We start from the raw sequence: 42,425 nt of genomic DNA on the forward strand, positions 1-42,425 counted from the left end.
ACGAGGGCAAAACATCTGACAGATGTCTTTCCATTTCTACAATAAAAAGAGGTTGCTTCCATGATTCTTTACATGGAAACAACCTTAAAAATATTAGAATATCAGGGGGTTAAACAATTACACTCTTAGTTTAACCTATTTATATTTCAATTCGATGACATTTGTATTAAATATTCTTAAAAATTAAACTTTTCTTTCAATTCTTCAATGTAGTGTTGTGCGGTTTGAGCTGCAATACTTCCATCGCCTGTTGCTGTTACGATTTGGCGTAACGTTTTTTCACGCACATCACCTGCTGCATAAATACCAGGTACAGTCGTTTCCATTTGGTCATTTGTTACAATATAGCCTGCATCATTTAAAATATTCAAAGGTCCAAATGGTCCCGTTAACGGAAGCATGCCCACGTATACGAATACGCCATCTGTTAACGCTTCTTTTTCTTCGCCATCTACTGTTGATACTAAAGTTACTTTCCCTACTTTACCATCTACTTCATGAATTTCCTTCACTGTCGTATTCCAAATGAAGTCAATTTTTTCATTGGCAAATGCGCGATCTTGAATAATCTTTTGTGCACGTAATTTATCACGACGGTGTACAATTGTCACTTTGTCAGCAAAACGTGTTAAGAAAATACCTTCTTCTACCGCAGAGTCGCCACCACCGATAACGATTAAGTTCTTTTGTTTGAAAAATGCGCCATCACAAACGGCACAATAACTTACGCCACGTCCGCCAAGCTCTGTTTCACCTGGAATACCTAATTTTTTGTATTCTGCACCAGTTGACACAATAATTGTACGTGTTTTATATTGTTTTTTACCTGAAATAATCGTTTTATATTCTTCACCATCAATAATTTCTGTAACGTCTCCATACGCATATTCTGCACCGAATTTTTTCGCATGATCGAACATTTTTGTAGAGAGCTCAGGGCCTAAAATCGTTTCAAATCCTGGGTAGTTTTCTACTTCTTCTGTATTGGCCATTTGACCACCCGGAATACCACGTTCAATCATTAATGTTGAAAGGTTTGCGCGAGATGTGTACACAGCGGCAGTCATCCCTGCTGGTCCTGCACCAATAATGACTACATCATAAATTTTTTCTTCTGTCATAATAATTCTCCTCTTTCAATTGAAAGGTCAACCCTCACTCAAAAAAATCGAGATGCTGCCTTTTTTTGTGGATTTCTTTATAAATTTTACCAATCGATCAAAACATCCCTTATATCGTATGCCATACATGGTAGAAATTCAATTAAACTGTTTTATTTACTATCTGCAGGAATAAAATCGTAAAGAATATCATTATATTTTGTGAGTGTCGCTGAAGTAATGTTATATTTTTCGGCTATTGTTTTTTTCGTCACATTTTTCTCCAACGCATCATTGTAAGAATACTCGACAGCAGCCGCTAAAGCTGATGTATTTTTAAAGTCGTAACCTTCGTTATAAGCGATTTCACCAATGGCAAACCATGTGCTTAAAATTTGGGCTACTTCACTCGAAATCGACTCATTCGCATCGACAATTTCCTCCGCTACTTTCATAAATCTAAGGAAAAATTTCTCTGCGTTCACTTTTTCATTGAAATCATATTCCAATGCATACGCTAATGACAGTTTTTCTAATTCTGTAAAATTAGATACATTCAACATCGTTGGGTGTGCAACGATTTCTTGCTTATGCGATGATTTTTTCAATAAAAACAAGCCGAGTAAACGACCCGATTCACTTTCATTTGATAATTGGCGAATTAAGAAGTCTCTATGGTTTTCTGTCGTATCTTGATATTTTTCTATGTCACCATCTGCCCAAGGTTCTAAGCCTTCTTTTGTAGGATCTAGTTCCAAAAGGTTTTTCCATGTATGTTGTGCAAATTGCTCGTGTCCTGAAAAATAAGCCGACTGTGCCAGCCAAAAATAAAAGCCCGTATCGCCTTCATAGCCTTTTTTCGCCATCGAACGCAACCATTTAAAAGCTTCCTCGTACTGCCCAATTAGCGCCAATGTTGCACCTAGTTTGTAACGATTTTCCCAGTCATATGGTTGTATTTTTTTTAGCAGCGCTATTAATTCTTCTAACTCGACTGCATTTTCTTCGTAGTAAGCAAAAACTGTTAAATTACAAAGTGCATGTAGGTTGCCGTGATTCTCTCTCAACACTTCATGTAATAATGCTTTTGCTTGCTCTGCTTCACCGATATAAAAATAAGCTAGCGCTAAATTATTATACGCCGTCCAAAGCTGTGGAAATTCTTCAATTACTTGTTCAAGTGCTTCGATCGCCTGCTGAAAATGCCCTTGCTCCATTAAACGTCTCGCTTTTTCCTGTGCAAGCATTTTAGCCGCATCATGCTCGTCCATATCTTGCTCTGTATCTGCCACATAGTCTACGAAATCCAATATTTCCAAGGCGTCTTCATTGTACGCGCCATCCGTTTCCAGTTCTAAATACTGTGCAGCATATTTTTTGGCATCATGAATCAAGCCAAGGCATCCAGAAATTTCAGCTAGCATAAAAATAATTTCTGCTTCATTGGGCTCTTTGCTATACGCTGTATGAATTAATTCGTATGCATGCTCAAAATTTTGTAATTCCATTTCTAAAATACCGTATTGTAGTAACACATGCGCATCATCTGGGCTTAAATCTGCCGCGCGTTTAATATATTTATATGCTTTATCCATCTCATCACGGTCAATTGCCTTTAAAGCTTTGCTATAATAATAATCGCCATTCGGCATAAATGACACGATGTTTGTTGATTTGGCTTGTAATCGTTTATTTTCCAATCAAATTCCTCCGAAACTAGAAAGTTCTTTTCTGTTCCTTTTTTACTTTCAATTATTGTAGTCCTGTTATTTCGACGAAACAAAAAGAATAAGGAACGCATAATTTCACGTCCCTTAATAATTGGTTTTATTATAGCATATTCAACACTAATGTCATAAATTGAACTTTAATGGAGGTTGTTCTCATCACTTAACTTTGCGGTTTGCCCTCATGGCGCTTTTGTAAAACTTCGAGCACTTCGTAAACATCCACTTTCTGCTCTTGAAGCAATACTAAAAGATGGTATAAAAGATCCGCAGATTCCCACTTCACTTCTTCTTTGTCGCGGTTTTTAGCACCAATGACAACCTCTGTTGCTTCTTCCCCAACCTTTTTACAAATTTTATCGATGCCCTTATCGAATAAATACGTTGTGTACGCTCCTTCTGGCATATCGATTTCACGTTGCTTAATGACTTCTACAAGTTGCGGTAAAATACCTACCGAGCCTGTACGAGGGTTTTCTACGATTGTTTCTGTAAAGCACGACGTTGTACCATTGTGACAAGCCGGTCCAGCAGGAATCACTTCTACAACGAGCGCATCTTGGTCACAATCCGTTTTAATAGAAACAACTTGCTGTGTGTTTCCGCTCGTTGCTCCTTTATGCCAAAGCTCTGCGCGTGAACGTGAGTAAAACCATGTTTCGCCTGTTGAAATCGTTTTCGCTAAAGATTCTTCATTCATATAAGCTACTGTTAATACTTCTTTTGATTGTGCATTTTGAACAACGACTGGAACTAAGCCTTGTTCATCAAATTTTACGTTCATCGGACAGGAACTCCTTTTTCTTTTAAATAACTTTTCACTTCTGCTACACTTGTTTCTTTATAGTGGAAAATACTTGCCGCTAAAGCCGCATCTGTATCTATATCTTGCAGCACTGCTCTAAAATGTTCGGCATTGCCTGCACCGCCACTTGCAATGACCGGAACTGTAACCGCATCACGCACTGCCTTTGTTAACGCTAAATCAAAGCCCGCTTTTTCACCGTCTTGATTCATCGACGTCAATAAAATTTCACCCGCACCAAGACGAACAGCTTCCTGCGCCCACTCTACAGCTTGCCAAGTCGTTTTATTGCGTCCGCCATGCGTATACACCATCCATGTACCATCTTCTTCTGAATAACGTGCATCAACGGCACAAACGATGCATTGTGCACCAAAATAATCTGAGCCTTCTTTAATTAATGCTGGTCGCTCTAATGCTGATGTGTTAACCGATACTTTGTCCGCACCAGCACGCAAAATTTTCTTCATATCATCTAGCGTACGAATGCCGCCACCTACTGTAAATGGAATGGCCAAGGTCGCCGCAGTTTCACGTACAACATCCACCATCGTTTTACGTCCTTCATGGGAAGCGGAAATATCTAAAAACACGAGCTCATCAGCACCTTGTTCGTCGTAAAACTTAGCTAATTCAACAGGATCGCCTGCATCACGAAGTCCTTCAAATTGCACGCCTTTTACAACGCGTCCATCTTTCACATCTAAGCACGGAATAATTCGTTTCGTTAACATAATGTCGCCTCCACTCCATTCGCCCATTCACGTAATAAGAAAACACCAAACTGGCCTGATTTTTCTGGGTGAAACTGCATGCCTGTAAAATTATCTTTAGCTACAATTCCTGGCACCGTTACCCCTTCATATTGTGCCGCAGCGATTAATTGTTGCGACACCATATTTGTTACATAAAATGAATGTACAAAATAGACAAATCGATCTTTTGTCAATGTTTTATTTTGTAGCCATTCCGGTGTTTGTTGAAGTGTTAAATCATTCCACCCCATATGCGGAATACGCGAAACCCCTTTAAAACGCTCAATACGTCCTTTGAAAATACCTAAGCCGGTTGTTGGTGTCACTTCATCACTTGCTTCAAATAGAAGCTGCATCCCAAGACAAATACCAAGAAGCGGCTTTTTTGTTTCTTTAATGTAGTTGATTAAATCTGTTTCTTGTAATCTTTTCATCGCATCCGGAAAAGCGCCCACACCTGGTAATACAAGAGCATCTGCCTGATCTAGCTGGGCTTTATCACTTGTCACAATGACTTTCACATTTAAACGCTTCAATGCCTGCTCGACACTAAATAAATTGCCCATGCCATAATCAATTACACCAATTTTCACGTTAACAGCCCCTTTGTGGAAGGCACTCCTTTGACGCGTGGATCTAGTTGAATTGCCTCATCCAGTGCGCGTGCTAATGCTTTAAAAATGGCTTCAATAATATGGTGTGTGTTATGTCCATAAGGTACAATAACGTGTAAATTAATACGGGCTTCTAGTGCAAATTTCCATAAAAACTCATGCACAAGTTCTGTATCAAATGTGCCGACCTTCGCATTTAATGTCGGTTCAATGCGATATTCTAAATGTGGACGATTTGAGCAATCAACAACAACTTGTGCTAATGCATCGTCCATTGGGACAAAGACCGTTCCATAGCGCTTAATGCCCTTTTTATCCCCTAATGCTTCACGGAAAACTTGCCCAAGTACAATGCTAATATCTTCTGCTGTATGGTGATCATCAATCCATGTATCCCCATTCGCAATAATTTTCCCATCAAATAGACCGTGCTTAAAAAACAAATCGAGCATATGATCCATAAAGCCAATGCCTGTCTTAATTTCTACTTGACCTGTACCATCTAAATTTAGTTCCACTGCAATTTTCGTTTCATTTGTATTACGCTCAATTTTTGCAAAACGTGTCATTTTTTATTCTCCTTTATCCCAGCCACGTGACTCTACTGCACGCGCATGTCCTTCTAATCCTTCTAATCGAGCTAAACGGGCAATTTTCGGAGCATTTTGTGCCCATGTTTTTTCGCTATAGTAAACAACACTTGTCCGTTTAATAAAATCATCCACATTTAAACCACTTGCAAAACGCGCCGTTGAATTCGTTGGCAATACATGGTTCGTTCCTGCGAAATAATCTCCTACTGGCTCTGAACTGTAGCGTCCGATAAAAATCGCGCCCGCATGTGTCACCATTTGTGCAACTTTCTCTGCATCTTCTGTCATGACTTCTAAATGCTCAGGTGCTAATGAATTGACGGCTTTTACCGCTTCGGCTATTGATTCTGCTACATAAATATGCCCGAAGTTTTCAATTGATTGACGGGCAATGCTTTGACGAGGCAGCTTGCGCAATTGTATTTCTACTTGCTCTGCCACAGTATCCGCTAAGTCATCACTCGTCGTAATGAGTACCGCACACGCTAATGCATCATGCTCTGCTTGTGATAATAAGTCTGCTGCGATTTCATCGGCATATGCAGTATCATCTGCTAGTACACAAATTTCTGAAGGCCCTGCAATCATATCAATTGCGACTTCACCGAAAACTTCACGTTTCGCCAGTGCGACAAAAATATTGCCTGGACCTGTAATTTTATCAACCGGTGCAATTGTCTCTGTACCATAAGCAAGGGCTGCAATTGCTTGTGCACCACCAACTTTATAAATTTCTGTCACACCTAATATGTATGCGGCTACTAACACAGCAGCTGGTAGTTTGCCATCTTTACCAGCTGGTGAAGTAATGACAATACGTTTTACACCGGCTACTTGTGCAGGAATGACATTCATTAATACCGAGGATGGATATGCCGCTGAGCCTCCTGGTACGTAAAGTCCTACCGCGTCCAGTGGTGTAATCCGTTGTCCAAGCCAAGAGCCATCTGCTAATGGAAGCTTGTAGCCATCACGTTTTTGTTCCTTATGGTAAAAACGAATATTATTTGCTGCTTCCTCTAAATCTTTATATAATTGTGCATCAAAGCTAGCGACCGCCTCATTTATTTCTACGGCACTCACCTTCAAGTCCTTTGGTGCAAAGCCATCCCATTTTTCACTATAATACTTGACCGCCTGATCACCTTTCGCACGGACGTCCGCAATTACTTGGCGCACAGTTTTTAGTTGCTCTTCATTGCCACTTTCAAGCTGACGTTTTAATGAAATATCATCTGTTAGCGTTGTAATCTTCATGCTACCACCCCTTTTATTTCACACATGTTTTTAAACGTGTTACTAAATCTTGAATGCGCTCACTTTTCATTCGGTAACTCACTGGATTGGCGATTAAACGAGATGAAACTTCTGCAATTTGTTCATACTCCACTAGGCCATTTTCCGCTAATGTTCTTCCCGTAGAAACGATGTCTACAATGCGGTCGGCAAGACCTATCATCGGTGCTAATTCGATTGAGCCATTGAGTTCGATAATTTCCACTTGCTCGCCAATCCCTTTATAATATTTCATCGCAATATTCGGATATTTCGTTGCGATACGTGGCGCAATTTCACTTAATTTTGTATTGGGTAAGCCCGCAGATGCGATGTAACATTCACTAATTTTTAAATCTAAAAGTTCATGCACGGTACGACGTTGCTCTAGTAATACGTCCTTGCCAGCAATTCCGATATCCGCTACACCATGTTCCACATAAACGGGGACATCCATTGGTTTTGCTAAGATAAATCGAATTTTTTCTTCAGGTATTTCGATCATTAATTTGCGCGACATTTCCACTTCTTCTGGAAGGTTAAAACCTGCTTGAATTAACATTTCATATGCTTCTTCAAAAATTCGCCCTTTTGGCATCGCGATTGTTAACTCTGTCATTGCCTACGCCTCCTTACTTCGAAATTCATTTACTACTTCAAATTGTTCTTTTAATGCTTCAACATCTATAAGTCCTTCATACGCTTGGAATGTTACTTGTTTCCCTTGCTCGCGTAAGAATTTTGCCTGTATAAGCGCTTCTGCAAATCGATCTGCTGCAAATAGAACGAGTACTTGATTATTTTCTACTTCGATTTTTGGCATTACTTCATAAAGTCTGTCTACTCGTAACCCAAAGCCCGTTGCACCTACATTGGAACCGAAATGTTCGAGCAGTCCATCATACCTGCCGCCGTTACCTAGAGGGAAGCCACTACCCGTTGCAAATATTTCAAATAACATACCTGTGTAATAACTCATATGGCTCGAAAGTGTAAAGTCAAATGCAATGTACTGCTCATATCCTGCCTGTTCTAAAATTCGCAATAAATTTTGCATATATTCGAGTGCGTCGTTTTTACGTACATATCGCTCAATCGTTTCCATTGATGGAAGGCTGATAGCCTCTTCAATATAAGCTAACAGTGCATCCGATTTAGTTTTCGGTAAATCAAAGGCATGTACCGCCTCTTCAAATCCCACATAATTGCGCTTGACGAGTAATTTATTTAACTTTCCTGCTTGTTCTGCGCTTTCCGTATAATCTTGTAAAATACAGCTTAATACGCCTGCATGCCCAATCGTTACTTTAAATGATGTGATACCGAATGCCTTAATTAAATCAATGGCTGTCATAATGACTTCTGCATCCGCGTAAACCGACTGATCCCCGATTAACTCAATACCCATTTGATCAAACTCTGCTGGGCGTCCACCTTCTTGCTGTTGTGCCCGGAATACGTTTGCGAAATAAGCTAAACGTTGTGGAATTTTTTCCTTTAATAATTTTGAAGTCGTTACGCGTGCGATTGGTGTTGTCATATCTGGGCGAAGTACGAGCGTATTGCCCTGATTATCAACCAATTTGAACAATGTCGCATCAGAAATTGCAGATGCTTTTCCTACTGTATCGAAATATTCAACGGTTGGTGTTTTGATAAATTCGTAGCCGCGCTCTTTCAAAAGGTTGCTTCCCGTAGTTCGAATCAGTTCTAATTTTTCATATATTTGTGGAAATGTATCGCGCATCCCAAGCGGTTTTTCAAACATTTTTATCGATGACATTTTGACACATCCTAAACTTTTATCTGTATTTTATAAACCAGCAAATGACCATATAAATCTACAATATACACTTCACCTCACTAGAGCGCTAAACAACTAGTGTGTGAAAGTATTCTACCGCTATTCATAGTACAAAGTCAACCTATTCACAAAATTTTCATTATTTAAATTTTCTGATATTTCATTTTATTATACCTTAATAATGACCCTACACTCAAATCGATTGTGGCAATATACTGGCATTTGCCAAATACGCATTATGTTCCTTAATTTAATAATTAGAAAATATAGGATGTGTTGTATCGGATATAGAAATTCTCCGTAAATTTTGATGTGGTCGGGAAGTTTGTCTATTAACGGAAAGAAAATGTCTATATACACAGGAATTAGCAACAGTACATAAATTTATATGCCTTTGTTAATTACGTTGTTAAACACTCGCTAATTGGTTATTGGGAAGAAGAATATGGAAGGTAAATGAGGAATCTATGCTAATATAAATTACAGATTGCGAAATGATGGTCTTCAACTAACGGAGCAAGTTTGTTCAATCAGAAGAACAGAAATTGATATAAAACGTAAAATCGCAACACTCACGGAACCTATGGGGAATGACACAAAAGGGGATGGGATTTTTGAAACGACAACATGTTTCGCTTATTAAACTCTTCATCATGATGATCGTTGCACTCCTGCTGACGGGCTGTAGCAAGACAAATGCCGATATCGATGAGTACCTGAACACGGGCACGGCAATGGATGCGGAAGCAAAAGACGTGATGCCCGTTCTTGACGAGTTGCCAACATACAGGGATATCGATTACCGACATACGCAAAAAAAGATGTTCCTCTTCGAAGCCAACTCGGTAGTGCTTGTGGTCGAATATGACACGAAAACCTATGAAAGTGAAAAAGGTAAACTCACAGAAGACTTCGCAATCTCCAAACTGGAAGACACGTCTGAAACGACCGATGATACGAGTCGCCCGAATGTTGAGTTCTCGCTGAACAGCTATGAGTTCCGAGTGTTGGAAGGAAACGGCTATCCGAAATACTTCGGGATGATAGGCACGTCCGATGAACACCAACGCATCGCGTATTTGTACTTCTATGATTCTGATTTGGACAAAATCGGTGAACCAGATGACATAAACCGCATGTCAAGATTTGTAAAAAGCTATTTTGATTATGATTTCTGATGCCTTATTGCAAGTCTTCCTATTTCTATGTACTTCCCAAGAGGTAATTCACCTGCTTCAGTTCGATGAAGATAGTAAAATATTGCTACAAAAAACGCTCAGATTTCTGAGCGTTTTAACTTGTTTTTTAAATAGCTTTTTCACTGTTAGAATGTATGCTGATTAACCTGTTACTTGCGTTGTTAATTTGCACCTTTCTCCCTATCAATCGAACCCGTTAGTCATAAGTTTTTGCTTTTTAATCTACATTTTCTTAACTAATAAAATAGCTTTTAAAAGTCCTTTTGAAAAAGATGGAGTTGATTTCTATTTCAGAGGACAATCTATTTTCAGATGACGTCGCCTCCCACGGCAGCAACGCACTCAATCAAGAAAGGATTTAAAAAGGGAAAATTTTAAAATAGGCTAGCTTTGCACAAAGCACACAGATGAGTCGTATAGAAAGGAACTCAGGCTAAGGACGCCACATCGTGTTGGCCTCGAAGCTGTGCGCCTCATGTGCTTAGCCAACCTAAATTAGCAAATACTTTATTAGAATACTGACAATGAAAAGCTAGAAACTTTTGATGAACTTATACATGCTATTTTTCATTATGCCAAATCGGTTGATCCTGTTTTTTTCGTTCTATTTGTTGCTCTGCTGTGAAAATGATTCGCATTGGATTACCACCAACCATACTGCCAGCTGGTACATCTTTATGCACAAGCGTCGCAGCAGAAACAATTGCATCGTCCCCAATTTTCACGCCAGGTAAAATCGTTGAGTTTGCCCCGATCATGACGCGGCTACCGATTTCAACATCGCCGAGACGGTACTCCTCGATTAAATATTCATGTGCTAAAATGGTCGTATTAAAACCGATGACCGTATTATCACCAACAGAAATACGTTCTGGAAACATCGTATCAGGCATGACCATTAAGGCAATGGAAGTTTGCTTACCTATACGCATCCCCAAAAAAGTACGGTATAGCCAATTTTTAACAGACAAAAAGGGCACAAAACGTCCTATTTGAATAATGATAAAACACTTCATCACCTTAAAAAAGGATACCGTTTTATAAATATTCCAAAGTGAGTTCGCTCCGTCCACCTGATAGCGCTCAGTCCTTCTCATATCTAATCCCCTTTCACAATTCCGATTAAATCATGCATATGTTGTAGCATATAATCTGGATTAAATTGCTGTAAAAATGCCTCTCCTTTTGCGGACCAAGCGACGCCTGCTGTACGCACTCCTGCATTTTTACCACCTTCAATATCATGGGAATTATCGCCAATCATGATAGCCTCATCTTCCGTTACACCTAATTTTTGCAGCGCGAGTAATATCGGCTCTGCATGAGGTTTTACATGTGTAACATCATCTATTCCTACAATGACTTCAAATAAATGACCTGCCCCTAACACTTTCATACCACGGGCTAAGCCATCTTTGCCTTTCGTAGAGACAATCGCTAATTTTATCCCCATTGAATGCAGCTGCTCAAGCGTTTCTAAAACCGCATCATAGCCTCTTACAAGTTCATCGTGATGCAGGGCGTTCCACTTTTTATATTTGGAAATCATTTCATCTGTTTTACCAGGTGTTAATTCGTCAAAAGTCTGCTTCAATGACGGACCAATGAATTTCAAGCAATCTTGCGTCGAATATTGCCCAGGAAATATTTCGTCAAAAATCTGCATAAATGTTTGGACAATCAAGTCATTGGTGTCGATTAATGTTCCATCAAAATCAAATAATAAGGCTTTTGTTTTCATATGGTTTCCCCTTTATTCGTGTAATAAAAACCGCTCGCAAAATTGCAAACGGCTTTCTACTTTTATTTTTTATCTAAATAGCGTACAACTGGTTTGACTTTCATACGACGGTAAACAATTGCAATAATACCCACCGTAATACCAATAATGGACACGACCTGTGCGGAACGTAAATCTCCAATTAAGTATAAGCTGTCTGTACGTAGACTTTCGATGTAGAAACGTCCAATTGAATACCAAATTAAGTAGAAGAAGAACATTTCTCCGCGACGCCAGTTAAATTTACGCGCAACAATTAACACGACAAAACCAATTATATTCCATAGTGATTCATATAAAAAAGTAGGATGTACATAAGTATTTTCATGTTTAATATACATTTGCTCAATAATCCAATTCGGAAGGAAAAGGTTTTCTAAAAACTCACGTGTAACAGGGCCACCATAAGCTTCTTGGTTAACAAAATTACCCCAACGCCCAATAATCTGACCAATCAAAATACTTGGTGCGGCGATATCCGCTAAGCGTAAAAAGCTTACTTTGCGTTTTTTCGTGAAGTAATAAGCGGTAATAAATGCACCAATTAATGCACCGTGGATCGCAATACCACCATTCCAAATTTCAATAATTCGACCTGGATTGGCACCATAATAATCCCATTTCATCGCGACATAATAAATACGCGCCGACAAAATGCCAATTGGTACTGCCCAAATTAAAAAGTCTGCAATAAATTCATCGTCCAGTCCTAATCGAACCGCTTCTCTTTGTGCAAGGAAATAAGCGAGGACAATCCCTATTCCAATAAGTATCCCATACCAGTTCACCGGTATTGGGCCTAAGTGAAATGCAACAGGGTTAATTGCTAATAACTGTATATTCATTTTATTCTCCCTTCAATTTTCAAATCAAATTAGTAATCATCCATCTCATCATTTGCTGCAATCATGTCGTCTAATCTACGAGAAAATTCTTCTGCCGCATTGACGCCCATCTTTTTCAAGCGATAATTCATCGCAGCTACTTCAATAATGACCGAAACATTTCGACCAGGCTGTACTGGAATCGTTAGCTTCGTCACTTCCGTATCAATGATTTTCATTTTTTCTTCATCTAAACCAAGACGATCATAAAACCTCTCAGGGTCCCAATTTTCTAATTCTACAATTAGCGTAATTCGTTTATATGGGCGAATGGCACTTGCTCCAAACAATGTCATAATATCGATAATCCCAATGCCCCGAATTTCAAGTAAATGCTCTAATAATGGCGGCGGGCTACCAATGAGCATACTTTCAGCTTCTTGGCGAATTTCTACACTGTCATCTGCTACGAGTCGATGTCCCTTTTTAATAAGCTCTAACGCGGTTTCACTTTTTCCGACGCCGCTCTTGCCGATAATTAATACGCCTATTCCGTATACATCTACAAGCACACCATGCATAGCCGTAGTTGGAGCAAGTTTACTTTCTAAAAAGTTCGTTAAACGACTTGAAAACCTTGTCGTAGTATTCGGCGTTACTAGAACGGGCACATTATTTTCATTGGAAGCGTCCATCAATTCTTGAGGCACGCTCATATTACGTGAAATAATGATTGCTGGTGTTTGATCCGAACAAAGTTGTTTCATACGTTCCTTTTTTTCAACTGTTGGTAACATTTCAAAAAAGGAGAGTTCAGTTTTCCCTAATAGCTGCACACGATTTGCAGGATAATGCGTAAAATAGCCGGCCATCTCAAGCCCAGGTCTCGAAATATCGCCCGTCGTTATGTATCGACCAATTCCTTCTTGTCCACTTACAAGCTGTAAATCAAATTTTTCCATAACATCTTTTGTAATTACATGAATCATAAATAGGTACGCTCCCATCCTTTTTGCATCTACTTTATATTTTATCATGCCACCCCATATACTACATAAAAGTTGGCTTAAATATCCAAACAAAAAAAACGATGAAGTATAAAAGCACCTCATCGTTTTTTCATAATTATTTTAATCCTGCTAAATATTTTGCGGCTGCTTCAGCGTCGGCACCTTTGATTAAACTAGGAGGCATTCCTTTATCCGTACCATTAATAATAATATCTAAAATCTCTTGTTCCGAATATTTTGCACCTAGCTTATCCAGTGCTGGAGCGCCTGAACCTTGTAATTTACCACCATGACAAGTAGTACAAGATTGCATGACAATTTTTTCACCATTTGGTGCCGCTGTTTCGCCGCCAGTAGATTGTTCTTTATCATCTCCGCCACAAGCTGCTAAAAATAGAGCTGAACCAAAAATTAATGTAAGTAAACTTTTTTTCATTCTGAAACCCTCCAATAATGAATTAATACTGCACTACTTCATTATACCAAACTTATACACGTTTGAAACCTTCGCCTAACACTTCATAAGCATCTGAGACGATAACAAATGCTTTTGGATCAACGGTTTTCAGCACTTGTTTCAGCTTTGTGAACTCTGTTTGATAGACGACCACCATTAATACAGGACGATCTTTCCCTGTATATCCTCCGATTGCCGGAATTTTCGTAACACCGCGTTTAATTTCTTTATAGATTGCGTCTCGAACTTCATTTTCATAATTGGTAATAATATAAACCATTTTTGATTGGCTAAATCCTAGCTGCACAATATCGATTGTTTTAGTCGTAACATATAAACCGATGAGCGCATATAAGCCTTTTTCTAAATCAAACACGACTGCAGCACTCACTGCAATCACGCCATCAATGAATAACACACTCGTCCCTAAAGTTAATCCCGTAAACTTTGTAATAATTTGGGCAAGTAAATCCGTTCCACCTGTCGACGCATTTCCTTTAAATACGAGTCCAATTCCTCCACCTACAAAAATACCGCCAAAGATCGCACCGAGCAATGGATTGAGTGTCCATGCATCCCAATCCCCCGTAATAATTACGAAAAACGGCAATGTCAATGTTCCGACCAATGATTTCAAACCAAATGTCTTACCTAAAACTACAACTCCAGCGATAAATAATGGGATGTTGAATGCATATTGGACAATTCCCGCGTTCCAGCCAAATAAGCCATTCAAAATCGTACTAATTCCACTAACACCACCGGATGCAACTTGGTTTGGAAATAAAAACAAATTAAATCCAAGTGCAATGACCGCCGCACCAATAAGTACAAATACATACTCTAAAACTGTATTTTTTATTGAACTATTTTTTAATTCTGTCATACATATCCTCACTTTTTACTAATCGAATACTAGGGCGTCAGCAACCCAATTTTTTACCTCTTCATAAATTGGAATTATGCACTCTTTTGGAATGTTTAATTGTTCTGCAAGGTCATTAATTCGAACCCAATCTAACTTACTTAAAGCTATGCTGAATTGTAAATAAGGCTGCATTTCTGTATCATTCCCACTAATGGTTTCCATGATGCTTTCTGATAACGGTAATTGTTTCAGCACATCATTCATCGGACGTTTTAAAAGGGAGTCAATTAATGAAAACAAGCCGACTAAAAATGATTCTGAAAAATTTTCTTTATAATTTAAGCGGGCAATTTTTTCACATACTTTTGCTCTGAATAAGGAAGCACGCATTAACTCAACAAATACATCATCATCGTTATTAATATTAATTTCACGCATAGCCAATAAGTAAATCCATTTGCGCAGCTCTGTTAACCCTAAAAGTAAAATCGCTTGTTTAATCGAGCGTACTTTTGATTTTGAACGTTTCGACGAATTATTAATTAACTGCAATAACTTGTAAGTTAAAGATATTTCACGCTCTATATTTTCTGCCAACAAATCAATATTGGGCTCTTCATCACGTAATATTGAAATGATTTGGAAATATTGAAGCGCATTGGTCGGAATTTCCGTCGATTTAATAATTTGTGGTTGTTCAAAGAAATAGCCTTGAAACAAAACATAACCTGAATGCTTCGCCACTTCATATTGCTTCCGTGTCTCCACTTTTTCCGCTAATAATTGGATTTTTGGAAATTGCGTCTTAATTTTATTTTCAATTTCCATTCGTTCCGCTATAGGCGTTAATAAAAAGTCAATTTTTATGTAGTCAACATTTGCGAATAATTCATTGTATATTAAAACTTCCTCACTCATAATAAAATCATCGAGAGCTATTTTAAAGCCGTGTTTTCGCAGTTCAATTATGCGCTGAACTAACTTTTCCGTAATCGGAACATCTTCTAATACTTCTACAACGACTTGAGAAGGGTTTACGTAATCAAGCGTTGTATCCATCAATAAATTTTCTGTGAAATTCACAAATGAGGGCTTACCATTTGTCACATTATCTATGCCGATTGATAAAAATGAGTTGATTAATACATCAACAGTTGCCGTATCTGCATCGACCATTGGAAAAACGTTTTTATCATTATTTCTATATAATAGCTCATACGCTACCACTTGTTCTTGAGCGTTAAATATTGGTTGTCTTCCAATAAAAACTTCCATATTGTTTCCTCATTTCACACCATAATTTAATTTTTTTCGTTTAGCGCGTTTTTATACACACTAAAAATACGAGTATCAACTTCAACTGAGGCCCTATAATACTAGGTTTATAAGATAAATAGTCTTTTTTACTATAAGTGTTTTATATTGTAATTATTGTAAATAAATCTGATAACATTGTACTATATTAATTATAAAAAGAAAATATGGAGGTCCTAATTGTGAATATGATTCAATACGAGCAAAAAGAGTTTGTTGCATATGTTACATTAAACCGTCCCACAATGCTGAATGCCTTTAATTTCGAAATGCTTGAAGAGTTGAGACAAGTTATTGAATCCATCCAAATCCATCCTGATATTCGACTTGTTATTATTACAGGTGCTGGTGAAAAAGCCTTTTCTGTTGGAGCTGATTTAAAAGAACGAAAAACACTTCCAGATGCATTAGTAAAGCGAAATTTAAATCGCTTCGGTGAAGTATTTTCTTTAATTGAACAATTACCACAGCCAACGATCTGTGTTTTAAACGGCTACGCATTCGGCGGCGGTATAGAGTTAGCACTCGCTTGTGATTTTCGTATCGCTGCCGATCATATTACATTAGGCTTAACGGAGACAAGTCTTGGTATAATACCTGGTGCTGGTGGTACGCAGCGTTTACCTCGTCTCATAGGTGAAGCAAAAGCGATGGAACTCATTTTGACCGCGGCACGAATGAATGCACAGGAAGCATTCAACTACGGGATTCTAACAAAAGTTGTACCATCAGAAAACTTACATGAAGTAACAGCTGATTTTGCTACTACCATATTACGCAACGCACCTATCGCAATACAACAAGCAAAATTCGCCATTAAACAAGGCATAAAAACAGATATCCAAACAGGACTGCAAATTGAACGGAAAGCCTATGAACTTACACTTCCGACTGAGGACCGCATTGAAGCATTAAATGCCTTTTCAGAAAAACGTTCCCCACAATTTAAAGGAAAATAAAAATGGACTTAACAAAACAATTTTCACGTTTTGTTAAGTCCTTTAGTAAACTTTTACTTCGTTTTTTTCTTTCTCGCACTAATTGCTCCAATGATAGCTGGCAATACTGAAATAACGATGATTAAAATTAAAACTGTTGAGAAGTTTTCTTTAATAATCGGGATATTTCCGAAGAAGTAGCCTATTAATGTACAGCTCATTACCCATAAAAATGCGCCTAGCACATTATAAAAAATGAAATATTTATAATTCATTCGGCTCGCACCTGCGATGAATGGAATAAATGTGCGGATGAATGGCATGAAACGAGCAATAACAATCGTTTTCCCACCATGTTTGTTAAAGAATTTTTGGGCAATTTCCATACGCTCCCGATTAATAAAGCGCCCGATAAAACTCGTCTCTGGAATCGAAGTCCCGACTTTTTTACCAATGTGATAATTGACCGTATCACCAAGGACTGCAGCGACGAAAAATACAACTAATAACGTCATTAAATTAAATGCACCTAAAGCCGCCATTGCACCACTTGCGAAAAGAAGGGAGTCCCCTGGTAAAAACGGCATAATAACAATACCTGTCTCTACAAATACAATCGTAAATAATATTCCATAAGACCAGTTACCAAATTGTTGAATGATTTCAACTAAATGCTCATCAATATTTAAAATAAAATCGATCAAACCATAAATTATTGACATCTTATTACTCACTTTCGGCTTAAATTTTCTTTACCATTTTAACATACTCAGGTTCATGATGGACTAAAACCCCATCATTATTTCAATAGTTAAGACGAATTTATTGCCTACTAGTTGCATCTGTTATTATAAATACTGTTTAAACCAGCCAGTAATTTGCTCCAAGCGTTCTAGGCGTAAGTTTGGTGTGCCATTTCTAGATAAATTATGATCACATTCTGGGAAACGGACAAATTCAACGTCTTTCCCCATGCGCTTTAATGTAATGTAAAATTGCTCAGCCTGTTCGATTGGACAACGGAAGTCACGTTCACTATGCAAAATGAGTAATGGAGTTTCAACTTGTGCTGCATATTTTAACGGCGAATGCTTCCATAGCTTTTCCACGTCATTCATATCCGCTTGCATTTGCCACTCTGTAAAGTAATAACCAATATCCGATACACCATTGAAACTGATCCAGTTTGAAATCGAACGCTGTGTCACGGCTGCTTTAAATCGATTTGTATGTCCTACAATCCAGTTCGTCATAAAGCCACCATAGCTACCACCTGTTATACCTAGTCGGCTGTCATCCACCCATGAATAATTGGCTAATGCATAATCGACACCTGCCATAATATCTTCGTAATCACCGCCACCATAATCACCGCGCACTGCATCAACAAATTCCTGGCTATAACCGTGACTGCCTCGAGGGTTTACATACAGTACACCATAGCCTTGTGCCGCCAATAATTGCAGCTCGTGGAAAAATGTGTTGGCATATAAAGTATGGGGTCCACCATGAACTTCAACAATTAAAGGATATTTTGTCCCTTCTTCATATTGAGCCGGCTTCATTAACCAACCATGAACAGTTGTGCCATCTTTTGATTCATATGAAATCGCCTCTGGTGCAACAAGTTGTACGTCATTTAAAAAGGCTTCATTAAATGTTGTTAATTGCTTCTTCTCACCTGTAGTAATATCAAAATCAAATAGCTCACCAGGGAACGTAGCATTTGATACGGTTACTAACGCACGATTGCCATTTTTAAAAATCGCATAGCCATAAATATGTTCATTTTCTGGTGAAGCTGGATAAATAGCTCCGTCTAACGTTGCATAATAAAGTCGGACATCTCCACTTATTGATACTTGGAAATACAAATCATTATTTTCAGTCCACATTACAGCTGGTGCTTCCACATTTTGTTGTGTATCCGCAACGGAATAATCGCCTGCTGGTGCATCAAAGCTCTCTGTTAGCTTTTGTGTCAAACCTGTTTCGCGATCATATACATAAATATGCCCATGAGTAGCATTTAAGAAGGTTTGGTCTGCTCCTCTATACGCAATATAACGGTCGTCCAATGAAAACTCCGCACCACCATAATTGCCATCTGCATCTACTAGTACATTTTCCTCTTTTGTCTCGACGTTCACCAAATAAAGTGGTGTACGGAAAACATCATCTGTATTTTCAGCACGATTCACACTGATGACTAACCATTTGCCATCCTGCGATATGCCTTGAATGGAGTGAGAATAATCCCCTTCAGTAAATGGCGTAATTTCCTTTGTGGCAACCTCGATTGCTGCAATTTGTGTAACGCGGTCCTGTGGTAATAAACCGACACTGTCCGCTTTATATTTCAATTTATCGACAGTGTAAGGCTTTAGAAGTTTTGATTCTTCCTTTTCTTCCTCTTGCGTAATAGACAAACCTTTCTTTACAGAGCTAGCAATCCAAATTTTCTCCCCACATGGGCTCCATAAAAATTGTTGAACACCATTTGGTAGCGTCGTAAGTACTTGAGCCTCACCGCCATGACAATTCATCACAAACAGTTGATTTTTTTCATTGCGATTTGATAGATAAGCCATTTTTTTGCCGTCCGGTGACCATGCAGGCGATGTAACCACTTCATTGCCATATGTCCATTGTACGACTTCACTTGTAGCTAAATCGATATGGAATAAATGTGCATTATAATTATTTTCTTGTTCATTAATTTGCGTGCGAATAAATACCGCTTCTTGCTCATTTGGCGCTAAAACTGGATTTGTAATCGATTGAATTTGATATAAATTTTCCTTTGTTAAATACGATTTCATATTCAAACACCCCTTAGTTATTTCGGATTTCGTAATAGATATTCTATCATTAAACACATCTTATTGAAATGATTATTTATAATTATGAATATTTAAAAATTAAAAACCCACCATTTTAAAAATTCGAATGGTGGGCTGAGTCAGCATTTATTGTTTGATTGCTTCTTTTAATGAACGGCGTAAAATTTTACCCGTCGCATTTTTTGGTAACTCATCGATAATTTCAATAACTGTTGGAATTTTATATTTCACGATATGTTTTGCACAGTAAGCTTGAATATCCTCTACTTTTGTTTCAGAATCTTTTAGGACAACATACGCATGTACGGCTTCACCAAAGTTTGGATCTGGGAATCCTACTACGGCCGCTTCAATAATACCTGTATGTGAATAGAGCACTTCCTCAACTTCTCGCGGATAAACATTGTAACCACCGACAATAATCATATCTTTTTTTCGATCTACTATATAGAAATAGCCTTCTTCATCACGTCTCGCTAAGTCGCCTGTATAGAGCCAACCATTACGAATTGTTGCCGCTGTTTCTTCAGGCATTTTATAATACCCCTTCATTACATTCGGTCCACGGACGATTAATTCCCCTACTTCACCTACTGGAACCTCTTCACCATTTTCATCGACCACTTTATTTTCGACATTTGAAACGGACGTCCCAATCGACCCTGCTTTCCGCTCACGATCAGTTGGATTAAAACAGGTAACTGGTGATGCTTCTGATAAGCCGTAACCTTCAGAAACTCGGACATTAAACTTCTCTTCAAAACTATGAAGCAACGTTACTGGTAATGAAGCACCGCCAGAAATAGCTAAACGCACGCTTGAAAAAGCACTTACATCTCCATCATATTGATATAGGAAGTTGTACATTGTCGGTACACCTGCAAAAATTGTCGCTTTATATGTGGCTGTCAGTTCAAAAATTTCTGCTGGGCTAAAGCGCGGCGCAAGTAATAATGTTGCACCTTTCATTAATGGTGCGTTTACTACAACCGTTAAGGCAAAAACATGGAACACCGGCAACGTTGTAACGACGCGGTCATCCGATGTCATTTTTAAATATTCGCCAACATCACGTGCATTCGAATATAAATTTCGGTGAGTAAGCATCGCGCCTTTTGGCTGACCTGTCGTACCCGAAGTGTATAAAATAATCGCTGTATCTTCAGGATCAACAGCTACTGGCTCCACCGTATGACTTGTCGATGCAAGCGCTTGTGTAAATAATGTTGTTTTGGCTTTTGCGGCTTCACTTAAAGCGGCATATTTTTCTGCTACATCCGGCGTTGTTTCACATACGATATAGTTTGTTACCTGTGGGAATCCTTGCACCCCTGCTTCCACAAGTGGTAGTAACATATCTAGCGCAATAACAACTTTTACATCACCATTTTTAATAATGTATGAAATTTCGTCTGGTGTGTAAATTGGATTAATCGGAATCGCCGTCGCACCAATTCGCATCGTAGCATAGAGCGAAATTAAATAATGCGGTGTATTGCCAAGTAAAAATGCGATATGATCCCCTTTTTGTACCCCTAAATCTTGTAAAGCTGCGGCAAATCGAGCAATCGTTTGCTCAAATTCTCCGTAAGAAGTGCCTTGTCCTAAAAAATAATACGCTGTTTTTTCTGGTTGTTCGAGAGCTTGTTGTCTAATATTTTCAACTAAATTCAATACACCCATCCCCTTTTGCGTAAAGTGAATAACTATTCACTTAATTAGCATTATAAAATAAGTATACTGATAAAACAATACCATTTTTACCATCCATTACAATTATCCATTAAAAACAAGCATTATTATCTATCATTAGCACCTTTCTTGTCACGAACGAATATGTGAAATATAGCGCCAACGTATTAAAAAGAAATAGACAACCTGAATACAGCCTATCAATGTAAAGGAAATCACCCCTTCTTTTACGATGGACAGATTCATCACATCATGTAACACCGTTTGAATAACAAGGAATGCAAATGCACTGTGCAAGAGGGCTAACCCCCATGGAAGGAAAAATTGAATACATAAAAAACGAGTGACTAACTTTTTCATTTCGCGATCTGTTAAGCCAATTCGCTTTAACATATTGAATTGCTTTTTCTTTTGGTCTAAGTTTGCATATAATTTAAAATACACAAAACTTCCTGAAGCCAGTAAAAATACAGCAACAACAAGAATTCCTACAAGGGTAAATAAAGAGTAGGTTGCTAATATATAAGAATAATTTAATCCCGTATTTTCATAATAAAATGGCAGTGAATATCGATCGTTTAATACGTATTCTCTAGCAACCATTTGATGAATGCCGACACCAATTTCTTTTGTCTCCATCCATTTTGGAATATCGAAAGTGAAAAGGTGATAGCCGGGTTGCAAATTTAAATAGTGAGCAAACGGCTTTATTAAATATTCATAGTCCTCATCGCTAATAATAATGGAATTACTGCTTATAATAGCCGTTGGGAAAAACATTTTTGGATACACACTATTAATTGTCAGCTGCACGTTATTTTCTATTAACGTCGTTTCAACAACCTTATTTTTTAACTCCTTAATCGAATCCTCTGAGTAGGGAATAAACATTGCTTCTCCTCTTTTTAAGTTAACGAGCGGATAATTGTACGAAAACAATAGATGGTTAATATCCGTTTCCCTAAAAACCTCCACAGGATTTGATGTGAACGAGGAAGTTTGTCTCTTGACCGAAAAACGGGTCATCTGATAGCTAATTCCATTGTCCTCAAGGCTTTCAATTAACTCTACAATATGTTCTCTCTCATACGGATTGTCAATTTCCCCTTTATAAACCATTCCGAGTGGATTAAGTTTATCGTATTGCGAAGTATAGGAAGACATCGCCGAGAGAATACCGACCGTCAAAAAGGCCATCGTTGATACGAGTGTTACAATAAAGAACATCCCTGAATTTCCACGCACAATTTGTACCTGCTCTGCAATTGCCAGCATCCGTGATTTTTTCCAATAATACTGTTTTCGTCTTTTTATAAGATCCATAAAATAGAGTGTTGTATCCGTAAAGAAAAAATACGTCCCTAAAGTAACGAAAATTGGGACGAGCAGCGTATAGTTGAAAATGGAGGATTTCGTTGTAATTAACGCTAAAAAATAGCCTACTATGATTAAAAAAATGCCAAGGAATGCTTGTTTTTTTGAATAGGCATCCGAAACATCAACAATTTTCGGACCCTTTAATACGTCGATGATTTTAATATTTGGTGTGAATATAATACTGATGACTGAAATGACTGTAAATGCACTTAAATAAACGAATAGCGTTAATAAAAACGGTTCCCATGATAAATACAAAGGCAATTCAGCTAAATTTAAAATTTCACGCACAATCATGAAAAAGAACTTTGAAAACGCGAAGCCAAACAGAATTCCTGTAATGCATGAAAGAATACCGATTGTCATCGTTTCAATGAAGATTAATTTGCTTAATTGATGACGGCTCATCCCTAAATGCACAAAGATTGCAAATTCCTTTGCACGCGCCTCTAAAAATGCACGCATCGAATAAAAAATAAAAAACCATGAAAACAACACTAATATGACTTCAGCCAACACCATTCCTGCGATGGAAACTTCCCCTAAAAAACCTCTTTCAATTTCAGGGTGAAACATGACCATGGAATAAATGAAAAAAACGAACACAGAAAAGAAACTAGCCATAAAAAATGCGGCATAGTTACGAAAATTACGGAAAACGTTACGGTAAGCGAATTGAAGAAAAGTCACCGACATGTCCTCCTAATAAACTCAGTACATTCAAAATTCGTTGGAAAAATGTTTGTTGACGATCATCTTGATAAATTTCATTAAAAAATTCACCGTCTTTAATAAACAACACGCGATCACAAAAGCTTGCGGCAATGGGGTCATGTGTCACCATCACAATAGTCGCACCATTTTCCTTATTTACTTTTCCTAGCAATTGTAAAACTTCACGCGATGCATTAGAATCTAAATTTCCGGTAGGCTCATCGGCTAAAATGATTGTCGGCTCATGGATCAGTGCTCTGGCTATCGCTGTTCGTTGGGCTTGACCACCTGAAATTTCATTAGGCCTTTTTTGCAAAATAGCTGTTAAATCTAATTTCCTGCTTAAACTTTTCAAGCGTTCTTCCATTACTGAAATGGGTTGCTCATCAAGCGTTAATGGCAAAATAATATTTTCTTCCACAGAAAGCATCGGCAATAAATTGAAATCTTGAAAGACGAAACCAAGCTGGCGCCGACGGAAATAGGCAAGTTGCTCACTATTTAATGTTTGCGGCTTCGTACCATCAAAAATAATTTCACCTGAAGTAGGCATATCTACCATTGAAATCATATTAAGCAATGTTGTCTTCCCGCTGCCTGATGGACCCATAATCGCCACAAATTCACCTTTTTCAACTTCAAAACTTAATTGGTTCAGTGCACGCTTCGTTACTTTTCCTTCATACACTTTCGTTACTTCATTAATATGTAAGATTGACATTTGCATCCCTCGATTATTGAGTTTTCGTGTTAGTAAGTACCCAAGGCAACACTACTTCAAAGCTAATTTCAATTACTGGTCCATCCATCATTACAGGTATTGTTTCTAATTCTTCGGTCAATGAAAAACAATGCTCCCCTAGCACAATATCCCATGCGTCAATTTCCCCTAATTGAATTTCTCCGAGTACATGATATTTCCCACTATACATAATCGCTAAATTATCATTTACTTGATGGCTATCTAACTGACTTGGCTTTGATAAATCGATCCCTAACTGATTGGCAAATTGTAAGACAACTTCATCCATACTGTACTCACAAGCTGCTACAAAGTTGCGACATTTTTCACTCATGCACCGATAGCTATTAAATTCATTCGCCATTTTAGTTTTTTCTACATCCACTGCTAATACCCAATTTTTAATTTCAATTTCTTGCACGGCTTTTCCCCCTATGAATTAAAAATGACTTCAATTTTTGTACCTTGTCCTACCTCTGAAGTAATGAACAGCTGATGCCCTAATTTATCGCAAGTTTCTTTTGCAATATATAAACCCATTCCAGTTGATTCACCTGTTTTGCGACCATTTTCTCCAGTATAAAAGGCTTTTGTCACTCGGGATAAATCTGATTTTGGAATGCCAATGCCCTCATCTCGAATCGTTAAAACGGTTTGATGTTCGAACTCGGCACTTGAAATAATAATCTTTTTATTCGGTTCAAATGTGTATTTCACAGCATTCGTAATGAATTGATCCAGTAAGAAACGAAGCCATTTCGGATCACTCATGACATATAAATCCTCATCTACTTCGACATTTGGAAATACACGGTTCGCAATAAATAACCGTTTATTTTCATTGATTACCGCAGTTACAATTGCTTTTAAAGGGACTTTGACAATTTGCATATCCTCTTCAAAATTTTCTAATCGTGCATTTATTAAGACCATTTCAAGTCCGCGCTTTAGGCGATCTACTTCTTCTTGCACACTCTTTTTATCGAGTTCCCCGTCCTCTTGCAATAACAGCTCTAACACAGAAACGGGTGTTTTCATTTGATGCACCCATTGATTCATAAATTTGTATTGCCTTGATTGCGTCGCATATAATGCTTGAACCTCATGTTGATACAGCTTATATAATTCATGGAAATAACGTTCTGTTAACGCATATTCCGCTGTCTTTGCATTTTTTTGTAATGCGTCCTCCATCGTTGTTGGGCACTGTGTAATTTTGGCTAAATATCGACGCCTCAGCATATACCGTACAATTAGAAAAGAAGCAACTAACAGCATATTAATCGCAATAGCATAAATGGCGGTTTCCTTGCTGCGAAATCCCTCAAGCCAAAACAATGAGATTAAAAATACCGTCATAAACAATTGGAATAATACGTAAGAACCGTGCTCTTTTAAATATAACTTGATGGCCATTACATTCCCTCCGTATTTAACACAAAACGATAACCTGCTCCGCGAACCGTTTCAATGCTAGAAAGAATATCATAATCCGCTAACTTTTTTCGTACACGCGTCATATTTACATTTAACGTGTTTTCATCAACGAATGCTTGATCATCCCATAACTCTTCCAATAATTGATCGCGGCTCACAACTCTTGGCGCATGTCCCATTAACAGCCCTAAAATAACACATTCCTTCTTTTGAAGTGGTACAGTTACATCCTTTATTTGTAGTTCCATTCTTTCTAAATAAAGTGTTAGCTGACCTTGCTTAATCGTCCGTTCCTCTTGGCGTATCGAGTATTCCCCATATGTCCGGCGTAAATGGCTACGAATTTTAGCGAGCACAATTTCATAGTTAAATGGTTTTGTAATAAAATCGTCGCCACCATTTTCAAGTGCAAATATTTGATCCATCTCTCCAGACCTGGCTGAAATAAATAAAATCGGACATTTCGTATATTGACGCAGCTTACGGCACCAATAATAGCCATCGTATGTAGGTAAATTAATATCAAGCAGTACAAGGTGTGGATTAAATAACGTACATTCTTCAATCACCTGTTCAAAATCTTTGACAATCGCCACATCATATTGGTATTTCCTTAATGTTTCTGCTAATAATGATGCGATTTTCACATCATCTTCTACAACGAAAATTCGGTGCTTTTCCATAAAATCACCTCTCTAATTAATGAAAGCTTTCCATCTTTAATAGTACACTAAAAAAAAGTACACTCAAAGCAATGAGCGTACTTTTTCCATAAATCGTAAATAAAGCACTAATTCTTATCTTTCTAATACGATACAATATTGTTCTTTATATTGTTTATGGTGCCAATTATACATTTGTACGAGATGATCTAGAGATAGTTCTTCACAAGAATATCTATTATATGGGATATTTAAATCATTATTATCTTGATCAATCCACACTTTCCATAGCTCTACTATCTGTTCTTCTTTAATATTTTCTTTTAAGTACTCCAGCAATTGCTTTACTCTTGATTCTGAATAGCCAAAAGTTACTTCATAAATAAATGGATAACTTGTATAGCCACTCACAGTATAGTAAGCGTCCTTTGTAATGACCAATTCATTTAAATCATCTTCATTTTCAGCATATAATATTTGGGCATCAGGATCTATATTCTCCCAAGGTACGAACTCATGTGGCCTTATCCCTAATTCAATCGCTTCCTTAGCAGTAATACACTTCACTTTTGATTCTACTTCTGGCATTTCATGGTTTGTTGCTATAAATGAACAAAAACTCATTTATCCACCGCCTAAATTTAATCCTTACTAAATCTACCCTATCCTTAACTTCAATAAAAAGGAGCTATTCTCCCATTTGAAGAATAGCATCCATTAGTTGAATATAATCATGAATTAAACCATTTTGCTGCTATACTTTTTTATTACCGTTACTAAAATTGCCATAGTAAAAACGATTACGCTATTTGCTATTAAATACTGTCCCAATTGCATGCCGTAAAATATTGCAAAGGGGTCACGGATAATGAATATTGCCAACGCACCACCGATTACACCAAATAAAACGGCTAATAGTAATATTGTAAATGCAGCAAAGTATAGATTTTTCTTCTTTTTGTAGACTATAAACCCAATAATATTTGAAATAACGATAAAGAAACCCATGAGTATCAAGAAAAAATTAGTCATTTAACATCCTCTTTTCAAATCCATCTTTAACCATTATACAAGTAAATGTGATTAGGTTGGCATCATCGTATTGGCATTTCTCCATGCGCTTACTTCACTAAAATACATAGTAAAATACTTACAGCAAAAGGTTAGTATCCTTTATACTCAATAAATTAATTGTAAAAATTCTTCTTTTGTTATGCCACCGAAATAGTTCGGTATGTCGATTGTTTTAAGCTTGTCTTCAATTGCAGTTCGGTCGTATTTTGTACCGACTAATAATTGTTCAATTTCTTCCACATCACCCACACCGAAAAAGTCTCCGAATACTGTAATTTCTTCAATGATTCCCTTACTCACTTCTAAACGTAGATCAATGCTACCTGACGGGAAACGTTGTGATTTTTTAATATTGAAGCGTGGTGATTTTCCGTAGTTCCAATCCCACTCTTGGTAGCGGATTTTCGAAATTTCATGAATTTTTGCCCAGTCGGCTTCTGTTAATTCATAGTATTGAATATTTTCTTCGCCATCGAAAATTGACTTTAAAATTTCCATGCGAAATTGTTCTACTGTAATTTTTTCAGGAAGGAAATCAATAATGTTCGCTACTCGAGAACGAACTGATTTAATTCCTTTTGATTCAATTTTATCTTGTTTCACTTTTAATGAGCTTACTACCGCATCAATATCTAAATTAAACATTAATGTGCCATGGCTAAACATACGTCCGCGCGTAGAATATTGCGCATTGCCAGAAACCTTTTTGCCTTCTGCTAAAATATCGTTACGACCAGAAAGTTCTGAATTAACGCCTAATTTTGCAAGTGCATCTACTACAGGCTGTGTAAACTTTTTATAATTATTAAAACTGTCACCATCATCTTTCGTTAAAAAGCTGAAATTTAAATTGTTCAAATCATGGTACACAGCGCCACCACCTGAAAGACGACGTACAACTATGATGTCATTTTCTTCGACGTAATCTGTATTAATCTCTTCAATCGTATTTTGATTCTTTCCAATAATGATCGATGGTTGATTAATATAGAACAGCAAGTAGTCATCTTTTTCAATGTCCATATTTTTTAATACATATTCTTCAATTGCTAAGTTGATTCGTGGATCTGTAATTCCTTTGTTATCGATAAAATACACTCTTCCTCACTCCTTCACAATCTCTACACATTTATTTTAACGCAAATTGGGCATTTTGTGTTGACGAAATAAAACTGTTATAATACAATAAGTAATATCAACAGAAGTCATATAACAGACTTAAAAAGGAGGAGCCACAATGTTAGAAAACGTAGTCGAATTTTTCAAAAATTTACCAGATAAAATTTGTGTACAATGCGGTGACAAAATTGAAGAACAAAGCGAGTGCTACAGCAACAATTGTGATAAATGCAACTCTCTTTAATCAACGTTGATACACTAGTAGAAAAAAATAACAACTTGCTAACACCTTCATCTTAGTTAAAGATGAACCTATAATAGCTTACATTCAATCCACGAGCACGCTCAAAGCTCGTGGATTTTTTTGTTTTGAAACTCTGAATGGGCATTTTCACATTAAAAATCTCCAATATTAGGTTCTATCCGTCACTTTCTACATTCTATCCATCTACGTAAAAAACGCCCTGCCGCAACGATCGCAACAGGACATTTTCTTCTATTCGGATTACTTACTTTCTACATGATGCTTTGAATAGCGCTTTTTGTGAATTAGCGTAAAATAGCTAAACGTAATCGCTAAACAACTTAATAAATACGTACCTAATATCGACCAGTTAAACATTAAGAATGCGTTATCTCCCATTGAGATGGCAGATTTAAAGCCTTGAACTGAGAACGTCATCGGTAAAAATTTATTGAAAATATGAAGCTGTTCTGGCAATAATTCAAGTGGGAATGTCCCCGCGCTTGTTACTAATTGGAAAGTTAAAATTATAATAGCAACGAAGCGACCTGGATCTCCCATCATTGACACAAGCATTTGAACTAATGCTAAAAATGTAAAGCTTGTCAAAATCGTTGTTACTATAAATTGAGGCATGTTTCCAACTTCCAAACCTAAGCCCCATACAACAATCGCAATCGTAATGAATGATTGAATAATCCCGACAACCGCTAATACAGAAACCTTACTCGCAAACCAGCTCGCACCATTTTTCGGAATAATCGCTGGTTCAACTAATGGGAATACAATTGAAATTAATAGTGCCCCAACGAATAGTCCTAGCGAAATAAAGTAAGGTGCAAATCCTGTTCCGTAGTTTGGTACGTGATTGACTGCTGTTTTTTCAACTTCTACTGGTGAACCGACCATATTATACATATCCTCTGTCGGATGAATATCGACTTGGTCACTTGCTTCCGTTAATTTTTCCGTTAACGTAGCTGCTCCATCTGCTAATTCCTTTGTACCATCCACTAAAGTTGAAGAACCTTGTGCCAACTCACCAGATTTTTCCGCTAATAACGTTGTACCATCATTTAATTTATTCGACCCTGCTACAAGTGTATTTAAGCCTGATGCTAAATCATTTGCTCCTTTAGACGCATCAACAGCGCCTTTGCTTAACTGTTGTAATTTCTCTGCTAACGTTGTGTTGCCAACCGCTAAAGAATTAGCCCCTTCAAGTAATTGTGAAGAATTGTTTGTTAGCTCCCCAACACCTGCTGCAAGTTGTTTTTGACCTGCATTTAATTTGTCTGCGCCTTCACTAAGTGCCGTAATTTTATCATCAAGGCCATTTGTCCCCGTATGAAGCTGTGTTAAGCCACCACTTACTTGCGCACTACCCGTTTGTAATTGCGCTAAAGTCGCTTGTAATACCGCTTGATTTTCCTCTGGCAATGACGGCAATACAGCTTGTAACTGCTCCGCTAATTGATCAATGCCACCTGTGACATTTGCAGAACCGTCCGCTAATGCTTGTATTTTATCATCCATATTAGCCGTTCCTTGAGCTAAAGCTGCTAAATTCGATGAAAGATTTGCCTGACCTGATGTCAGTTCTTTTTGACCATCTGCTAGTTGCCCAACCCCATTAACATATTGGTTAAGCCCTTGGTGTAAGTCTTTCGCCCCCTGTGAAGCGGTTGTTGCACCTGCTGCAAGCTGATTACTGCCATCTGCAATTGTTGCTACACCAGTAGCTAAAGCATTTGCCCCGGTTGCTGCTTGTTGTGCGCCCGCAGTCAATTCAGACGAACCATCCGATAATTCAATTGTACTTGAAGCTAATTGTTGTAAATACCCTTTTAAATCATCTGCACCATCGACAATTTTCTGTACACCTTCATCTAATTGTCCTGCTCCATCTGCTGCTTCAGTAAAACCATCTCCTAAAGTTGTAATGGAATTGAATAATTCTTCAGCAAACGTCGCAGAAACTTGTGCATTTACTTCTGCTTTAATCATTTCCATTGCTGATTCCCCAATTTGAGCACTTAGGAAGTTAAAGCCCTCATTTGGAATGTATTCAATTTTTAACTTTTGAGGTGAATCATCTAATAACGTTGTAACATGCTGTGAAAAGTTTTCTGGAATTTTTATTAAAATATAATATTTGCGATCCTTTAATGCTTGCTCTGCATCATTACGATCGATTTCTTCAAATTTAAATTGCTTACTTTTTACAAGGTTTTCAACGAGTTCATCACCGACTTGTAGCGACTCACCCTCCATCGTAGCACCTTTATCTTCGTTAACAATTGCAACTGGTAAGTTTTCTAAATTGGCATATGGATCCCAAAACGCCCATAAAAACATTCCCGCGTAAAGCACTGGCACGAATAATACAGCAATTGTTGCCACGAGCATTTTTCGAGTTTTAAGTAATTTTAACCACTCTGCTTTAATCATTTATTCTCCTCCAATTAATACTTGTTGACCAAAAACGTCATCTGGTCAACCTAGTCCAAAAAAATTCAATTACACCAAGGCATAATTGCGTCTTTTTGATATCCCCAAATGGCTTATTTTTTTGCTAAGCCGCGGAATATTGTTTCTTTAAATAATGCTAAAATATCCTCTTCTTTTAATGGTTCTTCATGAGTGGATTGCCAGTCTACGATGAACGCAAGATAAGTTTTAAATAGCATATAAGAAACATGTTCTTTATTGCAGTCAATTATTTCACCCTTCTCTATCCCAATTTGAATTCGGGCAGAAATATACGAAATAATTTCTCGTTCAATTTCTAAAAGTATCTGTTTTACTGCTGGCGTTCGTAGCTCTTTTTCCTCTTCTACGAGTTTGGCAAACAATAAATGACGCTCTCTAAATTGAAGCATTTTCATTAATGAAGTATGAGCATTGTGCATAAAGCTCGCATTGGAGTCAATCGATTTATCTGTTTCCCTCTTCATTTCATCAATTAAATTAAGTACTACTTCTTGGAAAAGTTCTTCTTTATTTGCGAAAAACGTGTAAACCGTTCCCTTCCCAACATTCGCAATTTTAGCAACTTGCTCAATTGTCGTAGCTTTGTAACCAAATAACGTGAAAGATTTCGTTGCAGACTGTAAAATTTCCTGTCGTCGATCCACTTGCCCACCTCCTACTAATTCAATTTTGCCAACTACAGTTAGATGGTTTTTCTGCTGAATGATAAAACGAAAATGACCAGAAAACCATTTCGGTCATCTGGTCATTATTATACACCGATATTATTGAATTGCAATAATTAATGACTATCTTTTTCCTCTGAATCCGTATTTTCTTCGTGTCCAGCGCCATGATCCATTGAACTAGAGCTTTCATCTTCTACAACTTTACTCATATCCGGATTACCTACGACTAACTGTTGCTTTGGCATCACATGTAATCCACGTGCTGTTGTGTGAGCAAACATGTAGTACACACCATCATGATCAAATGTATGATCAATCGCATAAATTCCGTCCTCTGTCAATTTTCCGTTTAGCATTTGACCATCCTCGCGCAAGCCTGATTCCCATACTTCAAATTTTACTTCTTCCGCATCATCTACTGCTTCATCACCTTGTGTAACACGCGCTGCAAGCTGAATCGTTTCGTTTACATTTAAATGCTCCGCTGTTTGAATTTCAACAACGACTTCAACAGGCATGACACCATTATCTAATGTATCGACTTCTGGTTCTTCTCCTCCACAGCCAAATAATAATACCGGAATTGCGACTAAACTATACATCCACTTTTTCATTATAATTCCTCCATTATTGGGAGCGTAATCATTACGTCTGTCCCTTTTTCTATTGTGCTTTCAATTTTTAATTTACCATCATGCTGTTTAATGATTTGATCGACAATGGATAAACCTAAACCACTGCCCCCATCTGACCTGCTACGTGCTTTATTGACGCGGTAAAAACGTTCTGTAATATGCGGTAAGTCTTCGGCAGGTATACCTATTCCACTATCAGATACCGTAATGACAGCCTCGTTATCAATTTCTTTCGAGTCAATGAAAATAACTGCGTTTTCCTGAGAGTAACGTATCGCATTTTCGATAACATTTATAAACACTTGCTTTATTTTTTCTTCATCACCCATGACAATCAATTCTTCTTCAAGGCTTTGTTCAATTTGGATACGTTTAGCTAATGCTTGATTTTGTAACAATGACACCGCATCCCGTATTGTTTCAGCTAATACAAGTGGTTCGAATTCAGAAATTGGCATTTTTTCATCTTTTCTTGCAAGCTGCATCAACTCATTCGTTAATCGTTCCATACGGGCAGATTCCCGTGCAATGAGTCTAATCGCTTCATCTTGTTTTTGATCAGTTATATAGCCATTTTGAATGGCCTCACTATAGCCCTTTACATAGCTAATTGGTGTACGCAGCTCATGGGATACCGTTGCAAGAAATGACTTTTGCGCTTCATCTTCCCGTTGAATGGATCTTGCCATCTGGTTAAATGCGGTGGTAAGTGTGCCAATTTCATCTTTGGATGTCACTTCAACTCTTGTGGCGTAATCTCCCTTGGCCATGTGATTCACTGCCAGCTGTAAATTCGCTAATGGATTTAAAATTTTCCGCATGCCTTGATATACAAAAAATGCCGCTACTAATAAAAACATGACCGCGCCCGTAATAAGCAAAACGACTTCTTCTTTCGCCAATTCCGACATTTTTGCTAATGGATAATATAAATAAATAATTCCTTCCAAACGATTTTGGTCGGTGAATGGCAAGATGACAGAAATAATTTGGCGTTCAAAGCGGGTTTCATAACCTATTTTTGTCACAGCATTTCCTGCGATTAATTGCTGGCGCTCATCCGGTCCAATTAATGCATCATAATCCACATCAAACGGCACACATGCACTCAGCTCACGTGGGTTTCTCACCGCAAAAATAGGAATATTTGAATAGGCAGCATAATGATCAATCGCACCAATTAGTTCGTCCGTTACCTTTCCACCTTTATACATCGTTTGCAGCTTTTCACCGACTTCTACCATCGTCACTTTCGTATCTTCCACATAAAGTTGCTCATAAAGAAAGTTTGTAAATATGTACATGAATACAACCGTCGCGCTTAAAAATAAAACAATGAGCAACCAGATTTTCGAGGACAATTTTTTCATGTCGTTTTTTCAAAGCGGTAGCCAATTCCCCACACCGTTTGAATATACTCGCTTGCTGCTTTCGATTTTTTCCCTAACTTAATACGCAATGTTTTAATATGGGTATCTACTGTACGGGTACCACCCGCGTAATTCAGTTCCCATATTCTTTCTAAAAGTTGTTCCCGTGAATACACAAAATTGGGGTTTTGCATAAATAAATGTAGCAGCTCAAATTCCTTTAAAGTCAGCGTTACCATGTCCTCTTCAATGAATACTTTTCGAGCAATTTCATCCATTTTGATCACACCACATTGTAAGAAGGTCGCTTCTACATGCTGCGTGACATTGCCTGTTCTTCGTAATACAGCTTGAATTCGTGCCATTAATTCATTTGATGTAAAGGGTTTGACAATGTAATCATCCCCGCCAATTGTTAACCCTTTTACTTTATCTTCATTTGCATCACGTGCTGTTAAAAATATTACTGGAACTTGGCATATGGCTTGAATCGCTTCACATACTGCAAAGCCATCCTCTCCTGGCATCATCACATCAAGCAACACTAAATCAATCTGCTGCTGTGTTAAAATGTGATAAGCTTCAGTCCCATTCGCAGCCATTTTTATCGTGTAACCAGATGGCGATAGGACGATGTCAATAAGCTGTCTCATATTTTCTTCATCATCTACTATTAATATTGTTGCCATTTGCTACCCCTCCCTTACAAGCAAGTGAAATGGGCCTTTTCCTGTCTGCACCTTTTTTTCAATACTTTTATTATTAATAAAATAAATCGCATGATCGTCATAGCCTGCTACAACGAGAGTATCTTTAAAATGGGCTACGGCAAACGGGTTCGCACCAATTTCAAGCTGCCACTTAATCGTTCCATCCTCGTTCACCACATATAAAATATTTCCCCCATGGCTAACAACAGCAATTTCATTATTCTTTTGTGAGAAACCAACCGGCATCAGCGGCATTGGGATTTCCTTTAACTTTTCACCTGTTGACCGCGCATAAATATCGACTGTTTGATTAGGACTACTACCTTCACCATGCCCACCAACCCATAACTCGTCTCGCCCATTAGGTATGACCAATCCATGCGATGATGTTGGTATATCCCATTCATCTAAGAGCGCCATTGTTTCAGTAGAAATAACCGAAAGAATCGTGTCTTTATAATTAATGACATATAGCTTGCCATCACTTACTAACATCGACATTGGATAATTATGAAGCTTTACTGTATGCTGCAATTTCCCTTTCATTGTATAACTCGTAAGTTCATTCGTTTTACTATTCGTAATAAATATCTTTTCAGTCTGTTCATCAAAATACGCGTTCGTTACACCTAAGCCTGTGTTAATTGTTTGCATATGCTTCCCAGTCGAAAGCTCGTATAAACTAGCTTCTGCCAATTGATGACCATACAATAAAATGGCATCATTGCCGACTAAAACAGCACCTGTATACGCTTTTTCCAAAGGCCATAAAGCAATTTCATTCGCTGATTGATCAAAAAATGTAATAGATGGCTCTAAAGTATTGACCGATGCAACGAATGATTGATGTGGATCAATACGGTCAAAACGGTCATCAGAACAACCCGTAAGTAGTAAGATGAATAGAGAAAACAACATGAAATGCGCTCGTTTCATTATTCGTCACCTCGCTTTTAAGCGTACTAAATAATTGTGAAATTTGCATGAAAGACGTGAGATAAAATTGTGAACAAAATAGACATGCACGATGAAAAAATGCTGTACTAAAAGAGTATGTCCTTTAGTACAGCATTTTCATATCCATTACATCATATCTAGTCACGCAAAAAGTTCATCAATCACTTTGTCCGCTGCTTGTTTCCCCTGCGTCACACAATCCGGCACGCTAATCCCTTTGTAGGAACTCCCTACAAGATGAATTTTAGGATAATCCTTATGAAATTGTTCGTCCATTTTTTCCATACGTGCTTCATGACCAATCGTATATTGCGGCATGGATTCTTTCCAACGTGCAACAACTGTAAAAATAGGTGAGCTCGTTAAACTAAACGCCTTTCGCAAATCTTGCAGGACAATTTTCTCGATCTCACTGTCCGAAAGCTCTACAATCGATTCGTCCCCTACACGACCAATATAAACGCGCAATAAATCATGGCCTTCTGGTGCTACATTGTCCCACTTGCGATTATTCCACGTGCATGTTGTAATGGCAAAATCACTATTGCGAGAAACAAAGAAATTTAACGTATCTGTATGCTTTCTCATTTGTCCTTTTTTAAATGCCATTGTAACCGTTGCAATCGTCGCATAATTCATTTGGGGAATTTGCTGCATCGCTTCTGATTCACTAAATATTTTTTTCGTTACGTTAAATGGGGTTGTGACAACGACCATATCTGCCCGAATCGGTGCACCGCTATTTAAATTAACTTGATATGTGTCATCTGATAATTTTTCAATGGCATCTACTTTAATTCCTTTTAAAATGGATTGGTCAGCAAGTTCTTGTTCCAGGGCTTCCACCAATGTTTCAAGACCATTATTAAATGATTCATAATGTATTTCACCTTGTCCGCTGTCTAACGCATAAATACCTCGTCCCGTCTTTTTCATACCTAAAAGTAAACTACGATAATCTTTCTCTAACTGGTAAAATTGCGGGAACATTGATTGCATACTTATATGATCGACGTCTCCTGCAAAGGTACCTGCAAGCACAGGTTCTACTAAATTTTCTACGACTTCCTTACCAAAGCGTCGTTGGAAAAATTCACTTATTGGCTCATCCGCTTCATGGCGAAGTTTCGGTAAAAATAAATCTCCTGCCGCACGAATCTTACCACTTAAAGAAAGTACATTCGATGTCATAAACGCAGAAATATCAGGTGACCCCCCGAGCAATAAATTACCCGGGATGGGATGAAGTTCGCTACCAATGGCAATGTATGTTCGACCATCTTTATTTTGAATCATTTCATGTTCGATATTTAATTCACGTGCCAACTCGCGGACACTTCTACTTGTATCAAAAAACGATTCGGGGCCACGTTCGATAATAAACCCATCTTTTCGTACTGTATGGATTTTTCCTCCTAAACGTAAAGACGCTTCACTTAATACTACGTCTAAAGGTAAATTTTGCGCCTTCGCTTCTTGCTGTAGATAGAATGCCGTCGTTAAGCCTGTGATTCCACCGCCAACGATAACAACCTTTCTTCTTTTTTCTGTCACCTTCATCATCACTCTCTACTATAAATCGCTAATTTTTGATTGATTGCATCTACCATCGCATCGATAAATAACGGATGTGTATTAGGCATCGTTGGACGATAATAGCTCGCACCAATTTCATCACAAACTACCTTACACTCAAAATCGTTATCATAAAGAACTTCTAAATGCTCTGTTACGAAACCAACTGGCGTGTAAATAAATGCTTTATATCCTTTTTGTTCAAATAATTCTTTCGTTAAATCTTGTACATCCGGTCCTAACCATGGCTCTGGCGTTTGACCTGCTGATTGCCAACCAACAACAACATTTTCAATTTCAGAAGCTTGTTCGATTAGGCGAGCTGTATCCACTAGTTGTTGTTCATACGGATCACCAGCTAATTTAATTTTTTCTGGCAACGAGTGATTCGAAACGATTAAACAACAGTTTGCACGTTCTTCTTCTGACATTTTAGCTAATTCACCATTAACGGCTTGCTTCCAAAACTCGATAAATTTCGGCTCATCATACCAAGCTTCCACTGAAGTAATTTTTAATGTGCCACCTAATTTGTCAGCAGCCTCTTGTGCACGGCCATTATATGATTTTACTGAAAACGTCGAGAAATGAGGTGCTAAAACAATGGAAACAGCCTCTGTAATTCCCTCGTTTACCATCGCTTGTACCGCATCTTCTACGAAAGGCTCGATATGTTTTAATCCAATAAATACTTTATATTCAATTTCATTTTGTACTTCGTTTAAACGTGCTCCTAGTGCTTCTGCTTGTGCAACAGTCATTTTAGCAAGTGGCGAAATTCCACCAATGGCACGATAGCGCGCTGCTAAATCATCAATATGTTCTTGAGACGGTTTGCGACCGTGACGTATATGTGTATAATAACGCTCAATATCTTCTTCTTTATACGGCGTACCGTATGCCATTACTAATAATCCACGTACTTGTTTCATGTCTTTTCACCTCTAAAATGTTATCAGTTATTTAACCGCGCTTCGCAATTTGTTCGCGACTATATTCATGTACAAAAGTTGTTAAGCGCTTTAGTACAGCCGGACTTACATCTGGGAATACACCATGACCTAAGTTGAAAATATGACCGCCTTTATGTGCTAATCCTTGATCCACAATAGCTTTTGCACGCGCTTCTAAAACATTCCAATCTGAAATTAATAATGTCGGGTCTAAGTTACCTTGTACAGCTTTTGTTACGCCACGCGCCTCTGCGTCACGAATTGGTAATCGCCAATCTAAACCGACAACATCAATCGGTAAATCATGCCACTCATTTACTAAATGAGATGCACCTACACCGAATTGAATTAATGGAACATTTAATTGTCGAAGCTCACCAAAAATACGCGTCATGATCGGTTTAATGAAAATGCGGTAGTCTTCCACATTTAAAGCTCCAACCCATGAATCGAAAATCTGAATCGCTTTTGCGCCAGCTTCTACTTGAGCTGTAATATCCGCAATAATCATATCTGCTAACTTATCCATTAATGTAAACCAAGCTTTTGGCTCAGATACCATAAATGATTTCGTTTTTGCATAGTTTCGACTTGGACCGCCTTCAATCATATAGCTCGCTAATGTAAATGGTGCACCACCAAAACCGATTAACGGTACATTCAACTGTTCTTGTGTCAGCATTTTAATCGTTTCCAGAACATAAGGTGTATGTTCTTTTGCGTTGAATTCACCTAGCTTCTCAACATCCGCAACTGTACGAATTGGATTTGAGATAACAGGGCCAATTCCCGCTTGTATTTTCACGTCAACACCAATACCAGGTAATGGTGTTACTATATCTTTATATAATATTGCTGCGTCTACATCATATTGTTCTACAGGTAGACGTGTTACATATGCACATAATTCCGGTTGCATTGTAATTTCTTCTAGTGAATATTTCGCTTTAATTTCACGGTACTCTGGCTGTGAACGTCCTGCTTGGCGCATAAACCAAACGGGTGTATGTTCTACTGCCTCCCCACGAGTAGCACGTAATAATGTATCATTAAATTTTGTCATAATTCATCCCAACCCCTTCAGATTCTAATATGTATTTAATTCTATATCGTCAATGATATCCATTATCGACTATAAACTTTTCCATTAGTATTGTATAGTTTTCTCATACAAATGTCATAAAATTGTTCTTTCTAACACCCTCTTTTTGACAAATAGGTTGAACTCCAATATAAATGGAAATATTAGAGTAAGAGGAGGTTGTTATATTGAATTTTTACATTACATCTGGAACACCTGATTTTATGGAGAAATTAATCGCTAAAAATCACAAAGAACCGCTTATTTTATTACACGGCAACGGAAATTCAGTTGTTCTTCACGAAAGTCCTAAAAAATCAATTTTTGCAGTACCACGCAATTTTGAAGTGCTCGGTGAGATGGGACAATTCGAGCAAAAAGGGTATTTTACTTTTTACAATATGCCGATTCTGTCAGATGGGCGTCCTGTTTTTGAGAACGCCGTTTCGGATGCCATTGTGTCATTGAAAAATGATAGTACAGTCATCGCCTATCGTTTTTTACGACCAATTAAAGAAGATACGTACCTTCTCATCATCCAGTGGGTAGGACCTGCGTCATTTGATGTTTGGAAAAATGGGCAAAATTATAAAGAAACAATTGCTCCAATTTTAGAAGGAAAAGCGTCGATTATTCAATCCATGTTCGATACCGCTTTTTATATGACAACTTATAGTGCACCACCGAAAGAATAACACGAACTAATTTCATACCTTTTTTTAAAGCTACGATTGTATTTCGTAGCTTTTTTCTATAAAATTGGTATTTACAGAATATTTAGATACACGAAAATTTTTGGGAGGGTTGTTCATTGAATATGCAACTTCAAATCTTCATTGCTTTTTTCAGATCTGGCATTTTAGGCTTTGGTGGTGGTCCAACGACGATTCCACTCGTACATAAAGAAGTCGTAACGAATTACAAATGGATGACAGATGAAGAGTTTTCAGATGTCATTTCAATTGGTAACACGCTACCTGGACCTGTTGCTACTAAAATGGCTGGCTATATTGGCTATCGTGTCGGTGGCTGGCTCGGACTTGTTACTGCGTTACTTGCAACTGTATTACCTACTGTTGTTCTTATGATTATTTTACTAAGCTCACTTAAACAATTTAGCGAATCTAAATTTGTAAGCGGCATGACTAATGGTGTTATTCCCATTGTAGCAGTCATGATGGGTGCCCTTACTTGGGACTTTATGAAAAAGGCAAAAACTTCACTAGGCTTGAAGATTGCAGCATTAATTTTTATTTTGAGTTTTATTGCAATCGCGCTACTCAATATTCACCCTGGGATTGTCATTGCAGTGTTGCTTATTTTAGCACTCGCATTACCTGTTAAAGGAGCTGATGCCTCATGACATATTTCCACTTATTTTTAGCATTTTTCTTTCCTAATATACTTGGATACGGTGGCGGTCCTTCTGCTATCCCATTAATTGAAATTGAAGTTGTTGATAAGTATGGCTGGATGACTAATACAGAATTTAGTGAATTAATAGCACTTGCAAACTCTTTACCTGGTCCCATTGCAACTAAACTAGCAGGCTATATTGGTTATTCTGTTGCAGGTGTTACAGGTAGTGCTGTTGCGCTCTTTGCGACGATTGCTCCTTCACTAATTTTGATGATTGTTCTATTAAATCTACTATTTAAATATCGACATTCTACTCGTGTGAAACGATTATCGAGCTATGTTTTACCAGCAATTGCTGTCCTATTACTAACACTTACTTTTGATTTTTTAAAAACGTCATATGACCTAAACAACATCATTCCAACGGTGTTATTAGTAGTTGGTGGCTATTTTGCATTGGAGAAATATAAAGTTCACCCTGCTTTTGTTATCTTAACTGGGCTTATTATTGGTGGGCTGTTCCTTTAAGTTTGATTTGCGCCGCTTCTATATAGGAGGCGGCGTTTTCTTATTTTCCTGCGAAGTAAGCATTCTCATACAATCACGTGCTAATTTATGGAAAATAATTTCTATTTTATTTCCATAATTGCTCAAAAAAATTTATTACTCGTCGATATATATTAAAAGTTTCTTTGTGAGGTGATAATTAATATGCGAATGGGTAGTTGGATGGCGACTGGTTTAACGATTTATAACAGCTATAATCGAAATTACAATGCGATGAACAAAGCCCTGTTGAGAATTTCAACTGGTTACCGAATAAATAGTGCGGCGGATGACCCAGCAGGCTTAGCCATCTCCGAAAAAATGCGGGCACAAATTCGAGGGCTCAATATGGCGGGGAAAAACATTCAAGATGGGATTTCTATGATTCAGACAGCTGAAGGCGCATTGAACGAAACACATGCAATCATTCAGCGGATGCGAGAATTATCGGTGCAAGCTTCATCAGATACGATGACAGATGACGATCGTAAACTTATTGATATTGAGTTTCAAGAGTTGAAAAAAGAAATTACACGAATTTCTAAAGACACGGAATTCAACACGCGGACACTGTTAAACGGAGACTACAAGGACAAGCCCCTAAAGCTTCAGGTTGGCGCAAATAGCGGGCAAACAATCGATATCTTTATTGGAGAAGTGAGTAGCACATCGCTTGGCATGGACGATTTATCAATTGCCACAAGAGAAGATGCCGAAAAATCTCTATCTGCACTTGATGATTCGCTCAAACAAACGTCGAAGGAACGCTCTCGTCTCGGTGCTTACCAAAACCGTTTAGAGCATACCTACAATGTTACGATGAATACAGCCGAAAATTTAACAGATGCCGAGTCGCGTATTCGGGACGCCGACATTGCAAAAGAAATGATGAATTTTACAAAGGCGAGTATTTTAATGCAAGCAAGTCAATATGTGATGCGTTTGCATATGCAGCAAGCCCATTCTATTTTACAATTACTCGATACAGGCATTAGAAAGAAGGGCTATTAGTGATTTGGGACTGACCCCAAAAATATAGACAAATAAAAAAAGCATCTTCGATTGAATTCGGGTTTAGATACCTAAAATTCAACTAGGGGGTGTTTTTTTA

The 42,425-nt window shown here is 37.8% G+C and carries 43 protein-coding genes; 7 read left to right on the forward strand and 36 right to left on the reverse strand.

What is annotated here, in order from left to right; all coding sequences use genetic code 11:
- Nucleotides 1–176: 176 nt before the first annotated feature.
- From trxB to ACQKIH_RS05610, 9 genes are all read right to left on the reverse strand, one after another.
- Nucleotides 177–1,121, reverse strand: coding sequence for a thioredoxin-disulfide reductase (gene trxB, locus ACQKIH_RS05570; protein ID WP_427763962.1), 945 nt, complete (start codon nucleotides 1,119–1,121; stop codon nucleotides 177–179).
- Between the two features lie 152 nt (nucleotides 1,122–1,273).
- Nucleotides 1,274–2,800, reverse strand: coding sequence for a tetratricopeptide repeat protein (locus tag ACQKIH_RS05575; RefSeq protein WP_427763964.1), 1,527 nt, complete (start codon nucleotides 2,798–2,800; stop codon nucleotides 1,274–1,276).
- A gap of 190 nt (nucleotides 2,801–2,990) precedes the next feature.
- Complete coding sequence (gene hisIE, locus ACQKIH_RS05580) at nucleotides 2,991–3,611, reverse strand: bifunctional phosphoribosyl-AMP cyclohydrolase/phosphoribosyl-ATP diphosphatase HisIE (RefSeq protein WP_427763967.1); 621 nt, start codon at nucleotides 3,609–3,611, stop codon at nucleotides 2,991–2,993.
- Nucleotides 3,608–4,366, reverse strand: coding sequence for an imidazole glycerol phosphate synthase subunit HisF (gene hisF, locus ACQKIH_RS05585; RefSeq protein ID WP_427763969.1), 759 nt, complete (start codon nucleotides 4,364–4,366; stop codon nucleotides 3,608–3,610). Before hisF ends, hisIE begins: the two co-directional genes overlap by 4 nt.
- A complete protein-coding gene (hisH, locus tag ACQKIH_RS05590; protein WP_427763971.1) occupies nucleotides 4,360–4,980 on the reverse strand; it encodes an imidazole glycerol phosphate synthase subunit HisH in 621 nt (206 codons plus the stop codon). Before hisH ends, hisF begins: the two co-directional genes overlap by 7 nt.
- Nucleotides 4,977–5,570 carry an imidazoleglycerol-phosphate dehydratase HisB gene (gene hisB / locus ACQKIH_RS05595; RefSeq protein WP_427763974.1) on the reverse strand — a complete coding sequence of 198 codons (594 nt, stop codon included), beginning with the start codon at nucleotides 5,568–5,570 and terminating at the stop codon, nucleotides 4,977–4,979. The genes hisH and hisB overlap by 4 nt, the downstream gene beginning before the upstream one ends.
- A 3-nt stretch (nucleotides 5,571–5,573) precedes the next feature.
- Nucleotides 5,574–6,851 (reverse strand): histidinol dehydrogenase, encoded by a 1,278-nt coding sequence (hisD, locus tag ACQKIH_RS05600; RefSeq protein WP_427763977.1) that lies wholly within the window; start codon nucleotides 6,849–6,851, stop codon nucleotides 5,574–5,576.
- A 13-nt stretch (nucleotides 6,852–6,864) separates the two neighbouring features.
- Nucleotides 6,865–7,488: an ATP phosphoribosyltransferase gene (gene hisG, locus ACQKIH_RS05605; RefSeq protein WP_057987314.1), complete on the reverse strand. Its 624-nt coding sequence runs from the start codon at nucleotides 7,486–7,488 to the stop codon at nucleotides 6,865–6,867.
- A gap of 3 nt (nucleotides 7,489–7,491) precedes the next feature.
- Complete coding sequence (locus ACQKIH_RS05610; RefSeq protein ID WP_427763980.1) at nucleotides 7,492–8,652, reverse strand: ATP phosphoribosyltransferase regulatory subunit; 1,161 nt, start codon at nucleotides 8,650–8,652, stop codon at nucleotides 7,492–7,494.
- A 635-nt stretch (nucleotides 8,653–9,287) separates the two neighbouring features.
- On the opposite strand from ACQKIH_RS05610, the gene ACQKIH_RS05615 reads away from it, so the two are divergent.
- Nucleotides 9,288–9,851 (forward strand): hypothetical protein, encoded by a 564-nt coding sequence (locus ACQKIH_RS05615; protein WP_427763982.1) that lies wholly within the window; start codon nucleotides 9,288–9,290, stop codon nucleotides 9,849–9,851.
- Between the two features lie 581 nt (nucleotides 9,852–10,432).
- Here ACQKIH_RS05615 and ACQKIH_RS05620 read toward each other — a convergent pair.
- From ACQKIH_RS05620 to ACQKIH_RS05650, 7 genes are all read right to left on the reverse strand, one after another.
- Complete coding sequence (locus tag ACQKIH_RS05620) at nucleotides 10,433–10,969, reverse strand: acyltransferase (protein ID WP_427763985.1); 537 nt, start codon at nucleotides 10,967–10,969, stop codon at nucleotides 10,433–10,435.
- A 2-nt stretch (nucleotides 10,970–10,971) separates the two neighbouring features.
- Nucleotides 10,972–11,613, reverse strand: coding sequence for a pyrophosphatase PpaX (ppaX, locus tag ACQKIH_RS05625; protein WP_427763988.1), 642 nt, complete (start codon nucleotides 11,611–11,613; stop codon nucleotides 10,972–10,974).
- Between the two features lie 62 nt (nucleotides 11,614–11,675).
- On the reverse strand, nucleotides 11,676–12,497 hold the full coding sequence (gene lgt / locus ACQKIH_RS05630) for a prolipoprotein diacylglyceryl transferase (protein WP_057987307.1): 822 nt from the start codon (nucleotides 12,495–12,497) through the stop codon (nucleotides 11,676–11,678).
- A gap of 29 nt (nucleotides 12,498–12,526) precedes the next feature.
- On the reverse strand, nucleotides 12,527–13,465 hold the full coding sequence (gene hprK, locus ACQKIH_RS05635; protein ID WP_057987389.1) for an HPr(Ser) kinase/phosphatase: 939 nt from the start codon (nucleotides 13,463–13,465) through the stop codon (nucleotides 12,527–12,529).
- Nucleotides 13,466–13,601: 136 nt separating this feature from the next.
- Nucleotides 13,602–13,922, reverse strand: coding sequence for a c-type cytochrome (locus ACQKIH_RS05640; RefSeq protein ID WP_057987305.1), 321 nt, complete (start codon nucleotides 13,920–13,922; stop codon nucleotides 13,602–13,604).
- Between the two features lie 52 nt (nucleotides 13,923–13,974).
- Complete coding sequence (locus ACQKIH_RS05645) at nucleotides 13,975–14,829, reverse strand: YitT family protein (RefSeq protein WP_427763991.1); 855 nt, start codon at nucleotides 14,827–14,829, stop codon at nucleotides 13,975–13,977.
- A gap of 18 nt (nucleotides 14,830–14,847) precedes the next feature.
- Nucleotides 14,848–16,086: an EAL and HDOD domain-containing protein gene (locus ACQKIH_RS05650; protein ID WP_057987301.1), complete on the reverse strand. Its 1,239-nt coding sequence runs from the start codon at nucleotides 16,084–16,086 to the stop codon at nucleotides 14,848–14,850.
- 221 nt (nucleotides 16,087–16,307) lie between these two features.
- Between ACQKIH_RS05650 and ACQKIH_RS05655 the strand changes: the two genes are divergently transcribed.
- Nucleotides 16,308–17,084: an enoyl-CoA hydratase-related protein gene (locus tag ACQKIH_RS05655; RefSeq protein WP_057987299.1), complete on the forward strand. Its 777-nt coding sequence runs from the start codon at nucleotides 16,308–16,310 to the stop codon at nucleotides 17,082–17,084.
- 53 nt (nucleotides 17,085–17,137) lie between these two features.
- Here ACQKIH_RS05655 and ACQKIH_RS05660 read toward each other — a convergent pair whose 3' ends face one another.
- The 11 genes from ACQKIH_RS05660 to lplA all read right to left on the reverse strand — a co-directional run bounded on the left by ACQKIH_RS05660 (nucleotide 17,138) and on the right by lplA (nucleotide 28,702).
- Nucleotides 17,138–17,785 carry a VTT domain-containing protein gene (locus ACQKIH_RS05660; RefSeq protein WP_057987298.1) on the reverse strand — a complete coding sequence of 216 codons (648 nt, stop codon included), beginning with the start codon at nucleotides 17,783–17,785 and terminating at the stop codon, nucleotides 17,138–17,140.
- A gap of 126 nt (nucleotides 17,786–17,911) precedes the next feature.
- Nucleotides 17,912–19,885: a S9 family peptidase gene (locus tag ACQKIH_RS05665; RefSeq protein ID WP_427763993.1), complete on the reverse strand. Its 1,974-nt coding sequence runs from the start codon at nucleotides 19,883–19,885 to the stop codon at nucleotides 17,912–17,914.
- 147 nt (nucleotides 19,886–20,032) lie between these two features.
- On the reverse strand, nucleotides 20,033–21,580 hold the full coding sequence (locus ACQKIH_RS05670) for a fatty acid--CoA ligase family protein (RefSeq protein WP_057987294.1): 1,548 nt from the start codon (nucleotides 21,578–21,580) through the stop codon (nucleotides 20,033–20,035).
- Between the two features lie 150 nt (nucleotides 21,581–21,730).
- Nucleotides 21,731–23,665, reverse strand: a complete 1,935-nt coding sequence (locus ACQKIH_RS05675; RefSeq protein WP_427763995.1) for an FtsX-like permease family protein — start codon at nucleotides 23,663–23,665, stop codon at nucleotides 21,731–21,733.
- On the reverse strand, nucleotides 23,637–24,410 hold the full coding sequence (locus ACQKIH_RS05680; RefSeq protein WP_427763997.1) for an ABC transporter ATP-binding protein: 774 nt from the start codon (nucleotides 24,408–24,410) through the stop codon (nucleotides 23,637–23,639). Before ACQKIH_RS05680 ends, ACQKIH_RS05675 begins: the two co-directional genes overlap by 29 nt.
- Nucleotides 24,411–24,423: 13 nt before the next feature.
- Nucleotides 24,424–24,852 (reverse strand): hypothetical protein, encoded by a 429-nt coding sequence (locus tag ACQKIH_RS05685; RefSeq protein WP_427763999.1) that lies wholly within the window; start codon nucleotides 24,850–24,852, stop codon nucleotides 24,424–24,426.
- Between the two features lie 11 nt (nucleotides 24,853–24,863).
- Entirely contained in the window at nucleotides 24,864–25,847 is a 984-nt protein-coding gene (locus ACQKIH_RS05690) for a sensor histidine kinase (protein ID WP_427764002.1), read from the reverse strand.
- A complete protein-coding gene (locus ACQKIH_RS05695) occupies nucleotides 25,847–26,551 on the reverse strand; it encodes a response regulator transcription factor (RefSeq protein WP_427764005.1) in 705 nt (234 codons plus the stop codon). Before ACQKIH_RS05695 ends, ACQKIH_RS05690 begins: the two co-directional genes overlap by 1 nt.
- A 114-nt stretch (nucleotides 26,552–26,665) precedes the next feature.
- Complete coding sequence (locus tag ACQKIH_RS05700) at nucleotides 26,666–27,154, reverse strand: magnesium transporter (protein ID WP_427764008.1); 489 nt, start codon at nucleotides 27,152–27,154, stop codon at nucleotides 26,666–26,668.
- Between the two features lie 114 nt (nucleotides 27,155–27,268).
- Entirely contained in the window at nucleotides 27,269–27,562 is a 294-nt protein-coding gene (locus ACQKIH_RS05705) for a 3-isopropylmalate dehydrogenase (RefSeq protein ID WP_427764011.1), read from the reverse strand.
- A 147-nt stretch (nucleotides 27,563–27,709) separates the two neighbouring features.
- Complete coding sequence (lplA, locus tag ACQKIH_RS05710) at nucleotides 27,710–28,702, reverse strand: lipoate--protein ligase (RefSeq protein ID WP_427764014.1); 993 nt, start codon at nucleotides 28,700–28,702, stop codon at nucleotides 27,710–27,712.
- Nucleotides 28,703–28,841: 139 nt separating this feature from the next.
- Between lplA and yhfH the strand changes: the two genes are divergently transcribed.
- Nucleotides 28,842–28,967, forward strand: coding sequence for a protein YhfH (gene yhfH, locus ACQKIH_RS05715; RefSeq protein WP_008406441.1), 126 nt, complete (start codon nucleotides 28,842–28,844; stop codon nucleotides 28,965–28,967).
- A 261-nt stretch (nucleotides 28,968–29,228) separates the two neighbouring features.
- Here yhfH and ACQKIH_RS05720 read toward each other — a convergent pair whose 3' ends face one another.
- From ACQKIH_RS05720 to hemE, 9 genes are all read right to left on the reverse strand, one after another.
- Nucleotides 29,229–31,418 (reverse strand): YhgE/Pip family protein, encoded by a 2,190-nt coding sequence (locus ACQKIH_RS05720; protein ID WP_427764018.1) that lies wholly within the window; start codon nucleotides 31,416–31,418, stop codon nucleotides 29,229–29,231.
- Nucleotides 31,419–31,531: 113 nt separating this feature from the next.
- Nucleotides 31,532–32,104, reverse strand: coding sequence for a TetR/AcrR family transcriptional regulator (locus ACQKIH_RS05725; protein ID WP_427764021.1), 573 nt, complete (start codon nucleotides 32,102–32,104; stop codon nucleotides 31,532–31,534).
- Between the two features lie 137 nt (nucleotides 32,105–32,241).
- Nucleotides 32,242–32,742: a FixH family protein gene (locus ACQKIH_RS05730; RefSeq protein WP_427764024.1), complete on the reverse strand. Its 501-nt coding sequence runs from the start codon at nucleotides 32,740–32,742 to the stop codon at nucleotides 32,242–32,244.
- On the reverse strand, nucleotides 32,742–34,133 hold the full coding sequence (locus tag ACQKIH_RS05735; RefSeq protein WP_427764027.1) for a sensor histidine kinase: 1,392 nt from the start codon (nucleotides 34,131–34,133) through the stop codon (nucleotides 32,742–32,744). The genes ACQKIH_RS05730 and ACQKIH_RS05735 overlap by 1 nt, the downstream gene beginning before the upstream one ends.
- Entirely contained in the window at nucleotides 34,130–34,822 is a 693-nt protein-coding gene (locus ACQKIH_RS05740) for a response regulator transcription factor (RefSeq protein ID WP_427764029.1), read from the reverse strand. Before ACQKIH_RS05740 ends, ACQKIH_RS05735 begins: the two co-directional genes overlap by 4 nt.
- A 3-nt stretch (nucleotides 34,823–34,825) precedes the next feature.
- A complete protein-coding gene (locus ACQKIH_RS05745) occupies nucleotides 34,826–35,779 on the reverse strand; it encodes a YncE family protein (protein ID WP_427764032.1) in 954 nt (317 codons plus the stop codon).
- A gap of 162 nt (nucleotides 35,780–35,941) precedes the next feature.
- On the reverse strand, nucleotides 35,942–37,360 hold the full coding sequence (hemY, locus tag ACQKIH_RS05750; protein ID WP_427764035.1) for a protoporphyrinogen oxidase: 1,419 nt from the start codon (nucleotides 37,358–37,360) through the stop codon (nucleotides 35,942–35,944).
- 2 nt (nucleotides 37,361–37,362) lie between these two features.
- Nucleotides 37,363–38,307: a ferrochelatase gene (hemH, locus tag ACQKIH_RS05755; RefSeq protein ID WP_057987260.1), complete on the reverse strand. Its 945-nt coding sequence runs from the start codon at nucleotides 38,305–38,307 to the stop codon at nucleotides 37,363–37,365.
- A 31-nt stretch (nucleotides 38,308–38,338) separates the two neighbouring features.
- Nucleotides 38,339–39,391: a uroporphyrinogen decarboxylase gene (gene hemE, locus ACQKIH_RS05760; protein WP_057987258.1), complete on the reverse strand. Its 1,053-nt coding sequence runs from the start codon at nucleotides 39,389–39,391 to the stop codon at nucleotides 38,339–38,341.
- Nucleotides 39,392–39,597: 206 nt separating this feature from the next.
- On the opposite strand from hemE, the gene ACQKIH_RS05765 reads away from it, so the two are divergent.
- The 4 genes from ACQKIH_RS05765 to ACQKIH_RS05780 all read left to right on the forward strand — a co-directional run bounded on the left by ACQKIH_RS05765 (nucleotide 39,598) and on the right by ACQKIH_RS05780 (nucleotide 42,325).
- On the forward strand, nucleotides 39,598–40,104 hold the full coding sequence (locus tag ACQKIH_RS05765; protein WP_427764039.1) for an antibiotic biosynthesis monooxygenase family protein: 507 nt from the start codon (nucleotides 39,598–39,600) through the stop codon (nucleotides 40,102–40,104).
- Nucleotides 40,105–40,220: 116 nt separating this feature from the next.
- Nucleotides 40,221–40,772, forward strand: coding sequence for a chromate transporter (locus tag ACQKIH_RS05770; protein WP_427764042.1), 552 nt, complete (start codon nucleotides 40,221–40,223; stop codon nucleotides 40,770–40,772).
- Complete coding sequence (locus tag ACQKIH_RS05775) at nucleotides 40,769–41,296, forward strand: chromate transporter (protein WP_057987253.1); 528 nt, start codon at nucleotides 40,769–40,771, stop codon at nucleotides 41,294–41,296. The genes ACQKIH_RS05770 and ACQKIH_RS05775 overlap by 4 nt, the downstream gene beginning before the upstream one ends.
- Nucleotides 41,297–41,479: 183 nt before the next feature.
- On the forward strand, nucleotides 41,480–42,325 hold the full coding sequence (locus ACQKIH_RS05780) for a flagellin N-terminal helical domain-containing protein (RefSeq protein ID WP_427764045.1): 846 nt from the start codon (nucleotides 41,480–41,482) through the stop codon (nucleotides 42,323–42,325).
- The last annotated feature ends 100 nt before the right edge of the window (nucleotides 42,326–42,425 follow it).

It is taken from the genome of Solibacillus cecembensis (assembly GCF_050272495.1).
GTDB classification, from domain to species: domain Bacteria; phylum Bacillota; class Bacilli; order Bacillales_A; family Planococcaceae; genus Solibacillus; species Solibacillus cecembensis.

Bases quoted from the DNA above. Each gene is read 5' to 3' on its own strand.
- trxB (WP_427763962.1), bottom strand. From the start codon at position 1,121: ATGACAGAAGAAAAAATTTATGATGTAGTCATTATTGGTGCAGGACCA.
- hisIE (WP_427763967.1), bottom strand. From the start codon at position 3,611: ATGAACGTAAAATTTGATGAACAAGGCTTAGTTCCAGTCGTTGTTCAA.
- hisF (WP_427763969.1), bottom strand. From the start codon at position 4,366: ATGTTAACGAAACGAATTATTCCGTGCTTAGATGTGAAAGATGGACGC.
- hisB (WP_427763974.1), bottom strand. From the start codon at position 5,570: ATGACACGTTTTGCAAAAATTGAGCGTAATACAAATGAAACGAAAATT.
- hisD (WP_427763977.1), bottom strand. From the start codon at position 6,851: ATGAAGATTACAACGCTAACAGATGATATTTCATTAAAACGTCAGCTT.
- hisG (WP_057987314.1), bottom strand. From the start codon at position 7,488: ATGACAGAGTTAACAATCGCGATGCCAAAAGGGCGAATTTTTGAAGAA.
- ACQKIH_RS05610 (WP_427763980.1), bottom strand. From the start codon at position 8,652: ATGTCATCGATAAAAATGTTTGAAAAACCGCTTGGGATGCGCGATACA.
- ACQKIH_RS05620 (WP_427763985.1), bottom strand. From the start codon at position 10,969: ATGAGAAGGACTGAGCGCTATCAGGTGGACGGAGCGAACTCACTTTGG.
- ppaX (WP_427763988.1), bottom strand. From the start codon at position 11,613: ATGAAAACAAAAGCCTTATTATTTGATTTTGATGGAACATTAATCGAC.
- lgt (WP_057987307.1), bottom strand. From the start codon at position 12,497: ATGAATATACAGTTATTAGCAATTAACCCTGTTGCATTTCACTTAGGC.
- hprK (WP_057987389.1), bottom strand. From the start codon at position 13,465: ATGATTCATGTAATTACAAAAGATGTTATGGAAAAATTTGATTTACAG.
- ACQKIH_RS05640 (WP_057987305.1), bottom strand. From the start codon at position 13,922: ATGAAAAAAAGTTTACTTACATTAATTTTTGGTTCAGCTCTATTTTTA.
- ACQKIH_RS05645 (WP_427763991.1), bottom strand. From the start codon at position 14,829: ATGACAGAATTAAAAAATAGTTCAATAAAAAATACAGTTTTAGAGTAT.
- ACQKIH_RS05650 (WP_057987301.1), bottom strand. From the start codon at position 16,086: ATGGAAGTTTTTATTGGAAGACAACCAATATTTAACGCTCAAGAACAA.
- ACQKIH_RS05660 (WP_057987298.1), bottom strand. From the start codon at position 17,785: ATGTCAATAATTTATGGTTTGATCGATTTTATTTTAAATATTGATGAG.
- ACQKIH_RS05665 (WP_427763993.1), bottom strand. From the start codon at position 19,885: ATGAAATCGTATTTAACAAAGGAAAATTTATATCAAATTCAATCGATT.
- ACQKIH_RS05680 (WP_427763997.1), bottom strand. From the start codon at position 24,410: ATGTCAATCTTACATATTAATGAAGTAACGAAAGTGTATGAAGGAAAA.
- ACQKIH_RS05690 (WP_427764002.1), bottom strand. From the start codon at position 25,847: ATGGCCATCAAGTTATATTTAAAAGAGCACGGTTCTTACGTATTATTC.
- ACQKIH_RS05695 (WP_427764005.1), bottom strand. From the start codon at position 26,551: ATGGAAAAGCACCGAATTTTCGTTGTAGAAGATGATGTGAAAATCGCA.
- ACQKIH_RS05700 (WP_427764008.1), bottom strand. From the start codon at position 27,154: ATGAGTTTTTGTTCATTTATAGCAACAAACCATGAAATGCCAGAAGTA.
- ACQKIH_RS05705 (WP_427764011.1), bottom strand. From the start codon at position 27,562: ATGACTAATTTTTTCTTGATACTCATGGGTTTCTTTATCGTTATTTCA.
- yhfH (WP_008406441.1), top strand. From the start codon at position 28,842: ATGTTAGAAAACGTAGTCGAATTTTTCAAAAATTTACCAGATAAAATT.
- ACQKIH_RS05720 (WP_427764018.1), bottom strand. From the start codon at position 31,418: ATGATTAAAGCAGAGTGGTTAAAATTACTTAAAACTCGAAAAATGCTC.
- ACQKIH_RS05730 (WP_427764024.1), bottom strand. From the start codon at position 32,742: ATGAAAAAGTGGATGTATAGTTTAGTCGCAATTCCGGTATTATTATTT.
- ACQKIH_RS05735 (WP_427764027.1), bottom strand. From the start codon at position 34,133: ATGAAAAAATTGTCCTCGAAAATCTGGTTGCTCATTGTTTTATTTTTA.
- ACQKIH_RS05740 (WP_427764029.1), bottom strand. From the start codon at position 34,822: ATGGCAACAATATTAATAGTAGATGATGAAGAAAATATGAGACAGCTT.
- ACQKIH_RS05745 (WP_427764032.1), bottom strand. From the start codon at position 35,779: ATGAAACGAGCGCATTTCATGTTGTTTTCTCTATTCATCTTACTACTT.
- hemY (WP_427764035.1), bottom strand. From the start codon at position 37,360: ATGAAGGTGACAGAAAAAAGAAGAAAGGTTGTTATCGTTGGCGGTGGA.
- hemH (WP_057987260.1), bottom strand. From the start codon at position 38,307: ATGAAACAAGTACGTGGATTATTAGTAATGGCATACGGTACGCCGTAT.
- hemE (WP_057987258.1), bottom strand. From the start codon at position 39,391: ATGACAAAATTTAATGATACATTATTACGTGCTACTCGTGGGGAGGCA.
- ACQKIH_RS05775 (WP_057987253.1), top strand. From the start codon at position 40,769: ATGACATATTTCCACTTATTTTTAGCATTTTTCTTTCCTAATATACTT.
- ACQKIH_RS05780 (WP_427764045.1), top strand. From the start codon at position 41,480: ATGCGAATGGGTAGTTGGATGGCGACTGGTTTAACGATTTATAACAGC.